Consider the following 56,584-nt stretch of genomic DNA (forward strand, 5'->3'; position numbering starts at 1 on the left):
CTCACTCTTTTGCACAAAAAAAACCAATGCCTCATTTTTTTATTGACCGCCCTATTTTCGCCTGGGTCGTGGCGCTGCTTATCGTCCTGACGGGTCTCCTGTCTATTCCTCGTTTGCCGGTTGCGCAGTATCCGGCGGTGGCACCGCCGGGCATCATTATTTCCGTCAGTTACCCGGGGGTCAGCCCCGATATCATGAATACGTCGGTGATATCGTTAATCGAGCGCGAAATCTCTGCCGTAGATAATTTGCTTTACTTCGAATCATCCAGCGACACAACCGGTTCGGCGTCTATTACCGTCACGTTTAAACCCGGCACGGACATCAAGCTGGCACAGATGGATCTGCAGAACCAGATTAAGATCGTCGAGCCTCGTCTTCCTCAGGCGGTAAGACAAAACGGCATTAACGTCGAGGCCGCTAATTCTGGATTTTTAATGATGGTGGGGTTGAAGTCCACCAGCGGTCAATTCGAGGAAGCCGACTTAAGCGACTATCTTGCCCGAAACGTCAGTGACGAGCTTCGTCGCGTGCCCGGCGTAGGGAAAGTTCAGCTGTTTGGCGGCGAAAAAGCGCTGCGTATCTGGTTGGATCCGATGAAGCTCCACAGCTACGGCCTCTCGGTGAGCGATGTTCTCACCGCTGTTGGCCAGCAAAATGCCCTGGTTTCGCCCGGCAAAACGGGAGATGAGCCAGCATCTGCGGGACAAGGCGTAACGTATCCCATCACCGTGAAGGGGCAACTCACTTCGGTAGAGGCGTTCAGAAACATTACCCTGAAATCAGATGCATCGGGCGCGAGGCTGAAACTGTCCGACGTCGCGCGCGTTGAGTCCGGCCTGCAAAGTTACGCTTTCGGTATCCGCGAAAATGGCGTGCCCGCAACGGCGGCGGCAATCCAGCTGTCGCCGGGTGCCAACGCAATGAGTACAGCTTCAGGCGTACGCGCGCGCATCGACGAGCTTTCCCAGGTGTTACCGGAAGGAATGGCGTTTACGGTTCCCTTCGATACCGCGCCGTTTGTGAAACTGTCTATCATGAAGGTGGTTCAAACCTTTGTAGAAGCGATGGTCCTGGTCTTCCTGGTGATGCTTCTGTTTCTGCACAAGATACGCTGTACGCTTATCCCGGCGATTGTTGCTCCCGTCGCACTTCTTGGCACCTTCACGGTGATGTTATTGAGCGGATACTCCATCAATATTCTGACGATGTTCGGCATGGTGCTGGCGATAGGGATTATCGTTGATGATGCCATTGTGGTTGTGGAGAACGTCGAACGACTGATGGCGGAAAAAAGCCTCTCCCCACGGGACGCTACCCGGCAGGCCATGCAGGAGATCGCCCCGGCGATTATCGGGATCACGCTGGTGCTCACTGCCGTCTTTATCCCCATGGGGTTTGCTGAGGGTTCGGTCGGGATTATCTATCGACAATTTTGTATTTCTATGGCGGTCTCCATACTGCTGTCCGCGTTTCTGGCCCTGACGCTAACGCCAGCCCTGTGCGCAACGTTACTCAAGCCGCACAAGGCAGGAAAGAGCGGAAGTGGAAGGTTCGCGGCCAGATTTAACGCGCGCTTCCGTTTGCTCACCGCCTGTTACGAAGCCGGGCTGGGTGCCGTTCTGAAGCGAACCGGGCGTATGCTGCTCCTGTACGTTGCGCTCTGCACGGCGCTGTTTGTTGGATTGTCTTCGCTACCGTCGTCCTTTCTGCCGGATGAAGATCAGGGCTACTTTATGTCCTCTATCCAGCTGCCTTCTGATGCCACGATGCAGCGCACCCTCAACGTGGTTAAAAAATTTGAAGCGGAAATTGCGGCCCGGCCGGACATTGAAAGCAACATTATGATCCTGGGGTTTGGCTTTTCAGGTTCAGGACCGAATTCGGCTATGGCCTTCACCACGCTGAAGGACTGGAAAAATCGGCAGGGCTCGACGGCTCAGGATGAAGCCGACCACATACAGGCCAGCATGACGAACGTCACTGATGCCGTCACAATGAGCCTGCTCCCGCCGGCCATTTCGGATATGGGCACCTCCTCGGGCTTCACCTGGTACGTTCAGGACAGAGCGGGAGCGGGCTATGAGGCTCTAAAGAGGGCCGCCGACGCGCTGGTTCTGCAGGCTAATCAACGCCCTGAACTCAGCGATGTCTATATAGACGGTCTGCCGGAAGGAACCAGCCTTGCGCTCCTGGTTGACCGGGAAAAGGCTGAGGCGATGGGCGTCTCATTCGATGAAATCAACCAGACGCTCTCCGTCACCCTGGGCTCAAATTACGTCAACGACTATACGAACAACGGCCGCGTTCAACAGGTGATTATTCAGGCCGATGCCCCCTATCGAATGCAGCCCGAGCAGATACTGAAACTATCAGTGAAAAACCGGATGGGTGAGATGGTGCCGGTATCAACGTTTGCGACGATATCCTGGAACGTTGCGCCGCAGCAGTTGACGCGCTACCAGGGTTATTCTGCTATACGGATTACCGGAAGTGCGGCGTCAGGCGTATCCAGCGGCACCGCAATGAAGGTCATGGAGGGCTTGTCCAAGACTCTACCTCAGGGCATGGCGGGCGAGTGGGCCGGGAGTTCGTTGCAGGAGATAAAATCGGAATCGCAGCTTCCGGGCCTGATCGCCCTGTCGATACTGGTCGTGTTTATGGTGCTCGCCGCGCTGTATGAGAGCTGGTCTATTCCTTTTGCCGTCATGCTGGTCGTTCCTCTGGGCCTTATCGGCGCGGTGATAGCGGTGTTTGTTGCCGGCATGACCAATGACGTGTTCTTTAAGGTCGGTCTGATTACGCTCATCGGCCTGTCGGCCAAGAACGCCATTCTGATTGTGGAGTTTGCCAGGCAGCTGCATCGCGAAGGGCAACCCCTGCTGGCGGCGACCATTCATGCCGCCAGTCAGCGCCTGCGCCCCATTCTGATGACATCGTTAGCCTTTACCTTAGGGGTTGTTCCTCTGATGCTGGCCACCGGTGCGAGCGACGGTACGCAGCATGCCATCGGTACCGGCGTATTTGGCGGCATGATTAGCGGTACGCTTCTCGCGATCTTCTTCGTACCGGTTTTCTTTATCGTTATTGCGCGCTTCATCGGCAACATCAGGAAAGCGTGAACACCCTTGCGGGATCGCGCCTCCTCGCTGGTTGGATGAGGCGAAGCTGTTGCCGGGTGATATACTGGACGAATGCTGAAATTTCGCGCCCCCGCGTGTCCGCGACGCATTCTTCGGGACATGCGACTTCGGAGAAGTGCGAGAAATATCGTGACACAAGGGGCTGTGAGTGGGCTATAATTTCGAGCTAATTTCGAATGATTTTGAAATACTGCCTGTAACGCTATGAATTACAAGGCAAAATAAGCAATGAATATAAGGATTAAAGCTATGGGTTTTCTTTCCGGTAAGCGCATTCTGGTGACTGGCGTTGCCAGCAAACTGTCCATCGCATACGGCATCGCACAGGCAATGCATCGCGAAGGCGCTGAGCTGGCGTTCACCTACCAGAACGACAAGCTGAAAGGCCGTGTTGAAGAGTTTGCCGCGCAGCTGGGTTCCAGCATTGTTCTGGAATGTGACGTTGCACAAGACGAAAGCATCGACGGCATGTTTGCTGAACTGGCAAAAGCATGGCCGAAATTCGACGGTTTCGTTCACTCCATCGGCTTCGCGCCTGGCGACCAGCTGGACGGCGACTACGTGAACGCGGTAACCCGTGATGGCTTCAAAATCGCGCACGACATCAGCTCCTACAGCTTCGTTGCGATGGCGAAATCCTGCCGCGCGATGCTGAACCCGGGCGCAGCACTGCTGACCCTGTCCTACCTGGGCGCAGAACGTGCGATCCCTAACTACAACGTTATGGGTCTGGCTAAGGCGTCTCTGGAAGCCAACGTACGCTACATGGCGAACGCAATGGGTCCTGAAGGCGTGCGCGTTAACGCCATCTCTGCGGGTCCAATTCGCACCCTGGCCGCTTCCGGTATTAAAGATTTCCGTAAAATGCTGGCACACTGCGAAGCGGTTACCCCGATTCGTCGTACTGTTACCATTGAAGATGTGGGTAACTCTGCAGCATTCCTGTGCTCTGACCTTTCCGCGGGTATCTCCGGCGAAGTGGTTCACGTTGACGGCGGCTTCAACATCGCTGCAATGAACGAGCTGGAAATTAAATAAGCTGTGACTCTCTTCCCGCCCGGGAAGAGAGTATTTCCCCCCCGCGTCACCCCTTCGTTATTCCGTTCTGCTATTTGTTATCACCTAACAATATTTTTCCCTTTATCTGCCTTACGCCAGGATATTGATCGCCATTTTGAGATCAAGGAACGCACATGGAACAACGCCGTTTTTCCGGCAAAGGCCACTGGTATCATGAAACCCAGTCAAACCACGCGCAGACGGATGTTCTGCCCCTGGTGCCCGAAGCCGCTAACGTCGACGATCGTTTTTTGCTCGATTTAGCCCTGCCTGATGAGATTGTCGCCGCCTGTTCTGGCTGGCTTACCCCTGCCAGAGCCTTATGCCACCAGCTGTTTCCGCTCTCAATTCCCGTGAACCGACTGCATACGCTCAGCGCTTACGATCGGCTCAGTACCGCGCTGACGGTCGCACAGGCCTGCGGCGTTCAGCGGCTCTGTAACCACTACGCCGCCCTCCTCGCCCCGCTTCCCGGCCCGGACTCCTCGCGCGAAAGCAACCGCCGCCTGGCGCAAATCACCCAGTATGCCCGCCAACTCGCCAGCTCTCCTGATGTCATTGATGATAAAGCCCGGAATCAGCTTGATGAGGTAGGCCTGTCCACGTACGACATCGTGGTGATTAACCAGATTATCGGCTTTATCGGTTTTCAGGCGCGCGTGGTCGCGATTTTTCAGGCCCTGTTGGGACACCCTGTTCGCTGGTTGCCGGGGCATCATATTCAGCCGCACACGCTCCCCGAGAGCCACGACGCGTGGATGCCGCTTTTACCCGTCGTCGAGCTGCGCTACGCGAATGCGCATCAGCTGGAGTCCCTGTCCCGCTGGCAGGCTGAACCCGCGCTCGAGGCGTTGACGCCGGTGCTTTGTCATGAGCCGACGCTGCTCGACCTGACCGGAGAAATCCTGTTAAACAGCCGCGCGGAGATCCCGCAGACGTCACCCGCACTTTCGGCAGCGGTCGAACTGCTGACCCGCTCGCCAGACCGCTTCAGCGCCGCGCAGTTTACCCCGCTCACGGATCAAGGATTCCAGGGCGAATATGCCATCACGCTGCTTACCCAAAGTGCGTTTGTTGGCTGGCTTAATCGTCTGAAAGTGGCGTTTGGTAAAGAGGAATAACCCCACTCATTACCCAAAGACCGCTTGCTGAGACAGTGAGAATCGCGTAAAACTGTCAGCCGCTCAATGGCTACGAAAATAGAACATTATGTTTCAGGACAACCCGCTGCTAGCGCAGCTTAAACAGCAACTGCATTCCCAGACGCCGCGTGCAGAAGGGGTCGTAAAAGCCACGGAAAAGGGCTTTGGCTTCCTTGAAGTTGACGCGCAGAAAAGCTACTTCATTCCGCCACCGCAGATGAAGAAAGTGATGCATGGCGACCGCGTCATGGCCGTCATTCATACCGAAAAGGAACGTGAGTCCGCCGAGCCGGAAGAACTGATCGAACCGTTCCTGACCCGCTTTGTCGGCAAGGTGCAGCGAAAAGACGATCGTCTTTCTATCGTGCCGGATCATCCTCTGCTGAAAGATGCCATTCCCTGCCGCGCCGCCCGTGGCGTTGAGCATGATTTTAAAGAAGGTGACTGGGCCGTAGCAGAAATGCGCCGTCATCCTCTGAAGGGCGATCGCGGTTTTTATGCGGAACTGACCCAGTTCATTACCTTTGGCGCCGATCATTTCGTGCCATGGTGGGTTACGCTGGCACGCCACAATCTTGAAAAAGAAGCGCCGAACGGCGTGGCAACCGAGATGCAGGACGAAGGTCTGACGCGTCGCGATCTCACCGCGCTGGAGTTTGTCACCATCGACAGCGCCAGCACCGAAGATATGGACGATGCGCTCTACGCTGAAGAGAGCGCCGACGGCAAACTGCACCTCACCGTTGCCATTGCCGATCCTACCGCCTGGATTGTTGAAGGCAGCAAGCTTGACGAAACGGCGAAAATCCGTGCGTTCACGAACTACCTGCCGGGCTTCAACATCCCAATGCTGCCGCGTGAACTGTCAGACGATCTCTGCTCGCTGCGCCCAAATGAAGTGCGTCCGGTCCTTGCCTGCCGCATGACCATTGCCGCGGATGGCGCGATTGAAGACGATATCGAGTTCTTTGCTGCCACCATCGAGTCGAAAGCCAAGCTGGCCTACGATAACGTCTCCGACTGGCTGGAAAATACCGGTAGCTGGAAACCGGAATCAGAGGCCATTGCCGCGCAGATCCGTCTGCTGCATCGCATCTGTCTGAACCGCGGCGAGTGGCGTCAAACCCATGCGCTGGTGTTCAAAGATCGCCCGGATTATCGCTTTGTTCTGGGTGAGAAAGGCGAAGTGCTGGATATCGTGGCCGAGCCGCGACGCATTGCGAACCGCATCGTTGAAGAAGCGATGATTTCCGCCAACATCTGTGCCGCACGCGTGCTGCGCGACAAGCTGGGCTTTGGTATTTACAACGTCCATACCGGCTTCGATCCGGCGAATACCGAAGCCCTGGCTGCCCTGTTGAAGAATCACGACGTGCACGTCGATCCGGAAGAAGTGCTGACCCTGCCGGGCTTCTGCAAGCTTCGCCGCGAACTGGACGCGCAGCCTTCGGGCTTCCTGGACAGCCGCATTCGTCGCTTCCAGTCCTTCGCTGAAATCAGCACCGAGCCTGGCCCGCACTTTGGTCTCGGCCTCGAAGCCTATGCGACCTGGACATCACCGATCCGTAAGTATGGCGATATGGTTAACCACCGTCTGCTGAAAGCGATTATCAAAGGCGAAACCGTTGCCCGCCCTCAGGAGGAGACCACGCTGCAGATGGCCGATCGTCGCCGTCTGAACCGCATGGCAGAACGTGACGTTGGCGACTGGCTGTACGCGCGCTTCCTGCAGGATAAAGCCGGTACGGATACCCGTTTCGCCGCCGAGATCATTGATATCAGCCGCGGGGGGATGCGCGTCCGTCTGGTCGATAACGGTGCTGTCGCGTTTATTCCGGCGCCATTCCTGCATGCTGTTCGTGATGAAATGGTCTGTAGTCAGGAAAACGGTACGGTGCAAATTAAAGGTGAAACAGTTTACAAAGTCACCGACGTGATTGACGTCACTATCGCTGAAGTCCGTATGGAAACCCGCAGTATTATCGCGCGTCCTGTCGCCTGATAACTTGTTCAATTGTCGGTCATTTCCTTTCCGGAAAGGCCGACAATTTTTCTTTTTATCCCCGCCACAAAATCATTATTTTTTCTTACTATTTTCAGCCTCCCCTCGCCCAAATTCGCCATAATTATCTACAGTAAAAGAGTGTTGTTATATTCGGTTACGTGAATTTTTATACGCTCAGTATCCTTTTAAATCTGACTCGTTTTATTATAAGAATTCAGGGAAAAACAATAAGTTCACTTCGGTTTTGCCGCTGCTTCTCAACGGAAAAGTCGACTGCAAATGAATAATTGGTGCGCTACTGAACAGCTGCGGGAGAAAACATGATGGACGATCTGGAGCAGAATTTGCTGTTTCGCTACATGGGAACCCACAGCCCATGGTGGCGCTTGTCAGCTGACAGCAACGCCCTGCACCTTGCCGCCAGTGAAAATGCCGATGTCACTCAGGTGATTGCGCTGGACGACGATCAGGCCGATCTCATCCGTCATTTAACCGTTATTACCTCCAGCATTTCCATGACGCTCTCGTTATTTGGGGAAGATGTCCCGGTTCACCTTGTGGGCCGTAAAATTACCCGTAATGAGTGGGCCGGTACGGCTTCCGCCTGGAACGATACGCCCTCCGTGGCGCGCGACCTGGCTCAGGGACTCTCTTTTGCGGAACAGGTGGTGTCAGAGGCTAACTCCGTGATTGTTATTCTCGATCAGAACGGCAATATTCAGCGTTTTAACCGATTGAGCGAAGAGTATACCGGCCTCAAAGAGCAAGAAGTGATTGGCCAGAACGTGTTTAAGCTCTTTATGAGCCGCAGCGAAGCGGCTGCCTCAAAACGCAATATTACCGGTTTCTTCCGCAACGGCAGCTCCTACGAAGTCGAGCGCTGGATCAAAACGCGTAAAGGGCAACGACTGTTTCTGTTCAGAAACAAATTCGTTCACAGCGGCAGCGGTAAAAATGAAATTTTCCTTATCTGTTCCGGTACTGATATTACCGAGGAACGCCGCGCTCAGGAGCGGCTGCGCGTGCTGGCCAATACCGATACCATCACCGGCTTACCAAACCGCAATGCAATCCACGACCTGATCTCTGACGCCATCAGTCACCGCGGCGACACGCAGGTTGGCGTGGTGTATCTCGACCTGGATAACTTTAAAAAGGTCAACGACGCTTACGGGCATATGTTTGGCGATCAGCTGTTACAGGCTGTCGCGCTCGCCATTTTGAGCTGTCTTGATGAGGGACAGGTGCTGGCACGACTTGGCGGAGATGAGTTTATCGTCATGGCCACCCATACTTCTCAGGGCTCTCTGGAAGCGATGGCGTCGCGCATTTTAACCCGCCTGCGCCAGCCGTTCCGAATCGGCCTGATCGAAATTTACACCGGCTGTTCCCTGGGCATCGCCCTCGCCCCGCAGCACGGTAACGACCGGGAAAGCGTCATTCGTAACGCCGATACCGCCATGTACACCGCTAAAGAGAACGGCCGGGGCAAGTTCTGCGTCTTCTCGCCCGAGATGAACCAGCGCGTGTTTGAGTATCTCTGGCTGGATACCAACCTGCGTAAGGCGCTGGATAACGACCAGCTCCTGATCCACTACCAGCCTAAAATCACCTGGCGCGGAGAGGTCAGAAGTCTTGAAGCGCTGGTCCGCTGGCAATCGCCCGAACGCGGGTTGATCCCACCGCTGGAGTTTATCTCTTATGCCGAGGAGTCAGGGTTGATTGTGCCGCTGGGCCGCTGGGTGATGCTGGATGTGGTTCGCCAGGTGGCGAAATGGCGCGATAAGGGAATTAACCTGCGCGTGGCCGTGAACGTCTCTGCGCGTCAGCTGGCCGACCAGACTATCTTTAGCGACTTAAAGCAGGCGCTGAAGGATCTGAACTTTGAATACTGCCCGGTCGACGTCGAATTAACCGAAAGCTGTCTCATCGAGAACGAAGAGCTGGCGCTCTCCGTGATCCAACAGTTCAGCAGGCTGGGGGCGCAAATTCATCTCGACGATTTTGGTACCGGATACTCCTCCCTTTCTCAGCTGGCCCGCTTCCCTATTGACGCCATAAAACTCGATCAATCGTTCGTCAGGGATATTCATAAGCAGTCCATCTCCCAGTCTCTGGTGCGCGCCATCGTCGCGGTGGCGCAAGCGTTAAACCTGCAGGTGATTGCCGAAGGGGTCGAAAATGCAAAAGAAGACGCCTTTCTGACCAAGAACGGCGTCAACGAACGGCAGGGTTTTCTGTTTGCTAAGCCGATGCCCGCTGCCGCATTCGAGCGATGGCTAAAACGATATCAGGCGCGGAAACAGCATTAACTGGCTTTACGCAACCCCGCCGCGTGATGGCGGTTTTGCAGCATGACCAGACGCTCCATGTAGGCGATATCTTTCGGTTCCAGGCAGAAAGCCGCGTCAACCCAGTCTTCCGTGATGTCCATCAATTCACTGCGCGGCAATTGCAGAACGCGCGTACGGGCGCGCAGCATCGCTCTTACGCCATTCAGTTTTGGCCGTAGCGTGTCGATGAAGGTTCGTGTGGAGACATAGCTTTGTCCGGGTTCAAACAGGAGATCCACCAGGCCATGCTGTTCGTACCATTCCGCCGTATGGGATTCCCCCTTGTAGATGAGTTCCTCCGCCAGCTTCATTCCTGAACGGCGAGCTACCAGGGAATATCCCCCCATGCCCGGGAACAGGTTAAAAGCAATCTCGGGAAAACCTAAACGTGCATCGCGCTGCGCCAGAACGAAATGGTGCGCAAGAGCGGCCTCAAACCCGCCCCCTAACGCGCTGCCTTCGACCATGGCCAGCGAGATGGCCCCCGTATCAAACCCCCGGGAGGCCGCATGCACGCAATCGACACAGGCGCGCGCATAGGCCCGTAACGCTTCACGTCGACCGTGCTGAATGCACTCGACAAAAAAGTGCAGGTCACCGCCCACATTGTACATCTCAGGCACCAGCGATCCGGTCACCCAAAAATCGACCGCAAAACCAGACTGGCGGACGAGCCATGAAAGATTCATGATCTCCTCTATTAACGCATGGTTGAAGCAAGGACGTGGCTGAGCCCGCAACATCATCCAGACTGTATGTCGCTCTGCCTCGTAATAGCCTGACAGCTGGGTGAACCGTTCAGTATCGGTAAACAGTGTGCAGGTAGGCTGATTGATAACTGTCATAGTCTAATTCCTCTTATAAAAAAGCGCGTTGCGCGCAGTTTTAGACTAATCCACTCAATAAGCCCGCAGCATGAGGGGGAATAATTTTATCACTTCCGTTTATGTAATTTGGTTATTGCATTTTTTCCCTTCTCTTTTGAAGCCAATTTCTGCATCATTGAAAATATTAACTTTTCGCGCCTGGGGTGAGATTATGTCAACTATTGACGCACAAGCTGTAGCACAACGAATTGATACCGTGCTGGATATCCTGGTGGCGGGCGATTATCACTCTGCTATCCGTAATCTTGAGATCCTGAAGTCTGAACTTCTTGCTCAGAATGGCGCTGACGATGCGCCCGAAAACAGACAGCCAAAAGCGCCGTGGGAAGTTTAACCCCCACCGTTTCCGACCTCGTTTCGCTTTATTAAATGGATGCTATGAATTCCCGACAACAACTCATTTTGCAGATGGTCATCGATCAGGGACGCGTAAGCGTAGTCGATCTCGCTAAAACCACTGGCGTTTCTGAAGTCACCATCCGTCAGGATCTTAATCTGCTGGAAAAACAGAGCTACCTGCGTCGCGCGCACGGCTATGCGGTCCCGCTGGACAGTGATGACGTTGAGACGCGCATGATGAACAACTACGCGCTCAAACGTGAACTGGCGGAATTTGCTGCGTCCCTGGTGAACAACGGCGAGACCGTCTTTATTGAAAACGGCAGCAGTAATGCCCTTCTGGCGCGAACGCTTGCCGATCAAAAAGACGTCACCATCATCACCGTGAGCAGCTATATCGCGCATTTACTTAAAGAGACGCGCTGCGAGGTGATTCTGCTGGGCGGCATCTATCAGAAAAAAAGTGAAAGCATGGTTGGCCCGCTGACCCGTCAGTACGTCCAGCAGGTTCATTTCAGTAAGGCCTTTATCGGGATTGACGGCTGGCAGCCGGAGACAGGCTTTACCGGCCGGGATATGATGCGCTCTGACGTGGTGAATGCCGTACTGGAAAAAGAGTGCGAAGCCATTGTGCTCACCGACAGCTCTAAATTTGGTGCCGTTCACCCTTACACGATGGGTCCCGCTTCACGCTTTAGCCGCGTGATTACCGATGACCGTTTGAGCGAAGCGCATCGCAATAAACTCGAAGAGAGCGGTTTGATCGTCAATATTATTAAAGCCAGCGCCTGATTTCCCTCCGCGCCCGTATTTCGGGCGCACACGTCTTTCTCTGAGATGATTCTTAACCCTGCTTTAAGAGTTTTTACCTGTTTAACCTGCCCTAAAGTCGTAAAATTACTATTAGCGATATAACAGGAAGTGACTATCACCTGCGTGATGAAGTAACGCCTGCGCGACCAGCTTTCACGGGGAAAAGAATTAAGTATTCGATTAGTCTATACTTAACGTGTACATCTTTCCGTGAATCGATAATTCAGGAGAAAGTATTATGACCTTAACCAGCAAAAAATTAGCCGCCGCTGTTCTGGCAATCACTGTCGCTATGTCCCTGAGCGCATGCTCTAACTGGTCTAAACGTGACCGTAACACCGCGATTGGTGCCGGTGCCGGTGCTCTCGGTGGTGCAGTATTAACGGATGGTAGTACGCTGGGTACATTAGGTGGCGCTGCTGTCGGTGGTATTATCGGTCACCAGGTTGGCAAATAACTATTATCTAAGCCTTCCTCGATATTGCGATATTTAAACGCATTTCAGGTCTGACATACGCACGTATATAACACGAGCCACGGCATTTGCCGTGGCTCATTTATTTTAGCCGCCTGCCAGTTTGACTTTCATGCCTTTGGCTTCGAGCAGTGATTTAATTAAATCACGTTTATCACCCTGGATTTCGATAATGCCGTCCTTCACGGCCCCGCCGCATCCACATTTCTTTTTCAGCTCGGCAGCCAGCTTTGTCAGTTCAGCATCATCCACATCAATACCGGAAATAAGGCAGACCCCTTTCCCCTTACGTCCGCTGGTCTGACGCTGAATGCGCACGATACCGTCCCCCTTCGGACGTTCCACTTTGGCTTTCGGTTCGTCGATACGCCCGCTCTCGGTTGAGTAGACCAGACGACTGTTGGAATCGGTCATTACGCCCCCTTTTTAAGCGATGCGTTGATAGCCTTAAGCGTCTCTGCCGGGTTTGCAGACTGCGTCACCGGACGTCCAATGACCATATAGTCAACGCCCGCCGCCAGCGCCTGCTCAGGCGTCATGATGCGGCGCTGATCGCCCACGTCGCTGCCCGCAGGACGGATCCCCGGCGTAACGAGTTTAAAATCCTGGCCCAGCGCTGATTTGAAACGTACCGCTTCCTGCGCGGAGCAGACTACGCCATCCAGGCCACACTGCTGCGTCAGACGCGCGAGACGTTCGGCATGTTCCGCAGGTGACAACGTCACGCCAAGGTCGCGTAAATCATTTTCGTCCATACTGGTCAGCACGGTGACGGCGATAAGCAGCGGCGCGTCGTTACCGAACGGCAGGAGCGCCTCACGGGCAGCGGTCATCATTCTTGCCCCACCCGACGCATGGACGTTGACCATCCATACGCCCAGCTCGGCGGCTGCAGCAACGGCGTGGGCCGTGGTGTTCGGAATATCATGGAATTTGAGGTCGAGGAAAACGTCAAAGCCGCGCTGTTGCAGATCGCGAACGATTTGCGGTCCAAACAGCGTGAACATCTCTTTGCCAACTTTCAGGCGGCAATCGCGAGGGTCGATACCGTCGACAAACGCCAGTGCAGCGTCACGCTTATTGTAATCAAGCGCAACAACAACAGGAGAATCCGTAATTACGCGGGAAGTGGAGGATGTAACAGACGTCATGACCAGCCCTTTTCGTCTATGGGCGCGCAGCGGCGCGGAACAGATAAACGGCCAGCATTCTACCTGCCGACGCCGCAAATTGACAGAATCCATTTATCTGCCTGCCAGGCCGGCAAACCGCACGGTGCTCAGAAAGCGTTAAATACCATCAGTATGTTGTAACTAAAATGAAGGCTTTTAAAAAATTACTGCCCGTCCAGGCCGCGGATGGGCTTGATGGTGGACCAGGCCCGGCAGGACGGACAATGCCAGTAGAGCGTGTAGGCGGTAAAACCACACTTCTGGCAACGGTAGCGCGGTTTGCTGCGCACCTGCTCGCCAACCATGTCGCGCAGCACCATCAGGCTCTCTTTCGCGCGCCCTTCTTCCGCGTCGTTCAGGTGGTAATCCATCAGCTTATGGAAGACCCGCATGGTCGGATGACGCTGAAGCTGTCGGGTGATATAGACCTGCGCGGTGTCGCCCCCCTCATACTGCTCAACAACGTCAGCAAGCATCAGTTCCGCGGTTGCGCCGGTATTCTCTTCCACGCAGCGACGCAGAAATGCCACCCACTCTTCCCGCTTGTCCAGCTGTTGATAGCAGGTTTGCAGCATTTCCAGCGTTTCACTGACCAGCTCTTTGTCCTGGTCGATAACCCGCAGCAGGCTTTCAACGGCTTTGGCGTAGTCGCCATTCGCCATAAAAACGCGCCCCATCATGATGGAGATACGGGCGCTGTTGCGGTCCGCGGCGGCACCTTTCTTCAGCAACGCCATGGCTTTGTCCATGTCGTCATTGCCCATCTGCTGAAGGGCAAGCTCACAGTAGAAATGGGCGATCTCAACGCGCTGCTTATCTTTACCCAGCTTCACCAGACGTTCAGCCGTATCAATGGCTTTCTGCCAGTCGCTGGTGGCCTGATAAATCTGCAGGAGCTGCTGCAGCGCGCCGATGCGAAAATCTGTTTCATCCACCAGCTGGGTGAACATATCTTCAGCGCGATCGTACAGCCCCGCGGCCATATAATCTCGGCCCAGCTGTTGTACCGCCAGGAGACGCTGTTCGTAAGTCAGAGACGCGCTTTCCATCAGGGTCTGGTGGATACGGATGGCGCGGTCAACCTCGCCGCGCGAGCGGAACAGGTTCCCCAGGGTAAGATGGGCTTCAACGGTCCCCGTGTCCTCTTTCAGCATGTCGAGGAACAGGTCTACCGCTTTGTCCTGCTGATTGCTCAGGAGGAAGTTCACCCCCGCAACGTAGTCGCGGGAGAGCCGGTTGGCCTCATCCTGTTTTGTTTGTTGCGCACTTCTGCGGCCCATATACCAGCCATAGGCTGCGGCGACAGGCAAAAGCAGAAACAACAACTCCAGCATCGTCGATTATTCCTTCACGACCGGCACGCCAGAGCTTTCCGGCATGTCGGACGCAGGCGCAATGTGATGTTCGAGTCGTTTGATTTTACGTTCAGCGCGCGCAAGCGAAACACGGACTTTTAACCAGAACAAACCGCAAACCAGCCAGCCAATGGCAAAGCCTGCAGCAAATAAGACCGCGAGCAGGCTCGACACGCGATACTCGCCCTGAGCCAGCAGATAGTTAAACGTCACCTGCTGATCGTTTTGTGCACCCAATGTGACTGAAATGACAAAAATCGCCAATACCAGTAAGAAAATGAGTAAATATTTCACATTACTTCCCGTTATGTGGTTCAAGCGAATAAAGTATGTTCAACTTACCGCAATCAGCCTTATAAACTACCATTTTAGTGACGGGCGCGAAATGGAAAAAGTGACGCGCCAGTCATGGATCTATGGGCAAAATGCGCAATATCAACCTTCAGGCGTCCGTTTGGTCCCTTTCGGCTATTTCTTCTTTCTCTTCCGGCGGTGGTGTTAGCGGGCCGCAGAATCGTTCAGCCAGCCAGGTCGCCAGCATCACCAGCATCCACGAGATGAGCGTGGCGACGACCAGGTCCCGTGGCCAGTGCATCCCCAGCAATAAGCGGCTGCCCATCACTCCCGTCGCCCAGACCAGTAAAATGACGATGGTGACCGTTCGACGTCTAGGCCAAAGCAGCCCAACCCCCAGCAGCGCCCAGCTGGCCGCAAACATGGTGTGGCCGGAGGGAAACGCGAACCCGGTCTCTTTCTGCCAGTGTTTACGCAAGAATTTCGGGATATCCTGCTGTTCCGCAAGCTGTTCTTTCACCAGTGCGCCACGATCTTTACGCTTTAAAGTGTAGAACTCATCCACCGGAACATGGTGCGTTTTTTCCAGCCAGACGACAAAAGGACGCGGCTCCTGAACGCGATCTTTCACCCAGGATTTTACGCCCTGACCGATAAGGATAGCGCCGCCGAGGATCGCAAAGAGCATTAGTGCCGCGCGCAGACGAAAGCGCAGGCACCACAGAAACCAGGCGCACAGGAGGACGTGGGTGATAATTCCCCAGGGCTGGGTGACCGTTTCCGTAATCCAGTATAACGTTTTCAGCCACGTGGCGTTCTGCCCGGGCTGCCACATCCACCCTGAAAGCCATACGGCCAAAGGCATAATCAGTAAAATGGCCGCACCTGCTGCCGTACGTCTGGCGATTGAATGCATGTCTTCTCCTTTTTGCTAAGCGTCACAATCATAACTGAAATTTGTTCGCTGGGTGGAGATGTCGGATCGTGCTTTTAACGGTCATATCGCATGGTGCCCATTAGGCGAACCTGCTGAGCTTGTGGCAAAATAAACTGATACAGAAAGCAAAACAGGGCACAGGCACGAAACGTGTCAGCCTACTCTGGAGAATCACATGCAGCTTAAACGTGTGGCAGAAGCCAAACTGCCAACCCCATGGGGCGATTTCCTGATGGTGGGTTTTGAAGAACTGGCAACCGGACAGGATCATGTCGCACTGGTGTATGGCGACATTTCAGGGCAGACGCCGGTGCTGTCCCGCGTCCATTCAGAGTGTCTCACCGGCGACGCGCTGTTCAGCCTGCGCTGTGATTGCGGTTTCCAGCTGGAAGCGGCCCTTTCTCATATTGCTGAAGAAGGCCGCGGCGTGCTGCTTTATCACCGTCAGGAAGGGCGTAACATTGGTTTGCTGAATAAAATTCGCGCCTACGCGCTTCAGGACCAGGGCTACGATACGGTTGAAGCCAACCATCAGCTCGGTTTTGCCGCTGACGAACGTGATTTCACCTTATGCGCCGATATGTTCAAGCTGCTGGGCGTAGACGAAGTTCGTCTGCTCACCAATAACCCGAAAAAAGTGGAAATCCTGACCGAAGCCGGGATCAACATCGTTGAACGTGTACCGCTGATTGTCGGTCGTAACCCGAAAAATGCCCACTACCTTGATACCAAAGCCGCCAAAATGGGCCATCTGCTGAAAGAGTGATATAAAAAGCCCGGCACGCGTGCCGGGCTCGTTTCATCAATCCAGCATCTTACGAATCACGTAATGTAAAATGCCGTCGTTCTGGTAGTAGGTCAGCTCGGTTGCCGTGTCAATACGGCACCGACAATCCAGCACCTCTGTTTTCCCGTCTGCCCGCGTTAACGTTACCGGCACCGTTTTACCCGGCTGCAGGTTTTGCAGGCCGCTAATGTCAATCTGCTCTTCCCCGGTCAGGCCCAGCGTTTTACGCGTCACGCCCTGCGGGAACTCAAGCGGCAGGATCCCCATGCCGATCAGATTCGAACGGTGAATACGTTCGAACGATTCGGCGATGACCACCCGAACGCCAAGCAGGCGCGGGCCTTTCGCCGCCCAGTCGCGGCTGGAGCCGGAACCGTACTCTTTCCCGGCAATCACCGCCAGCGGCGTCCCTTCCTGTTGGTATTTGACCGCCGCATCATAAATCGACACGACTTCCGTCCCCGGCAGATGGCGCGTCATGCCCCCTTCCACGCCCGGCACCATTTCGTTACGAATGCGGATGTTGGCAAAGGTCCCGCGCATCATGACTTCATGGTTACCGCGGCGCGAACCGTAGGAGTTAAAATCGCGGCGTTCCCCCCCCCGGCTTTGCAGATAGCGGCCTGCCGGGCTATCGGCTTTGATGCTCCCCGCCGGAGAGATATGATCCGTCGTGACGGAATCCCCCAGCATGGCCAGGATGCGCGCGCCGTGAATATCCTTAAGCGGCGCCGGCTCGGCCAGCATGTCATCAAAGAACGGCGACAGACGAATATAGGTCGAGTCATCCTGCCAGCCATAGGTATCCGAACCTGCAACGTTGATGGCTTTCCATTCCGGCGTGCCTTCAAAGACCTCCGCGTACTCTTTGCGGAACATCTCGGTAGAAACCTTCTCAACGGCCAGCGCGATTTCACGTGAAGAAGGCCAGATATCTTTCAGATATACAGGATCATTCTTACGATCGTGACCAATCGGATCGGTCACCAGGTTGATATTCATGTTCCCGGCCAGGGCATAAGCCACCACCAGCGGCGGCGAAGCAAGCCAGTTGGTTTTCACCAGCGGGTGAATGCGCCCTTCAAAGTTTCGGTTACCGGACAGTACGGCGCCGACCGTCAGGTCACCCTGCTTGATCGCCGTTTCGATAGGTTCAGGCAGAGGCCCGGAATTACCAATACAGGTCGTACAGCCGTAGCCCACGAGGTTAAAGCCCAGCTCGTCCAGGTACGGCGTCAGTTTGGCCTGAGCCAGGTAATCCGACACCACTTTGGAGCCCGGTGCCAGCGAGGCCTTAACCCACGGTTGAGGTTTTAGCCCAAGCTCTACCGCTTTCTTAGCCAGCAGACCGGCCGCCATTAATACGCTGGGGTTGGAAGTATTGGTGCAGGAGGTAATCGCGGCAATCACAACCGCACCGTCCGGAAGCTGATACTGATGTCCGTTCAGAACATAGTCGACGGGACGATGGTCTTTCTGCGCCACGTTCACTTCAAGGGCATTGCTGTCGGCAAACGCTTTCGGCACGTCGGTCAGCGCAACCCTGTCCTGCGGGCGTTTCGGCCCCGCGAGGCTCGCTTCGACGCTTCCCATATCGAGTTCAAGCGTGCTGGTGAAAACAGGCTCATCGCCCGGATTGCGCCACATGCCCTGCGCTTTGGTGTACGCTTCCACCAGCGCGACCTGCTCTTCGCTGCGGCCGCTGAGGCGCATGTACTCCAGCGTGACGTCGTCAATGGGGAAAAAGCCGCAGGTGGCACCGTATTCCGGCGCCATATTGGCAATGGTGGCGCGGTCGGCCAGCGGCAGCGAATCCAGTCCGTCACCGTAGAATTCGACAAACTTGCCTACCACACCATGCTTGCGCAGCATCTGGGTGACGGTCAGCACCAGATCGGTGGCGGTAATGCCTTCAGAGAGCTTTCCGGTCAGCTTGAAGCCCACCACATCCGGAATCAGCATGGATACCGGCTGGCCGAGCATGGCGGCTTCCGCTTCAATACCGCCGACGCCCCAGCCCAGCACGCCCAGACCGTTGATCATGGTGGTATGTGAATCCGTGCCCACCAGCGTGTCCGGATAAGCCACCCACTCTTTATCCTGCAATTCGCTCCAGACGGCTTTACCCAGATATTCAAGGTTTACCTGGTGACAAATGCCGGTGCCTGGCGGTACCACGCTAAATCGGCTGAACGCCTGCTGTCCCCACTTCAGGAAGACGTAGCGCTCGTGGTTACGCTCCATCTCGAGACGAACGTTTTCACCAAAGGCATCGTCATCACCGAAGTGGTCAACGGTCACGGAGTGGTCAATGACGAGGTCAACGGGGGAAAGCGGGTTAACCTTTGCCGTATCTCCGCCGAGACGCTTCACGGCTTCGCGCATCGCGGCTAAATCAACCACGGCCGGAACACCGGTAAAGTCCTGCATCAGCACCCTTGCCGGGCGGTAAGCGATTTCTCTGTCGGCATGGGCCTTCTCAAGCCACCCTGCCAGCGCCTGGATATCATCGAGCGTGACGGAGTCACCGTCCTGCCAGCGCAAGAGGTTTTCCAGTAAAACTTTCAATGACTTGGGTAAACGCGAAATGTCCCCAAGCGTTCTGGCAGCCAGCGGCAGGCTGTAGTAGTGCCAGGTTTTATTTTCTGCCTGTAACGTATCCTTACTGGCTTCGCGTAGGGTTAACGACATAAGCTCCTCCTTAATCACAGAGATGTCCCGACAATCATCAGGGCTGTAATTAAAGATAACACAAAGATGTCGTAACGTTTTGATAACAACCCAAATTGATAAATTTCGGATTGGTCCACAAGGGGGAAACAAAAAACCCCGCCGTAGCGAGGTTTTACAATTTAGTGGAGCGCCAGCCAGATGAGCTGACTCCAGAACAGAATCGACACGGTAAAAACGCCGATCCACGACCAGTATTTGTGAGACGTCATGTTATTCATCATAGGGACACCAGGCATTATTTATAAAAATTCCGAGGTTGTTCCTCAGTGCTATATTGCTGATGTGTATTTATTAAAGAGTACAAAAGTGCAGAGTCGATATTCAGACTATTTGCATCATTACGCAATAAACTAAATTATTGTTTTTTGGGTTCGTCTTCTGCGAACACATCAATAAACGCTTGCTGCTGCGGCGTCAGTTTCCAGGACGCAGGTACAACAGTTGCAGGTGCTTTACGCCCTCTGTGGCCGTTGTCACGATGCTGACACATCTGTTTTACCGAAGCGGTACGTACCGTCACTGCCATATTTAACCCCAATATCTCCAGGCCAGGAGAGCAACAGCCACCCAAAACAAGGCGGAGACGAGAAAGACCGCCAGCCAGGCTTTACGCTTGAGCGCAGGATCCCTTTGCGGTTCTTCACTTCCTGAAGGCATTGCTAACCTCATACAATCGACATCGCTTATCATTTAGGACCAAACAATTGGTACAATTAATCATCTGTTGAGATAAATCCTAAAGAAACTTTAGCCGAAAAGCCAGTGAATTTACGCACCGGGAGGTATGAAATATTCAATCTTTTGACCAGAAATAAATTATTGAAAAGAAAAATTTGCGGAGGCGTAAATTAGTTTCTACTTTTGTCGCCAATTCACGACATTAAAACCTTACAAAGCAAATGGCTAATGACATTATATGGCAGGGAAAGCAGATGATGATAATTCTAATTTAGCTTTGAGGCGTTATTTCGGTATCTTTCCCTGGGGGAAAGATACCGGGTGTGATTATTTTTCGGGGAGTTTGATGTCTTTAAACATCTCTTCAATATCTTCATTTGAGCGTAATGCCACGGCGGTATCAACCACGTCACGCGTTAAATGAGGGGCAAAGCGCTGAATAAAATCATACATATAGCTGCGCAGGAAGGTGCTGCGGCGGAACCCAATTTTTGTGGTGCTATGGCTGAAAACGTCGTGCGCATCAAGACGCACCAGGTCAGGGTCTGACACCGGATCGACCGCCATGCTGGCGATGACGCCCACGCCCAATCCAAGCCGGACATAGGTCTTAATCACGTCGGCATCGGTCGCGGTAAAGACAATGCGCGGCGTTAACCCTGCCCGGTTAAATGCCGTATCAAGCTCGGACCGGCCGGTAAAGCCAAACGTATAGGTCACCAGAGGATACTGGGCCAACTCTTCGATAGTGACCGACCCTTTACCCGCCAGGGGGTGATCGGGGGTCACCACAATAGAACGGTTCCAGTGGTAGCACGGGAGCATCACCAGATCGTCATACAGGTGAAGCGCTTCGGTGGCGATGGCAAAGTCTGCATTCCCCTTAGAGACGGCTTCAGCGATTTGCGTTGGCGAGCCCTGGTGCATATGCAACGAGACGCGAGGATAACGCTCGATAAAGCCTTTGATCACGCCGGGCAGCGCATAGCGCGCCTGAGTATGCGTCGTGGCAATATACAGCGAGCCTTTATCCGGCCAGGTATGCTCCCCCGCCACAGACTTGATCGCATCGACTTTAGAGAGGACTTCACGCGCAATGCGGATGATTTCCTGCCCTGCAGGCGTCACCTGAGTGAGATGCTTACCGCTGCGGGCGAAGATCTGAATGCCTAACTCATCCTCCAGCATACGAACTTGTTTGCTGATGCCCGGTTGCGAGGTATATAGCCCCTCGGCGGTAGAAGAGACGTTAAGGTTATGATTCACCACCTCAACAATATAACGAAGCTGCTGTAATTTCATGCCAGACCATCCGATTTAGCGCATGCGGTCATTCGCTTAAGACGATTTAATAATAAGAAACGGGTTAACTATAACCACTATATCATTTATAGCCTGACTGTATAGTACGGAACAAAAAATAATAACAAGGTAATAAAAAAGGGCCGGAAATCCGGCCCTTTTACAGGTAAGTTACGGTTAGGGAAGATTATTTCTTGCCTTCAACCCATTTTCCATCGACAAAGAAGGCTGACCATCCGGTCGCTTTACCCTCTTTCTCTGCCGCAACATACTGCTGCTTTGTTTTACGGCTAAAACGCACCACGGTTTTGTTGCCTTCCGGATCCTGCTGCGGCGCATCGGCCAGATAACGCAGTTTCTCCGGCAGACGATCGCGGAAGCGATATAGCTCTTCCACCAGCGGCGCGCGGGTTTCACGCGATTTCGGGAAGGTGTTGGCGGCCAGGAAGACACCTGCCGCGCCGTCACGCAGCACGAAGTACGCGTCGGATTTCTCACACGGCAATTCTGGCAGCGGAACCGGATCTTCCTTCGGCGGGGCCACTTCACCGTTACGCAGAATTTTGCGCGTGTTTTTACATTCGTCGTTGGTACAGGCCATGTACTTACCGAAACGTCCCATTTTCAGGTGCATTTCAGAACCACACTTCTCGCACTCCACAATCGGGCCGTCATAGCCTTTAATGCGGAACTCGCCCTCTTCGATCTCATACCCGTCACACGTTGGGTTATTACCACACACGTGCAGCTTGCGTTTTGGATCGATCAGGTAGCTATCCATTGCCGTGCCGCATTTTTTGCAGCGGCGCTTGGCACGCAGAGCGTTCGTTTCCGCATCGTCACCTTCCAGCACGTTGAGAACTTCGTTCTCCGGCACCAGGTTGATGGTGGTTTTGCAGCGCTCTTTTGGCGACAGCGCATAGCCGGAGCAGCCCAGGAACACGCCCGTGGTGGCAGTACGGATCCCCATCTTGCGGCCACAGGTTGGGCAGTCGATGCTGGTCAGTACCATCTGGTTAGGCAGCATGCCGCCCTCTTCAGGGTCTTTCTCCGCTTTTTCAAGCTGGTCGGTGAAGTCGCTGAAGAAGCTGTCGAGTACCTTTTTCCATTCTGCCTGGTGGCTGGCAACCTGGTCGAGACTGTCTTCCATTTGCGCGGTGAAATCGTAGTTCATCAGCTCGCGGAAGTTGGCTTCCAGACGATCGGTGACGATCTCACCCATTTTTTCCGCATAGAAACGACGGTTTTCAACGCGTACGTAACCACGATCCTGAATCGTCGAGATGATGGACGCGTAGGTCGACGGACGGCCAATACCGCGTTTTTCCAGCTCTTTTACCAGGGAGGCTTCACTGAAGCGCGCAGGCGGCTTGGTGAAGTGCTGAGCCGGAATCAGCTCAACCAGAGACAGTTCATCACCTTTGTTCACCGCAGGCAGCGTTCGGTCTTCATCACCTTTACGCAGCGCAGGCATCACTTTCGTCCAGCCGTCGAAACGCAGAATACGACCGCGCGCCTTGAGACGGAAATCACCCGCGCCAACGGTCAGCGTGGTGGAGTCGTACTGGGCCGGGGTCATCTGGCACGCCACGAACTGACGCCAGATCAGCTGATACAGCTTCTGCGCGTCGGCTTCCATATCTTTCAGCGATTCAGCCAGCACGGAGACGTCAGAAGGACGAATCGCTTCGTGCGCTTCCTGAGAATTCTCTTTGCTGGCGAACTGGTTAGCGCTTTCCGGCAGGTATTTCTTACCGAAGTTGTCGCTGATGTAGCCACGCACCATGTTGACCGCGTCCTGACTCAGGTTGGTTGAGTCGGTACGCATGTAGGTGATGTAACCTGCTTCATACAAGCGCTGGGCCATCATCATGGTCTTCTTCACGCCGTAACCCAGACGGGTGCTCGCCGCCTGTTGCAGGGTGGAGGTGATAAACGGCGCACCAGGCTTGCTGCTGGTCGGCTTGTCTTCACGTTCCAGCACCTGATAGCGTGCCTTTTCCAGCAGCGCCACGGCGGCCATGGTCTGGTCGCGGTTTTCCGGGCGGAAAGGCTTATCGTTCTGGTGGCTTACCTGCAGCGGCAGAGCGTCACCGCCCGGCGTGGTCACACTGGCATCGACTTCCCAGAACTCTTCCGGCACGAAGGCTTTAATTTCGCGCTCGCGCTCAACGACCAGACGCACGGCGACGGATTGCACACGACCTGCGGACAGGCCACGGGCAATCTTTTTCCACAGCAGTGGAGAAACCATGTAGCCCACAACGCGGTCCATAAAGCGACGCGCCTGCTGGGCGTTAACACGGTCGATGTTTAGCTCGCCCGGCTTCTCAAACGCCTGACGAATCGCATTCTTCGTAATTTCGTTAAACACTACGCGGCTGTAGCGTTTGTCATCACCCCCGATCACTTCCCGCAGGTGCCACGCAATGGCTTCCCCTTCGCGGTCAAGGTCGGTTGCGAGATAGATGTGGTCTGCTTTTTCAGCCAGCTGCTTCAGCTCGTTAACGACTTTTTCTTTCCCTGGAAGCACTTCATATTGTGCATCCCAGTTATGCCATGGGTTAACACCCATGCGGTTGACAAGCGCGCTACGTTCATCCTTTTTAGGCTTTTTAGCCCCTTTGGTGGAGGTAGAGTCTGCGCTCTTTTTGCTGGCTGAGCCACTGGTCGGCAAATCGCGGATATGACCAACGCTGGACTTAACCACGTAGTCATTACCCAGATACTTATTGATCGTTTTGGCTTTTGCCGGGGACTCAACGATGACGAGAGCTTTACCCATATTCACCTTTACCTAATTTAATTCTTCCAGGAATACGCCGCACGTTGATTTCCCTTCCGCTGACGACGAGCCAATGATATTGCGACTGCGTCAGGAGATATCAACCCCTTTGTCTTACCGGGCGTTAAAGAAAAGACGCCCAGGTGATTGAGTTCTCGGGTATTTTTCTCACATCTCGTGTAATTCGTGACGAATTCCCGGTTGAATGTCAAGCAATTCTGTTGCCAGAATGACGAAAGCGCACACTCTACCTGATAAAATTCGTTACGCAACTTTATTAGCATGCAAAAGCAAATCCTGCCAGCCAGGCCCCTGCACCTTATCCCCTCACATTACAGGGAAAATTTGCCCCCAAAGCGCCCTCGGCGTAGACTATTGTCACTGTTTAAGGAGTGGATTATGCAGAATACGACCCAACCTATTGACCGAGCCTCTCTGCTTATCGAAGCAAACAAGCTTATTCGTGACCATGAAGATACGCTGGCAGGCATTGAAGCCACCGGCGTAGAGCAGCGAAATGGCGTGCTGGTTTTCAGCGGTGAATACTTCCTTGATGAACAGGGCTTACCGACCCCGAAAAGCACCGCCGTGTTTAACATGTTTAAATACCTGGCACATACGCTTTCCGAGAAATATCACCTGGTCGATTAACGCAAAACGCGAGGCATAAGCCTCGCGTTTTTGTTTACAGCAGCGGTTTTTGTCCACGCTGTAGCCAGCGGAGCAGCAGGCGGTCCGCGCTTTCTGCCGCACTGTTGGTAAAGCGGTCAAGGAGTCGCTTGCGCTGGGCAAAGCGGACGCCCACCAGTTCCCGGCCTTCCATCAGGTTGAGCAGCAGATCGTCGCTGGTTCCGACTTCATCTACAAGCCCTTTCTCCTGCGCCTGAACGCCGTACCAGTGCTCACCCGTTGCGACCTGCTCAATGTCCAGCGTCGGGCGCATACGGTGCACAAAGTCTTTAAAGAGATGATGCGTTTCGTTGAGATCCTCACGGAATTTTTGGCGCCCTTCTTCCGTGTTTTCCCCCAGCAGCGTCAGGGTGCGTTTGTACTGACCCGCAGTGTGAAGCTCGATATCAATCTCTTTATTTTTCAGGAAGCGGTTAAAGTTCGGGATCTGTGCGACCACGCCGATCGAGCCGATAATCGAGAACGGTGCGGCCACAATTTTGTCCGCCACGCAGGCCATCATGTAGCCACCACTCGCCGCCACTTTATCTACGGCCACGGTCAGCGGGATCTGTTTTTCACGCAGGCGCTGCAGCTGAGAGGCCGCCAGGCCGTAGCCGTGCACCACGCCCCCCGGGCTTTCAAGACGAACAACGACCTGGTCCTGCGGCGTCGCCACGGCCAGCACGGCAGTGACCTCTTCGCGCAAAGACGCGACTTCATGCGCATCCATGCTGCCTTTAAAATCGAGCACGTAAACCCGTGGCGTGACCTTATCCTGTGGCGTATTGAGCTTCGCCTTTGCCTTTGCCGCTTTGGCTTCCTGCTTATGCTTTTTCTTCTGCGCTTTGAGCCACAGCTTCTGTTGATGACTATCAAGCAGGGCCAGAGACATCTCTTCCTGCATCTCTTTATACTGCTCGCTCAGGCGGGTGATGCGTAACTCCCCACGCTGACGCTTGCGCTGCGTCAGGTTGACAATCAGAACGGCAACCACCGCAATGGCAATCACCACCGTCGCGATTTTCGCCAAAAACAACCCATATTGAGAAAGTAATTCCACGCGTTCCACCTTGATTTAACCACGAATCTTTCACGGCAGTGTACAACACCCCCTGCCCATGCGTCTCGCTCGAGACACTACCTCTGCGAGGCGCCTTCAGGAATCCCCGGTCTGGCGTTTAAATATTTGCAAATTGTTAATTTTACAGTAATGCGTCCTGTAGACTGATTGAATTATCAGGCGAATTCGGGCATAAAGCCGAAAAGTCACATAAGAAGGCGTGTTTAAGTCACCGTGCGCCGAGGAGTCACCTTGCATTATCAACCGCAAAAAAATCTGCTGCAGAACCGCATCATTCTCGTCACTGGGGCCAGCGACGGGATTGGCCGTGAAGCGGCGCTGACCTACGCTGAGTATGGCGCGAGCGTCATCCTGACCGGCCGCAACGAAGAAAAACTTAAAGGGGTGGCGCAGGAGATTGAAGCCGCAGGGGGTATTCCTGCTCGCTGGTACACGCTCGATCTGCTCACCTGCACGCCCGCGTCATGTCAGGAGCTTGCTCACCGCATCAGCACCCATTACCCGCGACTGGATGGCGTACTGCATAATGCTGGCTTGCTTGGCGAAGTTCGCCCGATGGATGAACAGGATCCCGAGATCTGGCAGGAGGTCATGCAGGTCAACGTCAACGGGACGTTTTTCCTGACTCAGGCACTGCTTCCTTTATTACTCAAATCGGATTCGGGTTCACTGGTATTCACCTCCTCCAGCGTAGGCCGTGAGGGGCGTGCAAACTGGGGTGCCTATGCCGTATCAAAATTCGCAACCGAGGGCATGATGCAGGTGCTGGCAGAGGAGTACCAAAGCCGCCATCTGCGCGTAAATTGCATTAACCCGGGCGGTACGCGCACAAAAATGCGCGCCAGCGCCTTCCCGACGGAAGATCCGCAGAAGCTGAAAACGCCGGCAGACATTATGCCGCTCTATCTCTGGCTGATGGGCGACGACAGCCGCCGCAAAACCGGGATGACCTTTGACGCCCAGCCGGGCCGTAAACCAGGAATCTCGCAATGAGTGAAGAACGTCATCAGCAGCGCCAGCAGCGGCTGAAGGAACAGGTCGATGCACGCGTCGCGGCCGCTCAGGACGAGCGCGGGATCGTCATCGTCTTTACCGGCAACGGTAAAGGGAAAACCACGGCCGCATTCGGCACGGCGACACGCGCCGTCGGCCACGGGCAGAAGGTCGGCGTTATCCAGTTTATTAAAGGTGAGTGGCCTAACGGCGAGCGTAATCTGCTTGAGCCTCACGGCGTTGAGTTCCAGGTGATGGCGACCGGCTTTACGTGGGACACTCAGAACCGCGAAACCGATACCGCAGCCTGTCTGGCCGTATGGGAGCACGCTAAAAGAATGCTGGCCGATCCTTCACTCAATATGGTTCTGCTGGATGAAATCACGTATATGGTCGCCTACGACTATTTGCCGCTGGAAGAGGTGCTTAATGCACTGAAAAACCGTCCCGCCCATCAGACGGTCATCATCACGGGGCGCGGGTGTCATCGGGATATTCTGGAACTGGCAGATACCGTCAGCGAGCTGCGTCCGGTTAAACATGCGTTTGATGCGGGCATCAAAGCGCAGATGGGGATTGATTACTAAAGAAAAAAGCCCGGTGTCTTCACCGGGCTTTTACATTAACCGTTGTTATTACGGCTGCCAGAGCGGCGGTTGCTGCTCACCTGGCTGTGACGCTTCACCGCACGGCGAATCTGGTTCGCCTTCATGCGGCGACGATCTTTCTCCACCGCCACTTTAGAGGTGGTTTCCGGCGTCAGGCCGACCAGCTCGCGCAGATAGTTGGTCTGGGTCAGATCCAGTTCGGTATACCCCCCACGCGGCAGGCCTTTTGGCAGCAGGATGTCGCCGTAACGGACACGGATCAGGCGGCTAACCTGCACGCCTACAGCTTCCCAGAGACGACGCACCTCGCGGTTGCGGCCTTCGGTCAGGGTCACGTTGTACCACTGGTTGATGCCTTCCCCACCGGTAAATTTGATGGTTTTGAACGCCGCAGGACCGTCTTCCAGCTGAACGCCACGCGACAGGTCGCGCAGTTTATTCTCATCAACCTGGCCGAACACGCGCACGGCGTATTCACGTTCCACTTCACGGCTTGGGTGCATCAGACGGTTTGCCAGTTCACCATCGGTAGTAAACAGCAGCAGACCGCAGGTATTCACGTCCAGACGACCAACGGCAATCCAGCGAGCGCCACGCAGTTTAGGCAGACGGTCAAACACCGTCGGGCGACCTTCCGGGTCATTGCGGGTACACAGCTCGCCTTCCGGCTTATAGTAAGCCAGCACGCGGCAGATCTGCTCAGCGGACTCTTTCACGGAGATAAGATGACCGTCGATGCGGATCTTCAGCCCCGGTACGATTTCTACGCGGTCACCCAGCGTGGCGATTTTACCGTCCACACTCACGCGGCCCGCTTCAATAATGGCTTCGATTTCACGGCGTGAACCGTGGCCGGCACGCGCCAGCACTTTCTGTAACTTCTCGCTCATTGAGCTTCCTCAGGTGTCGCCTTCACAGGCGTCGAATCAGGTCAAAAGAGGGCCGAGCCCTGCTTTGATGGCCGCGTAGTATATCTGCTTATACCATTACAAGAAAGGCTTTACATCGCCCACGCCTTCACGAATCACTTCCGGTGCATCTTCGGTTAAGTCGACCACGGTGGTCGGCTGCTGGCCGAGATAACCGCCGTGAATAATCAGCTCGACCACCTTCTCCAGACGATCTTTGATCTCTTCCGGATCGGACTCGGTAAACTCGCTGCCGGGCAGCATCAGCGAGGTAGACAGCATCGGTTCACCGAGGGTTTCCAGCAGCGCCTGCGCAATCGGGTTCGACGGCACGCGCATGCCGATAGTCTTACGCTTTTCCTGCAGCAGACGGCGCGGCACCTCTTTCGTTCCTTTCAGGATGAAGGTGTAGTTGCCCGGCGTGTTGTTCTTAATCAGGCGAAACGCCACGTTATCCACATAAGCATAGGTCGACAGCTCAGAGAGATCGCGGCACATCAGGGTAAAGTTATGGCCGTCCGGCAGCTGGCGAATACGGCAAATGCGTTCCATCGCCCCTTTATCTTCAATTTTGCAGCCCAGCGCGTAGCCGGAATCGGTCGGGTAGACAATCACGCCGCCTTTGCGGACGATCTCCACGGCCTGGTTAATCAGGCGTGGCTGCGGGTTATCCGGATGGATATAGAAAAACTGACTCATACTTCCCTCTCTTCAATTTGCTGCGGCTGTTCCCAGAGCTGCCAGACCGGCTCAACGCCAGCGGGCAGCCAGAGCTTGCGCCCCAGTTCGATCCAGGCGCAGGGCTGATGGAAATCAGAACCCTGTGAGCCAAGCAGGCCGTACTGTCGGGCATAGGTCGCGAGCTGCGCGCGCTCGTTGGGTGCCTGCTGACACTGGGCGACTTCCATCGCCTCTCCACCGTTTTCGGCAAAGTGCGCCAGCAGCCTTTTCAGCCATTTAGCAGAAAGATTATACCGCCCCGGATGGGCCAGCACGGCCTTACCGCCAGAATGATGAATCACATCAATAGCTTGTTTTATTGTACACCACTGTGGCGGAACGTATCCGGTTTTCCCGCGCGCCAGATACTTTTTAAAGACATCCGCCATCGTCGTGGCTTTACCCGCCTCTACCAGAAAACGGGCGAAATGACCGCGCGTAACCGCCCCGCCGTTCGCCAGCTTTTGCGCACCTTCCAGCGCGCCAGGAATATGTGCCTTTTCCAGACGCTCGCCGATCATCTCTGCGCGCTGGTTGCGGCGCGTTTTTTGTTCTTGCAAAAAGTCAATAAGTGCCGGATGGTCTATATCGATGTTCAGGCCAACGATATGAATCTCATGGTTTTCCCAGACGGTCGAAATCTCGACGCCGGACACCAGATTGAGTGCCAGCCCGCAGCGGGCAATCTCGGCGCGCGCTGCCGGAATGGCATCCGTCGTATCGTGATCGGTTATCGCCAGCGTGCCGATGCGCATTTCAACGGCACGATGAACCAGGGCTTCGGGTGTCAGCAGGCCATCAGAGGCCTGAGTATGGCTGTGTAAATCATAAATAATCGCGTAGGTGGTATCGCTCAAAGCACTTCCCATAACAGGTTGAAGACATCCGAAACCGCCATGATACCGACTTAACGTGAAATTCTGAAATCAAGGGTTGACAACACGCCACCGAACCAGTTAACTAGTACGCAAGTTCACACGAGAAAGGTATCTGAAAATGACAGCACATTTCACTCTGCACGGTTGGTGGCGTACTTCCTGATCTTCGGGCAGTGTCACGCGTCTGCGAAATGCAAACAGATACCCGCCCGCTACTCAGCGGGCTTTTTTTTGAACAGAATAAATGAGAACACCAACATGCAAACAGCCAAACCCCATCTCGAATTGCTGACCTGCGAGGCGGCCTATCGCCACAACCCGACCGCGCTGTTTCATCAGGTGTGCGGGGCTCGCCCGGCAACGCTGCTGCTGGAATCTGCGGACATCGACAGCAAGGACGATCTGAAAAGCCTTCTGCTGGTCGACAGCGCGTTGCGCATTACCGCCTTAGGTGACACTGTCACTATTAAGGCTTTGTCAGACAATGGCGCATCGCTGCTGCCGCTGCTTGATGCCGCCCTGTCTTCAGGCATCGAAAACGAACGTCATCCAGAAATGCGCATTCTGCATTTCCCACCGGTTAGCCAACTGTTAGATGAAGACGCGCGCCTCTGTTCCCTGTCCGTCTTTGATGCCTTCCGCCTGCTGCAAAACCTGGTCACCGTTCCGCACGATGAGCGTGAAGCGATGTTCTTTGGCGGGCTGTTTGCTTACGACCTGGTCGCGGGATTTGAAGATTTGCCGAAAACCGAGCAGGGCAATCGCTGCCCGGACTACTGTTTCTATCTGGCCGAAACCCTGCTGGTGATCGACCATCAGAAACAATACACCCGCATTCAGGCCAGCCTGTTCACGCCTTCTGGCGCTGAGAAAACCCGTCTGGAGCACCGCATTGCCCAACTGCAGCAGCAAATGACGGAAGCGCCGCCTGCGCTACCGGTGCAGCGCGTCGAGAAGATGACCTGCGATGTGAACCAGACCGACGATCAATACGGTGCCGTGGTTCGCCAGATGCAAAAGGCGATTCGCGCCGGGGAAATTTTCCAGGTTGTACCGTCCCGTCGCTTCTCTCTGCCCTGCCCGTCCCCGCTGGCCGCTTACGACGTGTTGAAAAAGAGCAACCCAAGCCCGTACATGTTCTTTATGCAGGACAACGACTTCACGCTGTTCGGCGCCTCGCCGGAGAGCTCGCTGAAGTACGACGCCACCAGCCGCCAGATTGAAATTTACCCGATCGCCGGAACCCGCCCGCGCGGACGTCGCGCAGACGGCTCGTTGGATCGCGATCTCGACAGCCGTATCGAACTTGAAATGCGTACCGACCATAAAGAACTCTCCGAGCACCTGATGCTGGTTGACCTGGCGCGTAACGATCTGGCCCGTATTTGCACCCCGGGCAGCCGCTACGTGGCGGACCTGACTAAAGTCGACCGCTATTCGTTCGTGATGCACCTGGTCTCCCGCGTGGTGGGCGAGCTGCGCCACGACCTCGACGTGCTGCACGCCTACCGCGCCTGCATGAACATGGGCACCCTGAGCGGTGCGCCGAAAGTGCGCGCCATGCAGCTGATTGCCGCCGCCGAAGGACGCCGTCGCGGCAGCTACGGCGGCGCGGTGGGCTATTTTACGGCCCACGGTGACCTCGATACCTGCATCGTGATCCGCTCCGCCTATGTCGAAGACGGTATTGCCACCGTCCAGGCGGGTGCCGGGATTGTTCTTGATTCTGTTCCGCAGTCTGAAGCTGACGAAACGCGCAGCAAAGCGCGTGCGGTCCTTCGCGCCATTGCTACCGCACACCATGCACAGGAGATTTTCTGATGGCTGACATTCTGCTGCTCGATAATATCGACTCCTTTACCTATAACCTGGCAGATCAGCTGCGTGCGAATGGACATAACGTCGTTATCTATCGCAACCACGTCCCGGCGCAGACCCTGATTGACCGTCTGGCAACCATGCAAAACCCGGTGCTGATGCTCTCCCCCGGGCCAGGCGCACCGAGCGAAGCGGGCTGTATGCCGGAGCTGCTGACCCGCATGCGCGGCAAGCTGCCGATTATCGGTATCTGCCTTGGTCACCAGGCAATCGTGGAAGCCTACGGCGGTTACGTCGGCCAGGCGGGCGAGATCCTGCACGGTAAAGCCTCCAGCATTGAACATGACGGCCAGGCAATGTTTGCCGGGCTGCCGAATCCGCTCCCGGTCGCGCGCTATCATTCGCTGGTCGGCAGCAACATTCCGGCCGGGCTGACCATCAACGCCTCGTTTGAAGGGATGGTGATGGCGGTACGTCACGACGCGGATCGCGTCTGCGGGATGCAGTTCCATCCGGAATCCATCCTGACCTCCCACGGCGCCCGTCTGCTGGAGCAGACCCTCGACTGGGCGTTACAGAAGCTGGAGCAGACCAACACCCTGCAGCCGATTCTGGAAAAACTGTATCAGGCGCAAACCCTGAGCCAGCAGGAGAGCCACCAGCTCTTCTCCGCCGTGGTTCGCGGTGAGCTGAAGCCAGAACAGCTCGCAGCCGCGCTGGTGAGCATGAAGGTCCGCGGTGAAAGCCCGCAGGAGATCGCCGGTGCCGCCACGGCCCTGCTGGAAAATGCCGCCCCGTTCCCGCGCCCGGACTATCCGTTTGCCGATATCGTCGGCACCGGCGGTGACGGCAGCAACAGTATCAATATTTCAACCGCCAGCGCCTTTGTGGCCGCAGCGTGTGGCCTGAAGGTGGCGAAGCACGGTAACCGCAGCGTTTCCAGCCGGTCGGGCTCGTCTGATTTACTCGCGGCATTCGGCATTAATCTCGATATGAACGCCGAACGTTCCCGTGAAGCGCTGGATGACTTGGGCGTCTGCTTCCTGTTTGCGCCGAAGTATCACACCGGTTTCCGCCACGCAATGCCGGTTCGTCAGCAGCTGAAAACCCGCACGCTGTTTAACGTGCTCGGCCCGCTGATCAACCCGGCCCATCCGCCGCTGGCGCTAATCGGTGTCTACAGTCCGGAACTGGTCCTGCCGATTGCCGAGACCTTGCGCGTGCTGGGTTACCAGCGTGCCGCCGTGGTGCACAGCGGCGGAATGGACGAAGTGTCACTGCATGCGCCGACGCTGGTAGCCGAACTGCGCGACGGTGAAATCCTGAGCTACCAGCTCGAAGCCGCTGACTTTGGTTTAACTCCGTATCACCAGGAAGCGCTGGCCGGCGGTACCCCGGAAGAAAACCGTGACATTCTGACGCGCTTATTACAAGGTAAGGGAGAGGTCGCCCATGAGGCCGCCGTTGCCGCCAACGTCGCCATGCTGATGCGTTTGCACGGTGAGGAAGACCTTAAGGCCAACGTTCAAAAAGTTCTGGATGTACTGCGCTCCGGTGCAGCTTACGATCGCGTTACCGCACTTGCGGCAAGAGGGTAAAGAATGCAGACCGTTTTAGCGAAAATCGTTGCCGATAAGGCCATCTGGGTGGAAGCCCGCAAGCAACAGCAGCCGCTTGCCAGTTTTCAGAATGACGTCGTCCCGAGCAGCCGTCGTTTCTATGACGCCCTGCAGGGTGCGCGCACCGCGTTTATTCTTGAGTGCAAAAAAGCGTCTCCGTCTAAAGGCGTTATCCGTGACGATTTCGACCCGGCGCGTATTGCCGGCATTTATAAGCATCATGCGTCAGCCATCTCCGTGCTGACGGATGAGAAATATTTTCAGGGCAGCTTCGATTTTCTGCCGATCGTCAGCGGCATCGCGCCGCAGCCGATCCTGTGCAAAGACTTTATCATTGACCCGTATCAGATCTGGCTGGCGCGCTTTTACCAGGCTGACGCCTGCCTGCTGATGCTCTCGGTGCTTGACGACGAGCAGTATCGCCAGCTCTCTGCCGTCGCGCACAGCCTGAAAATGGGCGTGTTGACCGAAGTGAGTAATGAAGAGGAGCTGGAGCGTGCGATTGCGCTGGAAGCCAAAGTGGTAGGCATTAATAACCGCGATCTGCGTGATCTGTCCATTGACCTGAGCCGCACGCGCCAGCTGGCGCCGCGTCTGGGATCTGGCGTCACGGTGATCAGCGAATCCGGCATTAACAGCTACGCCCAGGTGCGCGAGCTGAGCCACTTCGCCAACGGTTTCCTGATTGGCTCCGCCATGATGGAACATGACGATCTCAATGCGGCAGTACGTCGCGTGCTGCTGGGTGAAAACAAAGTCTGCGGCTTAACCCGCGAACAGGACGCCCAGGCCGCGTATGAAGCCGGAGCGATTTATGGCGGGCTGATTTTTGTGGATTCCTCTCCTCGCGCGGTCAGCGAAGAGCAGGCGCGTAAGGTCATCGCCGCGGCACCACTCAGCTATGTTGGCGTGTTCCGCAATGCAGATATCGCAGAAGTGGTTGAAAAAGCCGACGCGTTATCCCTCACCGCGGTGCAGCTTCATGGCGATGAAGATCAGGCCTATATCGATGCCCTGCGCGCCACGCTGGCACCGCAGGTACAGATCTGGAAAGCGCAACGCGTTGACGATACGTTGCCCCCGCGTAACCTGAACCACGTGGATAAATATGTCCTCGATAACGGCCAGGGCGGAACCGGCCAGCGTTTTGACTGGTCTCTGCTGAACGGCGAAAAGCTGGACAACGTCCTGCTGGCGGGCGGTTTAAGCCCGGACAACTGTGTAGAAGCCGCGAAAACCGGCTGCGCAGGCCTCGATTTCAATTCAGGCGTAGAGTCCCAGCCGGGTATTAAAGATGCCAGCAAACTGGCCTCGGTTTTTAAAACTCTGCGTGCATATTAAGGAAGAGAAGATGACGACATTACTTAACCCGTATTTTGGTGAGTTCGGCGGGATGTACGTCCCGCAAATCCTGATGCCCGCGCTGCGCCAGCTGGAAGAAGCGTTTGTGAGCGCGCAGAAGGATCCGGCGTTTCAGGCTGAATTTACCGACTTGCTGAAAAACTATGCAGGCCGCCCAACGGCCCTGACCAAATGCCGCAATCTGACGGAAGGCACGAAAACCACGCTGTATCTTAAGCGTGAAGACCTGCTGCACGGCGGCGCACACAAGACTAACCAGGTGCTGGGTCAGGCGCTGCTTGCGAAGCGTATGGGTAAAACCGAAATCATCGCCGAAACCGGCGCAGGCCAGCATGGCGTGGCCTCGGCGCTCGCCAGCGCCCTGCTCGGCCTGAAATGCCGCATCTATATGGGGGCGAAAGACGTTGAGCGTCAGTCTCCGAACGTCTTCCGTATGCGTCTGATGGGTGCAGAAGTGATCCCGGTGCACAGCGGCTCCGCGACGCTGAAGGATGCCTGTAACGAAGCGCTGCGCGACTGGTCTGGCAGCTACGAAACCGCGCACTATATGCTCGGTACCGCGGCGGGCCCGCACCCGTTCCCAACCATCGTGCGTGAGTTCCAGCGCATGATCGGGGAAGAGACCAAAGCGCAGATCCTCGAAAAAGAGGGTCGTTTGCCGGATGCGGTCATCGCCTGCGTCGGCGGCGGATCTAACGCTATCGGCATGTTCGCAGACTTTATCGACGATACCCGCGTGGGTCTGATTGGCGTCGAGCCTGCGGGTCACGGTATTGAATCCGGCGAACACGGCGCGCCGCTGAAGCATGGCCGCGTGGGGATCTACTTCGGCATGAAATCCCCGATGATGCAGACCGATGAAGGCCAGATTGAAGAGTCTTACTCTATCTCCGCTGGCCTCGACTTCCCATCCGTCGGGCCGCAGCACGCCTATCTGAACAGCACCGGTCGTGCGGACTATGTCTCCATTACCGATGACGAAGCGCTGGAAGCGTTCAAAACGCTGTGCCGCAGCGAAGGGATCATCCCGGCGCTGGAATCTTCGCACGCTCTGGCCCATGCGCTGAAAATGATGAAAGACAATCCGGAAAAAGAGCAGCTGCTGGTGGTCAACCTTTCCGGACGCGGTGACAAAGATATCTTCACCGTTCACGATATTCTGAAAGCACGAGGGGAAATCTGATGGAACGCTACGATAACGTATTTGCAGAACTGAAATCCCGCCAGGAAGGCGCGTTCGTTCCCTTCGTCACCCTGGGCGATCCGGGCCCTGAACAGTCGCTGAAGATCATCGACACCCTGATTGAAGCCGGTGCCGATGCGCTGGAGCTGGGGATCCCGTTCTCTGACCCGCTGGCGGATGGCCCGACTATCCAGAATGCGACGCTGCGCGCGTTTGCTTCGGGCGTGACGCCAACACAGTGCTTCGAAATGCTGGCGGCGATCCGTCAGAAGCACCCCACTATCCCGATTGGCCTGCTGATGTACGCCAACCTCGTGTTCAACCGCGGTATCGATGAATTTTACGCCGAGTGCGCACGCGTGGGCGTCGACTCTGTTCTGGTCGCCGACGTGCCGGTCGAGGAGTCCGCGCCGTTCCGCCAGGCGGCGATGCGTCACAACGTCGCCCCGATTTTCATCTGCCCGCCGAACGCCGATGACACACTGCTGCGCCAGATAGCCTCTTACGGGCGCGGTTACACGTATCTGCTCTCCCGCGCAGGCGTGACCGGTGCCGAGAATAAAGCGGCCCTGCCGCTGCATCATCTGGTGGAAAAGCTGGCCGAGTACCATGCCGCGCCGCCGCTGCAGGGCTTCGGGATCTCTTCTCCGGATCAGGTCACCGCGGCGATTGACGCGAAGGCTGCGGGTGCCATTTCCGGCTCTGCGATTGTGAAGATCATCGAGAAGAACGTGGACAAGCCCGAGCAGATGCTGGCCGAGCTGAAGGCGTTTGTGACCGCCATGAAGGCGGCGACGCGTAAAGTCTGACCCCTCCACCGTCTGGCATCCCTGCCAGACGGTTAGCCTTTCTTCCCCGTCTTCAACAAAGAATGACATCAAAATTGATCCTATCGATATTTTCGGTGTGAATGGCTTTTCAAACTGTCGTGTGAGCGTATGATCTGGACTCTTTTTTATCTTTAATCCTTCTGAGTTCAGAGGCTTATTCATGTCATGGCAATCCTTCAAACAGGCTTACCTGGTTAAGTTCTGGTCACCCGTTCCGGCCGTTATCGCGGCAGGCATTCTCTCTACTTATTATTTTGGCATTACCGGCACCTTCTGGGCCGTGACCGGCGAGTTCACCCGCTGGGGTGGTCAATTGCTGCAACTCGCTGGCGTGCATGCCGAAGAGTGGGGATACTTTAAGCTCATCCACCTCGACGGTACGCCGCTTACCCGCATCGACGGGATGATGATTATCGGCATGTTCGGCGGCTGTTTCGCGGCCGCGCTGTGGGCAAATAACGTTAAGTTGCGTATGCCCAAAAGCCGGATCCGCATTTTGCAGGCGGTTATCGGCGGCATGATTGCCGGTTTCGGCGCGCGTCTGGCGATGGGGTGTAACCTTGCCGCCTTCTTTACCGGGATCCCGCAGTTTTCGCTTCACGCCTGGTTCTTTGCCATCGCCACGGCCATCGGCTCTTACTTTGGCGCAAAATTCACCCTGCTGCCGCTGTTTCGTATTCCAGTGAAAATGACAAAAGTCAGCGCAGCGTCTCCGTTAACCCAGAAGCCCTCTCAGGCCCGCCGACGTTTCCGCCTCGGAATGCTGGTCTTTTTCGCCATGGTGGCATGGGCGCTCTGCACCGCCCTGAACCAGCCTAAGCTCGGTCTGGCGATGCTGTTCGGTGTGGGTTTTGGTCTGCTGATTGAACGCGCGCAGATCTGCTTCACCTCCGCGTTTCGCGATATGTGGATCACCGGGCGCACGATGATGGCGAAGGCGATTATCGCCGGGATGGCGGTCAGCGCCATCGGCATCTTCAGCTATGTCCAACTGGGCGTCGAACCGAAAATCATGTGGGCCGGTCCTAACGCGGTCATTGGCGGCCTGCTGTTCGGCTTCGGGATCGTGCTGGCTGGCGGGTGTGAAACCGGCTGGATGTATCGCGCCGTCGAAGGTCAGGTGCACTACTGGTGGGTAGGTCTGGGCAATGTGATTGGCTCGACGATCCTGGCGTACTGCTGGGATGACGTGTCTCCCGTCCTGGCCACCCGCTGGGACAAGGTCAACCTGCTGAATACCTTCGGGCCTCTCGGCGGCCTGCTCGTCACCTACGCCCTGCTGTTGGTCGCTTTTTTACTGGTCGTCGCACAGGAGAGACGTTTCTTCCGCCGTGCGGGCGTTAAAACAGAAACGCAGGAGAATGCAGCATGAAAGAGATCGTGCCTGATTATCGTCTGGATATGGTTGGCGAGCCCTGTCCATATCCGGCGGTGGCTACGCTTGAAGCGCTGCCGCAGCTTAAGAAAGGTGAAATTCTGGAGGTGGTCAGCGACTGCCCGCAGTCCATCAACAACATACCGCTGGATGCGAAAAACCACGGTTATACGGTGCTGGATATCCAGCAGGATGGCCCAACCATTCGCTATCTGATTCAAAAATGATCGCTAAGGGCCTCGTCAGGGGCCTTTATCGTATTGAATTATAAGACATCTTGATCCACGGCAAAAACGTTATTTATGACTTAAGTAAAATCTCATTTCCCTTTTGAAAGAGGTTTTCGCGGTTTGATGTATTTACGAGCTTTACTGGTCTTCGCCTTATTGATTCCCTTCCACGCGCTGTCCCTGAATTTCTCTTCTACCTTCCTGCGCCTTAATTGTCCGCAAAGAGGACTTGTCGAGGTTATTCTGCACGTTTATGACCATACTCAGGAACGGTGGCGCGGCCATTTTGAAACCGGTGCGGGGCATAAACGTGCGGGTGATACCGAAATGATCCCGTTTGCCAACGGCGATATTCTCTTCCATTCCGTATCCAGCGACGCTTTCAGCTATTTATATGATGGGGAAACGATCCTGAGGCACTGCGTAAAGCTCGATGAGCGGCCGGTTTATCCGTCGTTTTGACGTGATCAAAGCAAACTGGCCACCCTGTGGCCAGTTTGACGGGGGATCAGAAACGATAACCCGCAGAGAACATAAACACCCACGGATCCAGGCGAGTGCTGATACTTTGCTGCTGACCGCCCGCCTTGAAGCGTACGTCCGTATCAATATCCATATACCAGACCGAGGCGTTGATCAGCCAGTCGCGGTTAATCAGATAATCCAGGCCAACCTGCCCCGCCATGCCCCACGAATCTTTCAGGCTGAGATCCGTCAGACCCGCCTCTTTACCGGTATCGTTGAATTTCTCATCAAAGAAGGTGGTGTAGTTCACACCGGCGCCAATATAAGGACGCACCTTGCTGCTTGAGTCACCGAAGTACCACTGCGCCATCAGCGTTGGCGGTAAATGGTGAACCGTGGCGATATCACCGGTAGGCCCGAGGCCCACGCGATGACGGAACGGCGTTGCAGCCAGAAGCTCAACGCCCACGTTATCCGTCGCCATATAGGTGAAAGTTAAACCTAACTGGGTGTTATTACTGACGTTAAAACCGCCCATTCCCAGCACGTTATCCGAACCTTCAGTTGGGCGAGCCGTAGCCGAACCGGCACGAATAAAGAATTCGCCTGCTTCATGCGCATACGCGCCGCCAGAGAGACTGCTTAATACAAGGGCTGCCACCGCTAATTTTTTCATATCCGCTCCATCGTTGTGGTTTTAATCGCGGATGAGAATATACTCACAAAAGAGTAATAAGTGATCTGCCACAGATCACATTAAAACCAGTAACTTAACATTCATTGATCTGGATTAATTTTTTGTTACGCACTCAAAACCAATAAGTTGTTTCCATGTCAATTTTTGGCATTTCACGGTTACAAAATTTTCCCTTTTCCCCCTCTTGCTCTTCCTCTGGCGGCTGGATAATTTATCGCTCTCACAAATTGATTTGATGCGTTCTTCTTTTGCAGGTGTGCCATGAGTGATATCAACCCGTGCATGACGTGCGGAGCCTGTTGTGCGTATTTTCGAGTCTCTTTCTACTGGGCCGAAGCCAGCGATGGCGGTGGTACCGTTCCGGTTCATCTTACCGAGCCGTTAACCCCCTTTTTGCGCTGCATGAGCGGCACGAACCAAAAGCAGGCCCGCTGTGTGGCGCTACAGGGTGAGCCTGGGGTCTCGACCCGATGTTCCATCTATGAGGATCGCCCCAGCCCGTGCCGGGAATTTGCCATGTCGGGGGAGGATGGCCAGGTCAACGAAGCCTGTAACCGCGCCCGCGCGCGGGTTGGATTACCGCCGCTTTACAAAGATATGCTTTTCCATACAAGCCTTGATGCTGCCACAGCAGGTGCATCCGGTGTACAATTGCCGGCTAATTAACACCTGCCATACTCAAGGAGAGTGCATGTCTATCACGGCGAAGTCTGTCTACCGTGACACGGGAAACTTTTTCCGCAATCAGTTCATTACCTTTTTACTGATCGCGTTGCTTTGCGCCTTTATCACGGTGGTGCTGGGCCATGCCTTCTCACCGAGTGAAGAACAGATTGCCAGCCTGAGCCAGGGCGACCATCTTGCGGGTAGCGTGGGGTTGTTTGAGCTGGTGCAAAATATGACGCCGGAGCAGCAGCAAATCCTGCTGCGCGCCTCTGCCGCGTCCACGTTCTCAGGCCTGATTGGTAATGCAATTCTGGCGGGCGGCGTTTTGCTGATGATTCAGCTGGTATCGGCGGGTCACCGCGTCAGCGCCTTACGCGCGATTGGGGCGAGTGCACCGGTCTTACCTAAGCTGTTTATCCTGATCTTTTTAACCACGATGCTGGTGCAAATGGGGATTATGCTGGTCGTGGTGCCGGGCGTTTTACTGGCTATCGTGCTCGCATTTGCGCCGGTGATGGTTGTGCAGGATAAGATGGGAATTTTTACCGCGATGCGCAGCAGCATCAGACTGGCATGGGCTAATATGCGTCTGGTGGCGCCCGCCGTGATCGGCTGGCTGCTGGCCAAAACGCTGCTGTTATTGTTTGCGCCGAATTTTGCGGTATTAACGCCTAACGTCGGCGCCGTGGTGGCGAATACGCTGAGCAATCTCATTTCAGCGGTACTGCTCGTCTATCTGTTCCGCCTGTATATGTTAATTCGTCAGTAATCCCGAGGCGGGGGCATCGCTGTCTCCCGCCCCGCTCAGAAGATGGAATCACAGAATGAAGCAGTTTCTTGATTTTTTACCGCTCGCGGTGTTTTTCGCTATCTATAAGTTGTACGACATTTTTGCTGCAACAAAAGCATTAATCGTTGTGACCGCCGTTGTGCTGATCTACAGCTGGATTCGCTATCGCAAAGTCGAAAAAATGGCGCTTATTACGTTCATCTTAGTGGCGGTGTTCGGTGGATTGACCATTGCCTTGCATGATGTTGAATTTATTAAGTGGAAGGTGACTGTTATTTATGCGTTGTTTGCAGCAGCGCTATTGTTCAGTCAATGGTTCATGAAAAAACCCCTTATCCAGAGCATGTTAGGTAAAGAACTAACGCTGCCGCAGGTGGTCTGGTCGCGTCTGAATACCGCCTGGGCAATCTTCTTTATTCTCTGCGGTCTCGCTAATATCTATATCGCCTTCTGGCTGCCGCAGGATATCTGGGTCAACTTTAAGGTCTTTGGCCTGACCGCGCTGACGCTTATCTTCACGCTGTTAAGCGGCGTATACATCTATCGTCATATGCCGCAGGACGACAACCACTGATTACTGACTGACCAGAACGTCAACGACGGGCGTTCTGGTCTATTCTCTCCGCACACGAATCATAGTAGCATCCCGCCTGAAGTCTTCCGTTACGAGTTAAAACAATGACAACAACTAACGCCCCTCAGGGCGAACTGGTTTTACGCACACTGGCAATGCCCGCTGACACCAATGCCAATGGCGATATTTTTGGCGGCTGGCTGATGTCGCAGATGGATATGGGCGGCGCAATTCTGGCAAAAGAGATTGCCCACGGGCGCGTGGTCACCGTGAGAGTGGACGGCATGACCTTCCTGCGCCCGGTTGCGGTGGGTGATGTGGTTTGCTGCTACGCGCGCTGCGTGAAGCGCGGTAATACCTCCATTTCCATCAACATCGAAGTCTGGGTGAAGAAAGTCTCTTCTGAGCCGATTGGGCAACGCTATAAGGCCACTGAAGCGTTGTTTATTTATGTCGCCGTGGACAGCGAGGGTAAACCTCGTCAGCTTCCGCAGGCCTGATCGACAGGCAAAAAAAAGCCTCCTTTCGGAGGCTTTTTTTATTCCATCTGCGCCCCGCCGTTCAGGCGGAAAACAATATTGACGATCAATCCGCTGCCCGGCTTGCCTGGCTCATAGCGCCATCTGCGCATGGCAGATTTCACTTCGCGCTCAAACATATTAGAAGGTTGCGCAGACAAGATTTCCACATTATCCACGCGGCCATCCGCAGTGACGTCAAATTTCACCCGTACGCGCCCTTCAATACGCAAGGCCTGAGCTCGCGCCGGGTACTGAGGCTGATTGCGGCTTACGGCGCGCGGGCCCGCTGGCGCGGTTACGGTTGGCTTTGACGTCGTTGCCGTATTGTTCATCACCGGACGTGAAGGCGCTGCATTTTCGACCGGCTGGGTCGCGCGCGGTTCAACCGGACGTTCCTCGCGTTTCGGACGCTCCTCGACCTTCTTCACCGGCTTTGGCTTCGGCTTAGGTTTTGGCTTCGGTTCAGGTTTGTGGATCACCACCGGGGCTTCCTTCGGCGGCTCCGGAACGGGCTCGGGTTCTGGCTCCGGTTCAGCCACCGGCTGTGGCGGCGGAGGGGCAACCTGCGGCGGTTCAAGATCCGCTGGCGAGACCATCGTCACCGAGATCGGCTGCGCCGGCGCGGGCATTTCAATAACCTGATGAACCGAGGTATACAGCAGACCCGCCACAACGGCACCGTGAATCACGACAGAAAGCAGCGTCGGCCAGGGAAAGCGGCGAGGTAAATCAAGGGTCATCGAAGTCATAGTCATCAACGTTAAAAAACCGAACCCTGATTTTAAATGCAAATAGCAATCATATTCAATAAGACACTTTGCTCTGACGCAATTTTAGCGCCCAAGAGGCCAAAAAAGGCGCATACAGATCAGGGTATTAACATTGTTTTTATTTTACATTGCAGTCGTTTGCCCTTTCACATAACGTAACTGACACTTTTATCGGTTAAGGAGCTTCGCCGTGTTTTACGTGATTTACTCTGAAGATGTTGCTGATTCGCTCGAAAAACGCCAGTCTGTGCGCCCTGCGCATCTGGCACGTTTGCAGTTGCTTCAGGATGAAGGCCGATTACTGACCGCTGGCCCCATGCCCGCAGTAGACAGCAACGATCCGGGTGCTGCCGGTTTCTCCGGCTCCACGGTCATTGCTGAGTTTGAATCCCAGGAAGCCGCTCAGGCCTGGGCTGACGCAGACCCGTACGTTGCAGCGGGCGTGTATGCAAAAGTGACGGTGAGACCGTATAAAAAAGTGTTCTGATACCAAAGCGGCTCCGAAAGGAGCCTTTTTTAGGGTGGCGATTACGCGCCGCTGTGCCGGGTAAACTGCTGCTCTGTAATAAGGCTTCCCCACTGATCGCCTTCCCACTCTTTTACCAGCGTAAACCCATACGACTCGTACAGACGCCTGGCGGCGGTCAGCTTATTGAACGTCCAGAGGTGCATAGCTGAAAAACCAGCGCTGTCGCAGAACCGCATCGCTTCATTCAGCAGTTTTTTCCCCACGCCGTGCCCCCGGCAGCCATCATCAAGAATAAACCAGCGAAGATGGGCTTCACCCGGCGCCAGATCCTCGCCATCTATCGCCACCGAGCCGACAATTTTGTCGTTGAGTACCGCCAGCCAAATCTGGTTACAGGGCTTCTCCAGTCTTTCACTAAACTCAGCCAGCCCCGAAGCCACTTTGGCCTCGAAGAAACGACCAAAATTATGCTCCCGCGAATAATAACTGCCATGCATCTCCGCGATACGGCCAATCATGCCCGGGATATACCCCTGCACTATCTTCAGCTCATCGGGCTGCATATCATTGCCCGCCTCCCGACACGCCAGCAGCGCGTTGGCATAAAGGAGAGCCCCTCAGAAATGGTCTGCTGCTGGGCAGGAGCAAGACGTTTTATTGCTGTGACCACGCGCTCATTGCTGAAGGTATTAATTTTATTGACCGTCTCGTGACCTTTCGCGGTCAGCCTGAGGCTCTTTGCTCTCGCATCCTCGGTAGAAATGACCTCCTCGAGTTCACCTGCGGCAATCAGGCGAGCCAGCATCCGGCTGACGCTGGACTTTTCCAGGCCCAGCAGCTGTACCAGCTGGCTCGCCGTCATCTCTTTTCGTAGGGCAATTTCGACCAGAGTATGGACGGCCGAAGGCGAATAATTCGTTGAGGCCAGGGTAGAACCCATAAAACCTAACTCTCGCACCATCAGGCGCGAGGAACGTCGAATAACACTGACTACCGGGGTTTCGCTGTGCATATTATGTCCTCACCATTTAGTTGCACTATACAACTAAATGGTGAGGGATTGTCAAACACAATGAAAAAGGCTCCCGCAGGAGCCTTTCATACATCAGTGCAGCGACGCTAACCTCGCCGCAAACCCGACAAACAGCAGCCCTATCAGCCCGTTCCCCAGCTTTGCCAGTTTCTTTTTCGTTTTGAGATAGCGCGTGACAAATGCACCGGAGAAGATCAGGAAGCTCATGTACATGAAGCTTATCAACTCAAGCGTCGTCGCGAGGATAAGGAAAGAGGTACCGGTGTTCTGCGCATTCACGTCGATGAACTGAACAAAGAACGAGACGTAGAACAGAATCGCTTTTGGATTCGTCAGGCTCAGCACCAGCGAACGTTTCATGATCGTGCTGGCAGGCTCGGTGCCGCTTTCCTGAGCGTGATTCTGGCGGGTAATGACCGACCAGAGCATTTTGCCGCCCAGCCACAGCAGGTAGAAGGCGCCGAGATAGCGCACGATATTAAACAGTACCGGCGTGGTCTGGATTAATGCCGCGACGCCCGCCCAGGCAAGAAACATCAGCACCGCATCGCCGATAAATACACCCGTGGCGGCCAGGTACCCTTTTTTAACGCCGTGTCCAATTCCCGTTTTAAGCACAAACAGGGTATTCGGCCCCGGTACCAGCACGATAAAAAACGCGCCAACAACATACGTCCAGAAATTCAGTACGCCAAACTCCGCAAACACTTCTTCTCCCTCCTTTTGCTCAACACAACCGGAATAGCGCTGCAACCACGCTACTCCCAAAAATCAGACCTTATAAAATCAGCGGGCACCATTACGGTGCCCTCATGGTACTCAGATATCCTGGACGGCGAACAGCAACGCGTTGCGGTGCCGGGTCATTCCACATTTTCTGATGGCGTGAATACGCATATTGCGGCGGGATTGTGCTTCCAGCCAACGAGCCTTGCGACGACTCACCTGTCGCAACATGCGCCAGCGCCCTACTTCTGTTCTACTGCGCTTCATGTCTACAACTCTTTCTCAAACAGAGACGCCATTATAAACCCAACCCGGCTGCAAACCAGCGCTTTTACCTGGCGTTTTTATTTGCCAGATGAATCCTGATGCGTACACTCATAACAATACGCTTTCAAAAGGATTTTTTTAACTATGACAACCTTCTACACCGTGGTGAGTTGGCTGGTCATTTTGGGATACTGGCTGTTAATCGCGGGTGTGACGTTACGCATCCTGATGAAGCGCAGAGCCGTACCCTCTGCCATGGCCTGGCTTCTGATCATCTACATCCTGCCGCTGGTGGGAATTATCGCCTATCTCTCTTTCGGTGAGCTTCATCTCGGTAAACGCCGCGCCGAGCGGGCCCGCGCCATGTGGCCCTCCACCGCGAAGTGGCTGAACGACCTTAAAGCCTGCAAGCATATCTTTGCCGAGGAGAACAGCAGCGTCGCCTCGTCACTGTTTAAGCTGTGCGAGCGCCGTCAGGGGATTGGCGGCGTTAAGGGTAATCAGCTCCAGCTGCTAACCTCGTCCGACGACGTTATGCAGGCGTTAATCCGCGATATCCAGCTGGCGCGTCATAATATCGAGATGGTTTTCTATATCTGGCAGCCCGGCGGGATGGCTGACCAGGTCGCGGAATCCCTGATGGCCGCGGCGCGACGCGGCATTCACTGCCGTCTGATGCTTGACTCTGCGGGCAGCGTGGCATTTTTCCGCAGTCCCTGGGCAGGGATGATGCGCAATGCCGGTATCGAAGTGGTCGAGGCGCTGAAGGTTAACCTCCTGCGCGTGTTTCTGCGCCGGATGGACCTTCGTCAGCACCGTAAAATGATCATGATCGATAACTATATTGCCTACACCGGCAGCATGAACATGGTTGACCCGCGCTTCTTTAAACAGGACTCGGGCGTGGGTCAGTGGGTGGATTTGATGGCGCGCATGGAGGGGCCGATTGCCACCTCGATGGGCATCGTCTACTCCTGCGACTGGGAGATAGAGACCGGCAAACGCATCCTGCCGCCACCGCCGGACGGCAATATTATGCCGTTTGAAGAGGCCAGCGGTCACACTATTCATACCATTGCTTCCGGCCCGGGCTTCCCGGAGGATTTGATTCATCAGGCGCTGCTGACGGCGACCTACTCGGCGCGTGAATATCTGATCATGACGACGCCCTACTTTGTTCCCAGCGATGACCTCCTGCACGCGATCTGTACCGCGGCGCAGCGCGGCGTGGATGTGAGCATTATTTTGCCGCGCAAAAATGACTCCCTTCTGGTGGGCTGGGCCAGCCGGGCATTCTTTAGCGAACTGCTGGCCGCAGGGGTGAAGATCTACCAGTTCGAAGGCGGACTGCTCCATACCAAGAGCGTGCTTGTCGACGGCGAGTTAAGCCTGGTGGGAACGGTGAACCTGGATATGCGCAGCCTGTGGCTCAACTTTGAAATCACGCTGGTTATTGATGATGCCGGCTTTGGCGGCGATCTCGCGGCGGTGCAGGATGATTATATCTCCCGCTCGCGGCTGCTGGATGCCAGACTGTGGGTAAAACGTCCGCTGTGGCAGAGAATTGCCGAACGACTGTTTTACTTCTTTAGTCCGTTGCTGTAAAACGTGCCCAACGATGTTAAACAGGTAGTCATCATGGAAATGGATCTGAACAATCGCCTGACCGAAGACGAAACGCTCGAGCAGGCCTATGACATTTTTCTCGAACTGGCGGTTGATAACCTCGATCCCGCAGACGTGATCCTCTTTAATCTGCAGTTCGAAGAGCGCGGCGGTGCCGAACTGTTCGACCCTTCAGAAGACTGGGCTGAGCATGTGGATTTCGACCTGAACCCTGACTTCTTCGCCGAAGTGGTGATCGGGCTGGCCGATGAAGACGGTGGCGAAATTAATGATGTCTTCGCTCGCGTCCTGCTCTGCCGTGAGAAAGACCACAAGCTGTGCCATATTCTCTGGCGCGAATAATAATAAAGGCTGCGATTGCAGCCTTTTTTATTTACTCCGGCAACGGATTCCCACAGCGGTGACAATAACGCGCGTTGAGTTCATGTTCCCCCTGATGACATCGCGGACATTTGCGCTGCTGCTTGCGGCTCTGAAATGCGCTACTCATGTGCGTGGTAATCAGCCCGGTCGGAATGGCAATGACCGAATAGCCAATCAAAATCAGCACTGAGGCCACAATTCGCCCCAGCGGCGTATGGGGCGTGATATCCCCGTACCCCACGGTCGTTACGGTCACGATCGCCCAGTAGACGGACGCATTGAGCGTCGTAAAGCCATATTTCGGCCCCTCAATCAGATACATCAGTGCGCCAAAAACAATCATGACAATGGCAATAAACGAATAGAACAGAATAAGCTGATGACGGGCGCTGACGATTGCGCTCCAGAATATGCGCAGTGAGGGCATAAAGCGCAGTAATTTCAGAATACGTAATACGCGAATAACGCGCATCGCTCGCCAGGCAAAGACATAGCTCAGGCTGATTTCCGGCCACAGCCACATGACGTAGAGCGGCAGAATGGTGGCTAAATCGATAAATCCCCAGAAGCTGAAAACATATCGGGCCGGGTTAGGCCAGGCAATCACTCGGAGGAGATATTCAGCGGTAAACACCAGGGTAATCGCCAGCTCAAGCCAGACAAAGACATGCCATTCGTCAAACGTCAGGTGGTATTGCGTCCCGGCACCCGATTCAATAAAGATGATAACCACGCTGAGGAGCGCAAATAAACCACAAAGACCCTCGAAGCGCCGTCCGGATACCGTTTCAGGATCGAATAAAACATGATAAAGCCGCCGACGGGCTGACGTGAATAAACGCGACACAGTGACCTCGCAAAAAATAAGGGCTGACATCATGTCAGCCCTTGCGATTATAACGGGTCTACTTTCAGGCAGGAAACCGCATGTCGGAAACTGCCTTCCAGAACCGGCCGCGTTTTCGCACATTCCGGCCCGGCCATTGGGCAGCGCGTGCGGAAGACACAGCCCGACGGCGGGTTAATCGGTGAAGGCAATTCCCCTTCCAGAAGCTGGATGGTCTTATTCTTTTCCAGATCGGGATCGGGGATCGGCACCGCCGACATCAGCGCTTTGGTGTAAGGGTGCAGTGGATTGTGATACACCTCGTCATAGGTGCCCAGCTCCACGGCGTGCCCCAGATACATCACCAGCACGCGGTCAGAGATGTGTTTCACCACGGCCAGGTCATGCGCGATGAAGATCAGCGACAGCCCCATTTCGCGCTGCAGCTTCTGCAGCAGGTTAACCACCTGCGCCTGAATGGAGACGTCGAGCGCGGAAACCGGCTCATCACAGATAATCAGCTTCGGTTCAAGGATCAGGGCGCGCGCAATACCAATACGCTGACACTGACCGCCGGAGAACTCGTGAGGATAGCGGTTGATGAGGTTAGGCAACAGCCCGACTTTCAGCATCATCGCCTTAACGCGATCGCGCACTTCCTGGCGGGACATCTTCGGATGATAGGTCCGCAGCGGCTCGGCAATAATCTCACCGATGGTCATACGCGGGTTTAATGACGCCAGCGGATCCTGGAAAATCATCTGGATATCGCTGCGCACGTCGCGCCACTCGTCGGGCTTCATGCCCAGCAGATCTTTACCCAGCCAGGCCACTTTGCCGTCGGTGGCTTTTACCAGACCGATAATGGCGCGCGCAAAGGTCGATTTACCGCAGCCGGACTCGCCCACCACGCCCAGGGTTTCCCCTTCATACAGGCGCAGCGTGACGCCGTCCACCGCTTTCAGGGTCTTCGACGGCTGCCAGAACCACTGTTTGCCGTCCTTGATGTCGAAATGCACTTTAAGGTCAGCAATTTCGAGCAGGACATTGCGTTTTTCATCTAATGCGTTCATACCAGCTCCTCCTGCGGCTTAAAGCAGGCGCGCAGACGGCCTGGTGCAAACTCTTCCAGCGGCGGTGCGCTATTGCAGATTTCCATCGCGTGCGGACAGCGCGGCTGGAACGGACAGCCTTTCGGCAGGCGCAGCAGGTTTGGCGGGTTGCCCGGAATGGTCAGCAGGGATTCCCCTTCCGCATCGAGACGCGGCACCGCGTTCAGCAGGCCGATCGAGTAAGGATGGGCTGGCTGATAGAACACCTCACGCGCTTTGCCGTATTCCATGGTACGACCGGCATACATCACCAGCACTTTGTCACAGATGCCCGCCACCACGCCCAGGTCGTGGGTGATCATGATAATCGCCGTGTTGAACTCACGCTTCAGCTCGTTCAGCAGGGTCATGATTTGCGCCTGAACGGTAACGTCCAGCGCGGTGGTCGGTTCGTCGGCAATCAGCAGTTTTGGCCGGCACAGCAGCGCCATCGCAATCATCACGCGCTGACGCATACCGCCGGAGAACTCGTGCGGGAACATGCGCATACGCTTGCGCGCTTCCGGCATTTTCACCGCATCGAGCATTTTGACCGACTCTTCAAAGGCTTCGGCTTTGCCCAGACCTTTATGCAGCATCAGCACTTCCATCAGCTGCTCACCGACGCGCATGTACGGGTTCAGCGAGGTCATCGGATCCTGGAAAATCATCGAGATCTGCTCGGCGCGCAGCTTGTTCAGCTCGTGCTCCGGCAGGTTGAGGATTTCACGACCGTTGAATTTTGCGGAACCGCCAATCACACCGTTAGCGGCCAGCAGGCCCATTAACGCAAAGGCGGTCTGGGATTTACCGGAACCAGATTCCCCCACGATACCGAGCGTTTCACCCGCGCGCAGGTTGAAGTTAAGATCGTTCACGGCGGTCACATCCCCGTCCGGGGTCTTAAAGGTGACGCGAAGATCTTTTACGTCCAGCAGAAGGTCGCTCCGCTGCTGCGCCTGTGGCGCGGTTGCCGTTTCAATCATTGTCATGACGGCGCTCCTTAACGGTCTTTCGGGTCGAGGGCATCACGCAGGCCATCGCCGATAAAGTTAAAACAAAACAGGGTAACGACCAGGAAACCCGCCGGGTATAACAGCAGCCACGGTGACACTTCCATTGAGTTTGCACCGTCACTCAGCAGCGCGCCCCAGCTGCTCAGCGGCTCTTGCGTACCCAGACCGAGGAAGCTCAGGAAGGATTCAAACAGGATCATGCTTGGTACCAGCAGTGAGGCATAGACCACCACCACGCCCAGCACGTTAGGAACGATATGGCGAACCACGATATTCCCGGTAGAAACACCGCCAACCTGCGCGGCTTCGATAAACTCTTTGCGTTTGAGGCTCAGCGTCTGGCCGCGAACAATACGCGCCATATCCAGCCAGGACACCATCCCGATGGCCACGAAGATCAACAGGATATTCTGACCAAAGAAGGTCACCAGCAGGATGACGAAGAACATAAACGGGAAGGAGTTCAGGATTTCCAGCAGACGCATCATCACCGAGTCCACTTTGCCGCCAAGGTAGCCGGACAGTGAGCCATAGAGCGTCCCGACGATCACCGCCACCAGCGCGGCAGCAATCCCGACCATCAGCGAGATACGCCCGCCGATAGCGACGCGCACCAGCAGGTCACGTCCGGAGGAGTCCGTGCCAAAATAGTGGCCAGACTCCATATCCGGCGCGCTGGACATCATGCCCCAGTCGGTGTCGAAATAGGTAAATTGCGACAGCATCGGGGCCAGGGTCACAAACAGCGCGATGATCACCAGCACCACCAGACTCGCCACCGCCGCGCGGTTGTGCATAAAGCGACGACGCGCGTCCTGCCAGAGGCTACGACCTTCCACTTCCAGTTTTTCACTGAAGTTTTCCAGCGCCTCGCTGTTTTTCTTACTCAACATCATGGCGTGCTCCAGTTAGTAACGGATTTTCGGGTCGATGACGGCATACAGCACATCGACGATAGCGTTAAAGAGAATGGTCAGCGCACCGACGAGAATGGTCAGGCTCAGTACCAGCGAATAGTCGCGGTTAAGCGCGCCGTTCACAAACAGCTGGCCAATGCCCGGCAGGCCGTAAATGGTTTCGATAACCATCGAGCCGGTGATGATCCCGACGAATGCTGGTCCCATGTAGGAGAGCACGGGCAACAGCGCCGGTTTGAGCGCGTGGCGGAAGATAATCCGACGCATCGGCAGCCCTTTCGCGCGCGCGGTACGAATGAAGTTCGAGTGCAGCACTTCGATCATTGAACCACGGGTGATACGCGCGATACTGGCGATGTACGCCAGGGATAATGCCACCATCGGCAAAATCATGAACTTTAATGCCCCGCCGTTCCAGCCGCCGCCAGGCAGCCACTTCAGCGTAATGGCAAATATCATCACCAGTAATGGCGCGACAACGAAGCTGGGTATGACTACCCCGGTCATTGCCACCCCCATTACGGCATAATCCCATTTGGTATTTTGTCTGAGCGCGGCGATGACGCCTGCGGTGACCCCGAAAACAATGGCCAGAATGAATGCCGCTGCACCCAATTTCGCCGAAACCGGGAAGCTGGACGCCACCAGATCGTTAACGGAATAGTCTTTATATTTAAATGACGGTCCAAAATCACCGTGGGCCAGCTGCTTCAGGTAATTGAAGTACTGGGTAGAGATAGGATCGTTTAAGTGGTATTTCGCTTCGATATTCGCCATCACTTCTGGCGGCAGCGTACGCTCACCGGTAAATGGACTTCCCGGCGCAAGGCGCATCATGAAGAAGGAAATCGTGATGAGAATAAATAGCGTTGGAATCGCTTCAAGACAGCGACGTAGGATAAATTTCAACATTGCCCGTACCTTCTGGCGTGTGCCTATATAATGTGACGTTGGTTAGACACCGTGGGGCGAGCACGCCCGCCCCACTCATTGCCATTAATGCTTGATAATATACAAGTTTTTAACGTAGATATTATCCATCGGGTCTTTACCGGTGTACCCACCTACCCACGGTTTCACCAGACGGGCGTTAACGTAGTAGTAAACCGGAACGATCGCGGAATCTTTATCCAGCTGCTGCTCAGCTTTAGAGTACAGTTCAGTACGCTGTGCTTCGTCAGTGGTTTTCAGCGTGTCGGCAATCAGCTTGTCAAACGCCGGGCTCTTATAGTGCGCGGTGTTGTTTGAGCTGTCGCTCAGCATGGTGTTCAGGAAGGAGGTCGGTTCGTTATAGTCCGCACACCAGCCGGCACGCGCCACGTCAAAGGTGCCCTGATGACGGCTGTCGAGGAAGGTCTTCCACTCCTGGTTCTCCAGCTTCACGTTCGCGCCCAGGTTCTTTTTCCAGATCGAGGCGACGGCGATAGCCAGTTTTTTGTGCAGATCGGACGTGTTGTACAACAGGCTGAAGGTCAGCGGCTTATCGGCGGTATAGCCCGCTTCGGCCAGCAGTTTCTTCGCTTCTGCGTTACGCTGTTCCTGCGTCTGTTTGAACCAGTCTGGCTCGGTCAGTTTTGCGCCATCGGTGTATGGAGGGGTATAGCTGTATGCTGGCAGATCGCCCTGGTTTTTCACTTTGTTCACGATGATATCGCGATCCAGTGCCAGCTTCAGCGCAGTACGAACACGTACGTCGGTGAACGGTGCTTTCTGGTTGTTGATTTCATAGTAGTAGGTGCACAGGTACGGGTCGACGTGAACTTCTTTCGGGATCTCTTTCTTCAGCTTCTGAAACAGTTCAATCGGCATGTTGTTATAGGTCATGTCGATTTCGCCGCTGCGGTAGCGGTTGACGTCAGTCACTTCGGAAGAAATTGGCAGGTAGGTCACCTGATTAATCACGGTTTTAGCGTTGTCCCAGTATTGCGGGTTACGCTCAAGCACCATACGCTCGTTGACCACCCAGTCTTTCAGCTTATAGGCGCCGTTGGTCACGATATTGGCAGGCTGGGTCCATTTTTCACCAAATTTTTCCACCGCGGATTTTGGTACCGGGGAGACGGACGGGTGAACCAGCAGCTTATAGAAGTACGGAACAGGTTCGCTCAACGTGACTTCGAAGGTATTGGCATCGATCGCTTTAACGCCCAGATCGGTGATCGGTTTTTTGCCCGCGATGATGTCATCAATATTGGCAATATGGCCATATTGCAGGTAGCTCGCATACGGAGAGGCGGTCGTTGGATTCGCCAGACGCTGCCAGCTATAAACGAAATCTTCAGCCGTCACCGGCGTGCCGTCGGACCATTTCGCATCTTTACGCAGATGGAAGGTCCAGACTTTGAAATCTTTGTTTTCCCATTTTTCTGCCACGCCCGGTGCCGGGTGGCCGTCAACGTCAGTGACCAGCAGGCCTTCGAACAGGTCGCGGTTAACGTTAGACTCAGGAACACCTTCAATTTTGTGCGGGTCAAGAGACTGAACTTCCGCACCGTTGTTACGCACCAGCGTCTGCTTCTCCGCCAGCTGAACACCTGCAGGAACGTCCGCAGCCATTGCAGCGTTTCCCGCGATTAGCGCAGTTAAAATCCCCGCCGCTACCAGATTTTTTTTTGTGATGATGGACATTGTGTTGATACTCCACTCATTATAATGACTGGCCTTCGCCAGCTGTGTAATCCCCTGTTGGGGCCTGTACAGCGCAGGAGTTTTTTTTTGCTGCTGTCAGGTTCTTCTTTTACTGCTTGCTATCACCGACTTTTTTATTACTGACCGCTCGTATGGCAGTCTTGCGTCGATTCTTTACAGGCCTCCCCTGTTTGAGACCTGTTCTGGATATCCGAGATGAGAACCATATGAAAATAATTCTCATCTGATTGTTTTATGCTGCAAAATATTAGGCCGGAAAGTATCAAATGGCGTAATCGTGCGCCAATACATTTTGCAAATTTGTTAAGCAATTCTCTTTTACGGTGAGTACCGTATCGTTGATGGCAGCCCTGCCGGACATCGAACATCACTATAAAGACATGATATTCAATAGGATAGAGAAAATTTTCTCTACAAGCGCGTCGCTGCGCTATCATCGTGTGATTTTGTACAAAAATTTAACAACTGATTATTATTTAGCACATTCATCTAGGGGAATGTTGAAATTACTAATATCATTTCGGTTATCTCTCAGCAAGCCCCAGAGTATCATGTGAGTAAAATAACAGAGTGATCGAAGATTTTCTGCGCAGGCGGGGTAAGGCGGAATTAATAACCTATTGAAATACAAGAAATGAACATTATTAGTAGAATTTATTATGATATGTGAGCATTTCAACTTTAGTTATATGATTTGCTGATAATCACGTAAAAAAACGGAGCCGTCGCTCCGTTCTTTCATATGAAGTATTAATGCAATAATCCGGGGAAAATGCTTTTAATACCCGTGACGATGAATTCGATCCCTAACGCCATCAGCAACAGGCCCATGATACGCGTAATGACGTTGATGCCCGTCTGACCCAGCAAGCGCACCAGCCAGGGTGCCATGCGGAACACGCCCCAACAGCAGAGCGCAAAAATGGCAATAGCCACGGAAAAGCCAATCAGGTGCATCAGGCTATGATAGCGCGTGCCCCAGACAATGGTTGAACTGATGGCCCCAGGACCGGCCATGAGCGGTAAGGCCAGCGGCACCACGCCAATGCTTTCGCGGATGGCGGTTTCTGACTTCTCTTGTTTATTCTGCTTATCCTCGCCAAGCTTACCGCTGATCATGGACATGGCGATGGTCACGACCAGGATCCCACCTGCAATGCGGAAAGAATCTATCGAAATCCCGAAAAGCTGGAGAATCGTGTCGCCGAGAAAAAGAGAGGTGAGCAATATGATCGCCACCGACAGGTTAGCGGTGAGGTTGGTCTTATTCCTGGCCGCCGCTGTCTGGTAACTCGTCATACTAATGAAGACAGGAATGATCCCCACCGGGTTGACCAGGGCAAACAAACCAATAAAAAATTTAAAATACGTTGGAAAATCAAAGAGCGTTTGGATCACGTTTTGCTCCGCTTATACATATGCCCTGGACTGACAATTTGTCATGAGAAATCGCGCTGAAGATACCCTTTTTATCAGCATACTTCACTTGAAATCTGTACCAAAACGTTATCATTTCAGGATGTTAAACATTTGTATAATCAATGATAGCGCCGCTTCCAATACTTACGTAATTATTTAACACTGGAAAAATCAGCACGAAATAACCCTGCTGAAAGGTATCAGCTTAGGGGAAAATTGACGCAGATCATGATTTCCGTACTCAGAAGTGAGTAATCTTGGTTACACCCCCAGGGAGGCCACCTGCCAAAAAGGGATGATGCTAAGGTAAGGCTCTTTTAGTAAATTAGTGTGCTGGTGTAGAAAGTAACTCTTTGTTTTATTTTGTGTTACGCAAGTGCTATCGGCTCTGTCTATACTGTGTGACGTATCGAGCGCTGGTTTACTAAAAGAGTTTAAACATTATCAGGAGAGCATTATGGCTGTTACTAATATCGCTGAACTGAACGCCCTCGTCGAGCGCGTGAAAAAAGCCCAGCGTGAATATGCCAATTTCACCCAAGAACAGGTTGATAAAATCTTCCGCGCGGCCGCACTGGCTGCTGCAGATGCTCGAATCCCTCTCGCTAAAATGGCCGTTGCCGAATCCGGCATGGGTATCGTTGAAGATAAAGTGATCAAAAACCACTTTGCTTCAGAGTATATCTACAACGCCTATAAAGATGAGAAAACCTGTGGCGTGCTGTCTGAAGACGACACCTTCGGTACTATCACCATCGCTGAACCTATCGGCATTATCTGCGGTATCGTTCCGACCACTAACCCAACGTCTACCGCTATCTTCAAATCACTGATTAGCCTGAAGACCCGTAACGCAATCATCTTCTCTCCACACCCACGTGCGAAAGACGCGACCAACAAAGCTGCAGATATCGTCCTGCAGGCCGCTATTGCTGCGGGTGCACCAAAAGACCTGATTGGCTGGATCGACCAACCTTCTGTTGAGCTCTCCAACGCGCTGATGCATCACCCGGACATTAACCTGATTCTGGCGACCGGTGGTCCAGGCATGGTTAAAGCTGCATACAGCTCCGGTAAACCGGCTATCGGTGTGGGCGCGGGTAACACCCCTGTTGTTATCGACGAAACTGCTGACATCAAACGTGCTGTCGCGTCTGTACTGATGTCTAAAACCTTCGATAAC

57 protein-coding genes, 1 pseudogene and 1 other annotated feature (1 of these 59 cut by a window edge) are annotated in these 56,584 nt (G+C 54.6%); of the genes and pseudogenes, 29 read left to right on the forward strand and 29 right to left on the reverse strand.

From position 1 onward, the window contains the following. The first annotated feature begins 26 nt into the window (after positions 1 to 26). From N6P30_RS18275 to pdeR, 5 genes are all read left to right on the forward strand, one after another. The gene (locus N6P30_RS18275) at positions 27 to 3,122 is read left to right on the forward strand and encodes a multidrug efflux RND transporter permease subunit (protein ID WP_023292250.1); all 3,096 of its coding nucleotides are present in this window, start codon (positions 27 to 29) and stop codon (positions 3,120 to 3,122) included. 270 nt (positions 3,123 to 3,392) lie between these two features. Further along, positions 3,393 to 4,181 (forward strand): enoyl-ACP reductase FabI, encoded by a 789-nt coding sequence (gene fabI / locus N6P30_RS18280; protein ID WP_003856831.1) that lies wholly within the window; start codon positions 3,393 to 3,395, stop codon positions 4,179 to 4,181. Positions 4,182 to 4,336: 155 nt separating this feature from the next. After that, positions 4,337 to 5,323, forward strand: a complete 987-nt coding sequence (locus tag N6P30_RS18285; RefSeq protein WP_023292248.1) for a CMD domain-containing protein — start codon at positions 4,337 to 4,339, stop codon at positions 5,321 to 5,323. A gap of 88 nt (positions 5,324 to 5,411) precedes the next feature. Further along, positions 5,412 to 7,346: an exoribonuclease II gene (locus N6P30_RS18290; RefSeq protein WP_023292247.1), complete on the forward strand. Its 1,935-nt coding sequence runs from the start codon at positions 5,412 to 5,414 to the stop codon at positions 7,344 to 7,346. Between the two features lie 323 nt (positions 7,347 to 7,669). Then, entirely contained in the window at positions 7,670 to 9,661 is a 1,992-nt protein-coding gene (gene pdeR / locus N6P30_RS18295) for a cyclic di-GMP phosphodiesterase (protein WP_021240293.1), read from the forward strand. Here pdeR and N6P30_RS18300 read toward each other — a convergent pair. Then, positions 9,658 to 10,527: a crotonase/enoyl-CoA hydratase family protein gene (locus N6P30_RS18300; protein WP_023292246.1), complete on the reverse strand. Its 870-nt coding sequence runs from the start codon at positions 10,525 to 10,527 to the stop codon at positions 9,658 to 9,660. The genes pdeR and N6P30_RS18300 overlap by 4 nt on opposite strands. A gap of 193 nt (positions 10,528 to 10,720) precedes the next feature. Between N6P30_RS18300 and N6P30_RS18305 the strand changes: the two genes are divergently transcribed. The 3 genes from N6P30_RS18305 to osmB all read left to right on the forward strand — a co-directional run bounded on the left by N6P30_RS18305 (position 10,721) and on the right by osmB (position 12,178). Further along, the gene (locus N6P30_RS18305; protein WP_021240294.1) at positions 10,721 to 10,903 is read left to right on the forward strand and encodes a hypothetical protein; all 183 of its coding nucleotides are present in this window, start codon (positions 10,721 to 10,723) and stop codon (positions 10,901 to 10,903) included. 44 nt (positions 10,904 to 10,947) lie between these two features. Further along, entirely contained in the window at positions 10,948 to 11,700 is a 753-nt protein-coding gene (locus N6P30_RS18310; protein ID WP_021240295.1) for a DNA-binding transcriptional regulator YciT, read from the forward strand. Positions 11,701 to 11,959: 259 nt separating this feature from the next. After that, positions 11,960 to 12,178, forward strand: coding sequence for an osmotically-inducible lipoprotein OsmB (osmB, locus tag N6P30_RS18315; protein WP_008501216.1), 219 nt, complete (start codon positions 11,960 to 11,962; stop codon positions 12,176 to 12,178). A gap of 105 nt (positions 12,179 to 12,283) precedes the next feature. On the opposite strand, the gene yciH is transcribed toward osmB, so the two are convergent. From yciH to pgpB, 5 genes are all read right to left on the reverse strand, one after another. Then, positions 12,284 to 12,610: a stress response translation initiation inhibitor YciH gene (yciH, locus tag N6P30_RS18320; RefSeq protein ID WP_023292245.1), complete on the reverse strand. Its 327-nt coding sequence runs from the start codon at positions 12,608 to 12,610 to the stop codon at positions 12,284 to 12,286. Next, the gene (gene pyrF / locus N6P30_RS18325) at positions 12,610 to 13,347 is read right to left on the reverse strand and encodes an orotidine-5'-phosphate decarboxylase (RefSeq protein ID WP_008501214.1); all 738 of its coding nucleotides are present in this window, start codon (positions 13,345 to 13,347) and stop codon (positions 12,610 to 12,612) included. Before pyrF ends, yciH begins: the two co-directional genes overlap by 1 nt. 185 nt (positions 13,348 to 13,532) lie before the next feature. Beyond that, positions 13,533 to 14,702: a lipopolysaccharide assembly protein LapB gene (gene lapB, locus N6P30_RS18330; RefSeq protein ID WP_021240297.1), complete on the reverse strand. Its 1,170-nt coding sequence runs from the start codon at positions 14,700 to 14,702 to the stop codon at positions 13,533 to 13,535. 6 nt (positions 14,703 to 14,708) lie between these two features. Continuing rightward, entirely contained in the window at positions 14,709 to 15,017 is a 309-nt protein-coding gene (locus N6P30_RS18335) for a LapA family protein (RefSeq protein WP_008501212.1), read from the reverse strand. Positions 15,018 to 15,165: 148 nt separating this feature from the next. Further along, a complete protein-coding gene (gene pgpB / locus N6P30_RS18340) occupies positions 15,166 to 15,933 on the reverse strand; it encodes a phosphatidylglycerophosphatase B (RefSeq protein WP_021240298.1) in 768 nt (255 codons plus the stop codon). Positions 15,934 to 16,129: 196 nt separating this feature from the next. On the opposite strand from pgpB, the gene ribA reads away from it, so the two are divergent. Then, positions 16,130 to 16,720 carry a GTP cyclohydrolase II gene (ribA, locus tag N6P30_RS18345; protein WP_008501210.1) on the forward strand — a complete coding sequence of 197 codons (591 nt, stop codon included), beginning with the start codon at positions 16,130 to 16,132 and terminating at the stop codon, positions 16,718 to 16,720. A 36-nt stretch (positions 16,721 to 16,756) separates the two neighbouring features. Here the strand turns inward: ribA and acnA are convergent, their stop codons facing one another. The 6 genes from acnA to topA form a co-directional block, all read right to left on the reverse strand. Continuing rightward, a complete protein-coding gene (gene acnA / locus N6P30_RS18350; protein ID WP_154827336.1) occupies positions 16,757 to 19,432 on the reverse strand; it encodes an aconitate hydratase AcnA in 2,676 nt (891 codons plus the stop codon). Positions 19,433 to 19,593: 161 nt separating this feature from the next. Further along, positions 19,594 to 19,692: a small membrane protein YmiC gene (ymiC, locus tag N6P30_RS18355; RefSeq protein ID WP_032623144.1), complete on the reverse strand. Its 99-nt coding sequence runs from the start codon at positions 19,690 to 19,692 to the stop codon at positions 19,594 to 19,596. Positions 19,693 to 19,829: 137 nt separating this feature from the next. Continuing rightward, on the reverse strand, positions 19,830 to 20,000 hold the full coding sequence (locus tag N6P30_RS18360) for a hypothetical protein (RefSeq protein ID WP_021240301.1): 171 nt from the start codon (positions 19,998 to 20,000) through the stop codon (positions 19,830 to 19,832). Between the two features lie 2 nt (positions 20,001 to 20,002). Further along, positions 20,003 to 20,143 (reverse strand): YmiA family putative membrane protein, encoded by a 141-nt coding sequence (locus tag N6P30_RS18365; RefSeq protein WP_213374860.1) that lies wholly within the window; start codon positions 20,141 to 20,143, stop codon positions 20,003 to 20,005. 336 nt (positions 20,144 to 20,479) lie between these two features. Then, entirely contained in the window at positions 20,480 to 21,454 is a 975-nt protein-coding gene (gene cysB / locus N6P30_RS18370) for an HTH-type transcriptional regulator CysB (protein ID WP_008502814.1), read from the reverse strand. Between the two features lie 187 nt (positions 21,455 to 21,641). Next, entirely contained in the window at positions 21,642 to 24,239 is a 2,598-nt protein-coding gene (gene topA, locus N6P30_RS18375; RefSeq protein WP_023292242.1) for a type I DNA topoisomerase, read from the reverse strand. A gap of 399 nt (positions 24,240 to 24,638) precedes the next feature. Here topA and N6P30_RS18380 point away from each other — a divergent pair, with 399 nt between their 5' ends. Continuing rightward, positions 24,639 to 24,890, forward strand: a complete 252-nt coding sequence (locus tag N6P30_RS18380; protein WP_003856804.1) for a YciN family protein — start codon at positions 24,639 to 24,641, stop codon at positions 24,888 to 24,890. A gap of 34 nt (positions 24,891 to 24,924) precedes the next feature. Here N6P30_RS18380 and sohB read toward each other — a convergent pair whose 3' ends face one another. Then, complete coding sequence (gene sohB / locus N6P30_RS18385) at positions 24,925 to 25,971, reverse strand: protease SohB (RefSeq protein ID WP_008502812.1); 1,047 nt, start codon at positions 25,969 to 25,971, stop codon at positions 24,925 to 24,927. 252 nt (positions 25,972 to 26,223) lie between these two features. Here sohB and N6P30_RS18390 point away from each other — a divergent pair, with 252 nt between their 5' ends. Then, positions 26,224 to 26,985 carry a YciK family oxidoreductase gene (locus N6P30_RS18390; protein WP_008502811.1) on the forward strand — a complete coding sequence of 254 codons (762 nt, stop codon included), beginning with the start codon at positions 26,224 to 26,226 and terminating at the stop codon, positions 26,983 to 26,985. Beyond that, entirely contained in the window at positions 26,982 to 27,572 is a 591-nt protein-coding gene (gene cobO / locus N6P30_RS18395; protein WP_023292241.1) for a cob(I)yrinic acid a,c-diamide adenosyltransferase, read from the forward strand. The genes N6P30_RS18390 and cobO overlap by 4 nt, the downstream gene beginning before the upstream one ends. 35 nt (positions 27,573 to 27,607) lie before the next feature. On the opposite strand, the gene rluB is transcribed toward cobO, so the two are convergent. From rluB to rnm, 3 genes are all read right to left on the reverse strand, one after another. After that, positions 27,608 to 28,483, reverse strand: coding sequence for a 23S rRNA pseudouridine(2605) synthase RluB (rluB, locus tag N6P30_RS18400; protein WP_008502809.1), 876 nt, complete (start codon positions 28,481 to 28,483; stop codon positions 27,608 to 27,610). A 96-nt stretch (positions 28,484 to 28,579) separates the two neighbouring features. Continuing rightward, entirely contained in the window at positions 28,580 to 29,200 is a 621-nt protein-coding gene (locus tag N6P30_RS18405; protein ID WP_003856793.1) for an L-threonylcarbamoyladenylate synthase, read from the reverse strand. Continuing rightward, a complete protein-coding gene (gene rnm, locus N6P30_RS18410; RefSeq protein ID WP_032623059.1) occupies positions 29,197 to 30,078 on the reverse strand; it encodes an RNase RNM in 882 nt (293 codons plus the stop codon). Before rnm ends, N6P30_RS18405 begins: the two co-directional genes overlap by 4 nt. A gap of 139 nt (positions 30,079 to 30,217) precedes the next feature. Between rnm and trpL the strand changes: the two genes are divergently transcribed. From trpL to N6P30_RS18450, 9 genes are all read left to right on the forward strand, one after another. Then, positions 30,218 to 30,262 carry a trp operon leader peptide gene (gene trpL, locus N6P30_RS24675; protein ID WP_106993556.1) on the forward strand — a complete coding sequence of 15 codons (45 nt, stop codon included), beginning with the start codon at positions 30,218 to 30,220 and terminating at the stop codon, positions 30,260 to 30,262. Beyond that, positions 30,239 to 30,332, forward strand: a sequence feature (Trp leader region). Its footprint overlaps the gene before it by 24 nt. Positions 30,333 to 30,357: 25 nt before the next feature. Then, positions 30,358 to 31,920, forward strand: a complete 1,563-nt coding sequence (locus N6P30_RS18415) for an anthranilate synthase component 1 (protein ID WP_023292240.1) — start codon at positions 30,358 to 30,360, stop codon at positions 31,918 to 31,920. Further along, entirely contained in the window at positions 31,920 to 33,515 is a 1,596-nt protein-coding gene (gene trpD / locus N6P30_RS18420) for a bifunctional anthranilate synthase glutamate amidotransferase component TrpG/anthranilate phosphoribosyltransferase TrpD (RefSeq protein ID WP_008502806.1), read from the forward strand. The genes N6P30_RS18415 and trpD overlap by 1 nt, the downstream gene beginning before the upstream one ends. A 3-nt stretch (positions 33,516 to 33,518) precedes the next feature. Beyond that, complete coding sequence (trpCF, locus tag N6P30_RS18425) at positions 33,519 to 34,877, forward strand: bifunctional indole-3-glycerol-phosphate synthase TrpC/phosphoribosylanthranilate isomerase TrpF (RefSeq protein ID WP_023292239.1); 1,359 nt, start codon at positions 33,519 to 33,521, stop codon at positions 34,875 to 34,877. Between the two features lie 10 nt (positions 34,878 to 34,887). Further along, positions 34,888 to 36,081, forward strand: a complete 1,194-nt coding sequence (gene trpB, locus N6P30_RS18430; protein WP_008502804.1) for a tryptophan synthase subunit beta — start codon at positions 34,888 to 34,890, stop codon at positions 36,079 to 36,081. Further along, on the forward strand, positions 36,081 to 36,890 hold the full coding sequence (trpA, locus tag N6P30_RS18435) for a tryptophan synthase subunit alpha (protein WP_021240309.1): 810 nt from the start codon (positions 36,081 to 36,083) through the stop codon (positions 36,888 to 36,890). The genes trpB and trpA overlap by 1 nt, the downstream gene beginning before the upstream one ends. Before the next feature lie 181 nt (positions 36,891 to 37,071). Next, a complete protein-coding gene (gene yedE, locus N6P30_RS18440) occupies positions 37,072 to 38,283 on the forward strand; it encodes a selenium metabolism membrane protein YedE/FdhT (protein ID WP_023292238.1) in 1,212 nt (403 codons plus the stop codon). Beyond that, positions 38,280 to 38,513 (forward strand): sulfurtransferase-like selenium metabolism protein YedF, encoded by a 234-nt coding sequence (gene yedF / locus N6P30_RS18445; protein ID WP_003856774.1) that lies wholly within the window; start codon positions 38,280 to 38,282, stop codon positions 38,511 to 38,513. Before yedE ends, yedF begins: the two co-directional genes overlap by 4 nt. Positions 38,514 to 38,639: 126 nt before the next feature. Continuing rightward, positions 38,640 to 38,978: a hypothetical protein gene (locus tag N6P30_RS18450; protein WP_071530987.1), complete on the forward strand. Its 339-nt coding sequence runs from the start codon at positions 38,640 to 38,642 to the stop codon at positions 38,976 to 38,978. A gap of 46 nt (positions 38,979 to 39,024) precedes the next feature. On the opposite strand, the gene ompW is transcribed toward N6P30_RS18450, so the two are convergent. Both ompW and N6P30_RS18460 read right to left on the reverse strand, forming a co-directional pair. Then, positions 39,025 to 39,657 (reverse strand): outer membrane protein OmpW, encoded by a 633-nt coding sequence (gene ompW / locus N6P30_RS18455; RefSeq protein ID WP_008502800.1) that lies wholly within the window; start codon positions 39,655 to 39,657, stop codon positions 39,025 to 39,027. Between the two features lie 114 nt (positions 39,658 to 39,771). Then, positions 39,772 to 40,047: a hypothetical protein gene (locus tag N6P30_RS18460; RefSeq protein WP_162790894.1), complete on the reverse strand. Its 276-nt coding sequence runs from the start codon at positions 40,045 to 40,047 to the stop codon at positions 39,772 to 39,774. Between N6P30_RS18460 and N6P30_RS18465 the strand changes: the two genes are divergently transcribed. The 4 genes from N6P30_RS18465 to yciA all read left to right on the forward strand — a co-directional run bounded on the left by N6P30_RS18465 (position 39,940) and on the right by yciA (position 42,208). Continuing rightward, the gene (locus N6P30_RS18465; protein ID WP_021240310.1) at positions 39,940 to 40,344 is read left to right on the forward strand and encodes a YkgJ family cysteine cluster protein; all 405 of its coding nucleotides are present in this window, start codon (positions 39,940 to 39,942) and stop codon (positions 40,342 to 40,344) included. The genes N6P30_RS18460 and N6P30_RS18465 overlap by 108 nt on opposite strands. A 25-nt stretch (positions 40,345 to 40,369) precedes the next feature. Then, on the forward strand, positions 40,370 to 41,113 hold the full coding sequence (locus N6P30_RS18470; RefSeq protein ID WP_023292236.1) for a YciC family protein: 744 nt from the start codon (positions 40,370 to 40,372) through the stop codon (positions 41,111 to 41,113). Positions 41,114 to 41,168: 55 nt separating this feature from the next. Next, positions 41,169 to 41,708, forward strand: coding sequence for a septation protein A (locus N6P30_RS18475; RefSeq protein ID WP_023292235.1), 540 nt, complete (start codon positions 41,169 to 41,171; stop codon positions 41,706 to 41,708). A 104-nt stretch (positions 41,709 to 41,812) separates the two neighbouring features. Further along, a complete protein-coding gene (gene yciA, locus N6P30_RS18480) occupies positions 41,813 to 42,208 on the forward strand; it encodes an acyl-CoA thioester hydrolase YciA (protein ID WP_008502796.1) in 396 nt (131 codons plus the stop codon). Positions 42,209 to 42,246: 38 nt separating this feature from the next. On the opposite strand, the gene tonB is transcribed toward yciA, so the two are convergent. Then, positions 42,247 to 42,969 (reverse strand): TonB system transport protein TonB, encoded by a 723-nt coding sequence (gene tonB / locus N6P30_RS18485; protein WP_023617069.1) that lies wholly within the window; start codon positions 42,967 to 42,969, stop codon positions 42,247 to 42,249. Between the two features lie 220 nt (positions 42,970 to 43,189). On the opposite strand from tonB, the gene N6P30_RS18490 reads away from it, so the two are divergent. Next, on the forward strand, positions 43,190 to 43,486 hold the full coding sequence (locus N6P30_RS18490) for a YciI family protein (RefSeq protein WP_008502794.1): 297 nt from the start codon (positions 43,190 to 43,192) through the stop codon (positions 43,484 to 43,486). 41 nt (positions 43,487 to 43,527) lie between these two features. Here the strand turns inward: N6P30_RS18490 and N6P30_RS18495 are convergent. The 3 genes and pseudogenes from N6P30_RS18495 to N6P30_RS18505 all read right to left on the reverse strand — a co-directional run bounded on the left by N6P30_RS18495 (position 43,528) and on the right by N6P30_RS18505 (position 45,494). Next, positions 43,528 to 44,480 (reverse strand): annotated as a pseudogene (locus N6P30_RS18495) (GNAT family N-acetyltransferase). A gap of 93 nt (positions 44,481 to 44,573) precedes the next feature. Next, positions 44,574 to 45,209 carry a leucine efflux protein LeuE gene (leuE, locus tag N6P30_RS18500; protein ID WP_008502792.1) on the reverse strand — a complete coding sequence of 212 codons (636 nt, stop codon included), beginning with the start codon at positions 45,207 to 45,209 and terminating at the stop codon, positions 44,574 to 44,576. A 111-nt stretch (positions 45,210 to 45,320) separates the two neighbouring features. Then, positions 45,321 to 45,494: a YciY family protein gene (locus tag N6P30_RS18505; protein WP_021240326.1), complete on the reverse strand. Its 174-nt coding sequence runs from the start codon at positions 45,492 to 45,494 to the stop codon at positions 45,321 to 45,323. Positions 45,495 to 45,638: 144 nt separating this feature from the next. Here N6P30_RS18505 and cls point away from each other — a divergent pair, with 144 nt between their 5' ends. Continuing rightward, positions 45,639 to 47,099, forward strand: a complete 1,461-nt coding sequence (cls, locus tag N6P30_RS18510; protein WP_008502791.1) for a cardiolipin synthase — start codon at positions 45,639 to 45,641, stop codon at positions 47,097 to 47,099. A gap of 33 nt (positions 47,100 to 47,132) precedes the next feature. Further along, positions 47,133 to 47,462: an HI1450 family dsDNA-mimic protein gene (locus N6P30_RS18515; protein ID WP_023292232.1), complete on the forward strand. Its 330-nt coding sequence runs from the start codon at positions 47,133 to 47,135 to the stop codon at positions 47,460 to 47,462. Positions 47,463 to 47,493: 31 nt separating this feature from the next. Here N6P30_RS18515 and N6P30_RS18520 read toward each other — a convergent pair whose 3' ends face one another. The 7 genes from N6P30_RS18520 to N6P30_RS18550 all read right to left on the reverse strand — a co-directional run bounded on the left by N6P30_RS18520 (position 47,494) and on the right by N6P30_RS18550 (position 55,380). Continuing rightward, on the reverse strand, positions 47,494 to 48,363 hold the full coding sequence (locus tag N6P30_RS18520; RefSeq protein WP_008502790.1) for an ion transporter: 870 nt from the start codon (positions 48,361 to 48,363) through the stop codon (positions 47,494 to 47,496). Between the two features lie 14 nt (positions 48,364 to 48,377). Continuing rightward, positions 48,378 to 49,382: a murein tripeptide/oligopeptide ABC transporter ATP-binding protein OppF gene (gene oppF / locus N6P30_RS18525; protein ID WP_008502789.1), complete on the reverse strand. Its 1,005-nt coding sequence runs from the start codon at positions 49,380 to 49,382 to the stop codon at positions 48,378 to 48,380. Then, complete coding sequence (locus N6P30_RS18530) at positions 49,379 to 50,392, reverse strand: ABC transporter ATP-binding protein (protein WP_023292231.1); 1,014 nt, start codon at positions 50,390 to 50,392, stop codon at positions 49,379 to 49,381. Before N6P30_RS18530 ends, oppF begins: the two co-directional genes overlap by 4 nt. 11 nt (positions 50,393 to 50,403) lie before the next feature. Next, complete coding sequence (oppC, locus tag N6P30_RS18535) at positions 50,404 to 51,312, reverse strand: oligopeptide ABC transporter permease OppC (RefSeq protein ID WP_008502787.1); 909 nt, start codon at positions 51,310 to 51,312, stop codon at positions 50,404 to 50,406. Positions 51,313 to 51,324: 12 nt separating this feature from the next. Continuing rightward, positions 51,325 to 52,245 (reverse strand): oligopeptide ABC transporter permease OppB, encoded by a 921-nt coding sequence (oppB, locus tag N6P30_RS18540; RefSeq protein WP_008502786.1) that lies wholly within the window; start codon positions 52,243 to 52,245, stop codon positions 51,325 to 51,327. Positions 52,246 to 52,329: 84 nt separating this feature from the next. After that, entirely contained in the window at positions 52,330 to 53,961 is a 1,632-nt protein-coding gene (gene oppA / locus N6P30_RS18545; RefSeq protein ID WP_008502785.1) for an oligopeptide ABC transporter substrate-binding protein OppA, read from the reverse strand. 771 nt (positions 53,962 to 54,732) lie between these two features. Continuing rightward, entirely contained in the window at positions 54,733 to 55,380 is a 648-nt protein-coding gene (locus tag N6P30_RS18550; RefSeq protein WP_008502784.1) for a YchE family NAAT transporter, read from the reverse strand. 478 nt (positions 55,381 to 55,858) lie between these two features. On the opposite strand from N6P30_RS18550, the gene adhE reads away from it, so the two are divergent. Next, a protein-coding gene (gene adhE, locus N6P30_RS18555; protein ID WP_008502783.1) for a bifunctional acetaldehyde-CoA/alcohol dehydrogenase crosses the window boundary here: on the forward strand, positions 55,859 to 56,584 show its 5' end (the start). It continues 1,953 nt past the right edge of the window; the window shows 726 of its 2,679 coding nt (coding positions 1-726); it begins with the start codon at positions 55,859 to 55,861; its stop codon lies beyond the right edge, outside the window.

Source organism: Enterobacter sp. PL1, from assembly GCF_945957325.1.
Taxonomy (GTDB): Bacteria; Pseudomonadota; Gammaproteobacteria; order Enterobacterales; family Enterobacteriaceae; genus Enterobacter; species Enterobacter roggenkampii.

What these genes read in the sequence shown, in the direction of transcription:
- N6P30_RS18275 (WP_023292250.1), top strand. Translation starts at nt 27, where the DNA reads ATGCCTCATTTTTTTATTGACCGCCCTATTTTCGCCTGGGTCGTGGCG.
- fabI (WP_003856831.1), top strand. Translation starts at nt 3,393, where the DNA reads ATGGGTTTTCTTTCCGGTAAGCGCATTCTGGTGACTGGCGTTGCCAGC.
- N6P30_RS18285 (WP_023292248.1), top strand. Translation starts at nt 4,337, where the DNA reads ATGGAACAACGCCGTTTTTCCGGCAAAGGCCACTGGTATCATGAAACC.
- N6P30_RS18290 (WP_023292247.1), top strand. Translation starts at nt 5,412, where the DNA reads ATGTTTCAGGACAACCCGCTGCTAGCGCAGCTTAAACAGCAACTGCAT.
- pdeR (WP_021240293.1), top strand. Translation starts at nt 7,670, where the DNA reads ATGATGGACGATCTGGAGCAGAATTTGCTGTTTCGCTACATGGGAACC.
- N6P30_RS18300 (WP_023292246.1), bottom strand. Translation starts at nt 10,527, where the DNA reads ATGACAGTTATCAATCAGCCTACCTGCACACTGTTTACCGATACTGAA.
- N6P30_RS18305 (WP_021240294.1), top strand. Translation starts at nt 10,721, where the DNA reads ATGTCAACTATTGACGCACAAGCTGTAGCACAACGAATTGATACCGTG.
- N6P30_RS18310 (WP_021240295.1), top strand. Translation starts at nt 10,948, where the DNA reads ATGAATTCCCGACAACAACTCATTTTGCAGATGGTCATCGATCAGGGA.
- osmB (WP_008501216.1), top strand. Translation starts at nt 11,960, where the DNA reads ATGACCTTAACCAGCAAAAAATTAGCCGCCGCTGTTCTGGCAATCACT.
- yciH (WP_023292245.1), bottom strand. Translation starts at nt 12,610, where the DNA reads ATGACCGATTCCAACAGTCGTCTGGTCTACTCAACCGAGAGCGGGCGT.
- pyrF (WP_008501214.1), bottom strand. Translation starts at nt 13,347, where the DNA reads ATGACGTCTGTTACATCCTCCACTTCCCGCGTAATTACGGATTCTCCT.
- lapB (WP_021240297.1), bottom strand. Translation starts at nt 14,702, where the DNA reads ATGCTGGAGTTGTTGTTTCTGCTTTTGCCTGTCGCCGCAGCCTATGGC.
- pgpB (WP_021240298.1), bottom strand. Translation starts at nt 15,933, where the DNA reads ATGCATTCAATCGCCAGACGTACGGCAGCAGGTGCGGCCATTTTACTG.
- ribA (WP_008501210.1), top strand. Translation starts at nt 16,130, where the DNA reads ATGCAGCTTAAACGTGTGGCAGAAGCCAAACTGCCAACCCCATGGGGC.
- acnA (WP_154827336.1), bottom strand. Translation starts at nt 19,432, where the DNA reads ATGTCGTTAACCCTACGCGAAGCCAGTAAGGATACGTTACAGGCAGAA.
- ymiC (WP_032623144.1), bottom strand. Translation starts at nt 19,692, where the DNA reads ATGAATAACATGACGTCTCACAAATACTGGTCGTGGATCGGCGTTTTT.
- N6P30_RS18360 (WP_021240301.1), bottom strand. Translation starts at nt 20,000, where the DNA reads ATGGCAGTGACGGTACGTACCGCTTCGGTAAAACAGATGTGTCAGCAT.
- N6P30_RS18365 (WP_213374860.1), bottom strand. Translation starts at nt 20,143, where the DNA reads ATGAGGTTAGCAATGCCTTCAGGAAGTGAAGAACCGCAAAGGGATCCT.
- cysB (WP_008502814.1), bottom strand. Translation starts at nt 21,454, where the DNA reads ATGAAATTACAGCAGCTTCGTTATATTGTTGAGGTGGTGAATCATAAC.
- topA (WP_023292242.1), bottom strand. Translation starts at nt 24,239, where the DNA reads ATGGGTAAAGCTCTCGTCATCGTTGAGTCCCCGGCAAAAGCCAAAACG.
- N6P30_RS18380 (WP_003856804.1), top strand. Translation starts at nt 24,639, where the DNA reads ATGCAGAATACGACCCAACCTATTGACCGAGCCTCTCTGCTTATCGAA.
- cobO (WP_023292241.1), top strand. Translation starts at nt 26,982, where the DNA reads ATGAGTGAAGAACGTCATCAGCAGCGCCAGCAGCGGCTGAAGGAACAG.
- rluB (WP_008502809.1), bottom strand. Translation starts at nt 28,483, where the DNA reads ATGAGCGAGAAGTTACAGAAAGTGCTGGCGCGTGCCGGCCACGGTTCA.
- N6P30_RS18405 (WP_003856793.1), bottom strand. Translation starts at nt 29,200, where the DNA reads ATGAGTCAGTTTTTCTATATCCATCCGGATAACCCGCAGCCACGCCTG.
- N6P30_RS18415 (WP_023292240.1), top strand. Translation starts at nt 30,358, where the DNA reads ATGCAAACAGCCAAACCCCATCTCGAATTGCTGACCTGCGAGGCGGCC.
- trpD (WP_008502806.1), top strand. Translation starts at nt 31,920, where the DNA reads ATGGCTGACATTCTGCTGCTCGATAATATCGACTCCTTTACCTATAAC.
- trpCF (WP_023292239.1), top strand. Translation starts at nt 33,519, where the DNA reads ATGCAGACCGTTTTAGCGAAAATCGTTGCCGATAAGGCCATCTGGGTG.
- trpB (WP_008502804.1), top strand. Translation starts at nt 34,888, where the DNA reads ATGACGACATTACTTAACCCGTATTTTGGTGAGTTCGGCGGGATGTAC.
- trpA (WP_021240309.1), top strand. Translation starts at nt 36,081, where the DNA reads ATGGAACGCTACGATAACGTATTTGCAGAACTGAAATCCCGCCAGGAA.
- yedE (WP_023292238.1), top strand. Translation starts at nt 37,072, where the DNA reads ATGTCATGGCAATCCTTCAAACAGGCTTACCTGGTTAAGTTCTGGTCA.
- yedF (WP_003856774.1), top strand. Translation starts at nt 38,280, where the DNA reads ATGAAAGAGATCGTGCCTGATTATCGTCTGGATATGGTTGGCGAGCCC.
- N6P30_RS18450 (WP_071530987.1), top strand. Translation starts at nt 38,640, where the DNA reads ATGTATTTACGAGCTTTACTGGTCTTCGCCTTATTGATTCCCTTCCAC.
- ompW (WP_008502800.1), bottom strand. Translation starts at nt 39,657, where the DNA reads ATGAAAAAATTAGCGGTGGCAGCCCTTGTATTAAGCAGTCTCTCTGGC.
- N6P30_RS18465 (WP_021240310.1), top strand. Translation starts at nt 39,940, where the DNA reads ATGAGTGATATCAACCCGTGCATGACGTGCGGAGCCTGTTGTGCGTAT.
- N6P30_RS18460 (WP_162790894.1), bottom strand. Translation starts at nt 40,047, where the DNA reads ATGAACCGGAACGGTACCACCGCCATCGCTGGCTTCGGCCCAGTAGAA.
- N6P30_RS18470 (WP_023292236.1), top strand. Translation starts at nt 40,370, where the DNA reads ATGTCTATCACGGCGAAGTCTGTCTACCGTGACACGGGAAACTTTTTC.
- N6P30_RS18475 (WP_023292235.1), top strand. Translation starts at nt 41,169, where the DNA reads ATGAAGCAGTTTCTTGATTTTTTACCGCTCGCGGTGTTTTTCGCTATC.
- yciA (WP_008502796.1), top strand. Translation starts at nt 41,813, where the DNA reads ATGACAACAACTAACGCCCCTCAGGGCGAACTGGTTTTACGCACACTG.
- tonB (WP_023617069.1), bottom strand. Translation starts at nt 42,969, where the DNA reads ATGACCCTTGATTTACCTCGCCGCTTTCCCTGGCCGACGCTGCTTTCT.
- N6P30_RS18505 (WP_021240326.1), bottom strand. Translation starts at nt 45,494, where the DNA reads ATGAAGCGCAGTAGAACAGAAGTAGGGCGCTGGCGCATGTTGCGACAG.
- cls (WP_008502791.1), top strand. Translation starts at nt 45,639, where the DNA reads ATGACAACCTTCTACACCGTGGTGAGTTGGCTGGTCATTTTGGGATAC.
- N6P30_RS18515 (WP_023292232.1), top strand. Translation starts at nt 47,133, where the DNA reads ATGGAAATGGATCTGAACAATCGCCTGACCGAAGACGAAACGCTCGAG.
- N6P30_RS18520 (WP_008502790.1), bottom strand. Translation starts at nt 48,363, where the DNA reads ATGATGTCAGCCCTTATTTTTTGCGAGGTCACTGTGTCGCGTTTATTC.
- oppF (WP_008502789.1), bottom strand. Translation starts at nt 49,382, where the DNA reads ATGAACGCATTAGATGAAAAACGCAATGTCCTGCTCGAAATTGCTGAC.
- N6P30_RS18530 (WP_023292231.1), bottom strand. Translation starts at nt 50,392, where the DNA reads ATGACAATGATTGAAACGGCAACCGCGCCACAGGCGCAGCAGCGGAGC.
- oppC (WP_008502787.1), bottom strand. Translation starts at nt 51,312, where the DNA reads ATGATGTTGAGTAAGAAAAACAGCGAGGCGCTGGAAAACTTCAGTGAA.
- oppB (WP_008502786.1), bottom strand. Translation starts at nt 52,245, where the DNA reads ATGTTGAAATTTATCCTACGTCGCTGTCTTGAAGCGATTCCAACGCTA.
- oppA (WP_008502785.1), bottom strand. Translation starts at nt 53,961, where the DNA reads ATGTCCATCATCACAAAAAAAAATCTGGTAGCGGCGGGGATTTTAACT.